Raw genomic sequence first — 43,829 nt, forward strand, 5'->3', positions numbered from 1 at the left:
GCACCCACCTGCCGGACATCACCGTCGTCACCCCGGTGTTTGATCGCGGCGGGCGCGAAATTCGCTTCATCGTCGCCAGTCGAGGCCACCACGCCGATATCGGCGGCGTTGCGCCGGGTTCGATGAGCCCTCAGGCCCGCTCGATCGAGGAAGAGGGCGTCTATATCGACAACGTGAAGCTGGTCGACCGGGGCGTGTTCCGCGAAGCAGAGATGCGCGCCATTCTTGGCAACGCGCGCTATCCGGCCCGCAACCCCGACGAGAACATCGCCGATCTGAAGGCGCAGGTGGCTGCCAACGAACGCGGCGCCCGCGAAGTGCACAAGATGATCGAGCAGTTCGGCGAAGCGGTAGTGACCGCCTATATGGGCCACGTCCAGGACAATGCCGAAGCTGCGGTCCGCCAGGTCATCGATAGTCTGGACGACGGACATTTCGAGCTTCCGATGGATGCCGGATGCAAGATCTCGGTCGACGTTGCGGTCGATCCCGAGCACCGCCGGGTGCGTATCGACTTCGCGGGCACCAGCGAGCAGCAGCCGAGCAACTTCAACGCACCGGAATCGATCACCCGTGCCGCCGTGCTGTTCGTGTTCCGCATGCTCGTCGGCCGGAATATTCCCATGAATGCAGGTTGCCTGCGGCCGATCGACATTGTGGTGCCGGAAGGCAGCATGCTCTCGCCGCGCTATCCGGCCGCGGTGGTGGCAGGCAATGTCGAGGTCAGCCAGGCGGTGACGAACTGTCTGCTCGGCGCGGTCGGCAGGTTGGGATCATCGCAGGCGACGATGAACAACCTGACCTTCGGTAATGCGACGTCGCAGTACTACGAGACCATCTGCTCGGGCGCGCCGGCAGGCCCGGGTTTCGACGGCGTGTCCGGCGTGCATACGAACATGACCAACACGCGCCTGACCGATCCGGAGATTCTTGAAGCGCGCTTTCCCGTGGTCCTCGAAGAGTTCTCGATCCGCAGGGGATCCGGCGGGCGCGGGCAGTGGAATGCCGGCGATGGCGTGCGCCGGGTGATCCGCTTCCGCGAGAACGTCGATTGTTCGATCCTGAGCGGCAACCGCAAGGTGGCGCCGTTCGGTACAGCGGGGGGCGAAGCGGGCTCGCTCGGGCGCAATCTGCGCCGGCGCCTCGACGGCACGATCGAGGAATTGGATTCCTGCGTCCAGATTGCGGTTGTCGCCGGAGAGGCGGTGATCATCGAGACGGCGACGGGCGGCGGGTACGGTCCGCCGTCGAAGCGGGCCGCTGTCAAGCCGGTGCCGGCAACCACATCGCCGGACGGCAGGGACGACGATGTCGGTAAGACATCGTCAAATTATCGACTAAACGTCAATCAACATTGACACAGTGTCTCGGAGATGTGAGCAATTGGTGTGAAGGAGAGACACGGTCCGGAGCTTCGGGCTCAGGACGGGCAACCCTGGACGTGCATGTACTGCGGGCGACAGAGGGCTTGAACGTGTCCACTACGAAGAATTGCCGTTGAAGCAGGAACTGTCCGCTGAAAGCGCGGAGAAGAATGGGGTAGGCAGAATGAGCAGGACCACCTTCATCATGCATCGCCGCGGTTTTCTGGCCGGCACGGCTGCTGCAACTGCCATGTTGAGCCTTGGCGCAAGAGTGGGGCCGGCCATAGCGCAGGGCGCTGGCGGCACGCTGGTCTTCGGCCTTTCCGCAAATGTCGGAAACCTGGTCTATGGCCCATCGCGCGGCGCCGCCCAGTTCATCGTCAACCAGCAGATCCACCGCGGCCTGGTCAAATTCGACGAGAACGGCACCATCGTGCCTGCTCTGGCGGAAAGCTTCGAAGCGGTCGATCCTTCCAACTACAGGTTCACGCTGCGCGACGGCCTCAGCTTCCACGACGGTTCGCCCATCGACTCCGCAACAGTGAAGGCGAGCCTCGAATATCTCGCCGACAAGTCCACCGGCGCGGCGATCTACTCGGCCCTGTCGACGCTGGCCTCGATCGAGACGCCGGACGCGAAGACCGTTGTCGTCAAGCTGTCGAAGCCGAACGCCTCCTTCCTCGACTACATGGCCGATCCGAACGCCGGCATCGCGCCGGCGGCGGCGCTAGCACCGGGCGCGGCGAACTGGATAGGCGCAGGCCCGTTCAAGCTCCAGGCCAACGACAGCGGCGTCGGGCTGACGTTGGTCAAGGCGGACACCTATTACGACAAGGATTCGGTAGCGCTCGAAGGCGTCCGCTTCATCTTCTACCCGGATTCGTCTGCGCGCACGAATGCTCTGCTGGCAGGCGATGTCGACATGATCGATTTCGTCGGCTGGGAAGACTTCGAGCGTGTCGAAGCGGATTCGAACCTGGTTCTGGACGCAGTTCCGGGCCCGTTCGTCTACACGATGTTCAACGTGGAGAAGGCGCCGTTCGACAATCCGAAGGTGCGCCAGGCCATCGCCCACGCCATCAACCGCGACAACGTCGTCGCTGCCGCCTTCTATGGACATGGCGAGCCGCTCTATGGTGTTCCCATGTCGCCGGGGAACGGACGCTTCGATCCGAAGATGGGCGATCTGTGGGAATACAGCCCGGAGAAGGCGCGCGCCTTGCTGAAGGAAGCCGGCGTCGATGGCCTCAAGGTTTCGTTGCTGACCTCGTCGACCTATTCGTTCTTCCGCGACATGGCGCTGTCGATGCAGGCCGATCTCAAGGAGGTTGGGATCGAGGCGGAGCTGGATGCCCCGGATTGGGCGACCTACACGGCGTCGAAGAACGGAGGCAAGTACGACCTGGCGGTCGCTGGAGGTGCGCCTTCTGTCACCGGTCCTGTCTACCTGCAGGCCTATTCGATCGGTGGCCCCGCGTCGTCGTTCGGCAGCTACGGGTACGATGCATCCGAGATCGTTGCCCACATCCAGGCCGGCGAGGCGATTACCGACGATGCCGCCGCGCGGACGGAATATATGAAGGCGGTCGAGGTGATCCGCGACGAGGTGCCGTTCCTGCCGGTCGCGCAGCGTAGCCAAGCCTTCGCCTACAAGAACACGGTCAAGGGCTTCAAGAACGTGTCCGGTTTCCTCAGCATCACCGGCACGGGCTACATGATCGAGAAGGCCAAGGTCGAGTAATACTGGCCACCGACTTTCCTCGTAAGGTCACACACATCCGGCGGGACGCGCTGCGTTCCGTCATCACGAAAGAGATTCAACCTGATGGAACTGACGACCTACAGCGCGAAACGGCTGGCGATCGGCCTCGTGATGGTCGTCTGTGTCCAGGTCATCATCTTCCTGGCGGTTCAGGTGGTGCCCGGCGATCCAGTCGAGGCCATGATGAGCGAGACGGGCAATATCAGCCCGGAGATCGTCGCCGCCCTGCGTGAACAGTTCGGGCTCGATCAGCCGCTTCCGGTTCGGCTGCTGGAACATATGCGCGAGCTGTTCATGCTCGACTTCGGGACATCATTCCAATATTCGCAGCCCGCCGCAGCGATCATCGGCAGTCGTCTCCTCGTCAGCCTGGAACTGGTGGTTCTGTCGGCCTTTTTTGGCATCGCCGCAGGCATCTTCTTCGGCAGCTGGAGCGTCCAGACCCGCATCGGGAACTGGCTGGTGTCCGCATTGGGACCGATCATCCTGTCGGTGCCCGGCTATGTGGCGGGCTCGTTCTTCGTCCTGGCCCTGTCGCTGTGGCTAGGCTGGCTGCCGGCCGGCGGCATGGCTCCGATCTCCGATCCGGTCGAACATCTGCGGCGGCTCGTGCTCCCGGTGCTCACCCTGTCGCTGCCGATCGCGGCCACGATCGCCAAGGTGACGCGGTACTCGATCCTCGAAGTCCGCAACCAGGACTGGGTGCGAACCTCACGTGCCTATGGGTTTTCCGCCAGGCGAACCTTCAGGCGCGATATCCTGCGCAACGCGCTGACGCCCGTCCTGACGGTCTCGGCGCTCGAGCTCGGCGGGCTGATCGGCGCAACGGTGCTCGTCGAGCGCGTGTTCAATCTTCCGGGCCTCGGCTCGCTGCTCGTTTCGGCTGTGAGCGTGCGCGACTACCCGCTGATCCAGGGGGCGGTTTTCGTGATCTCCGCCTTCTACATCGCCATCAATATCGCGGCCGACATCGGCTACGGCTTCCTGGATCCAAGGGCGGCGCGGCGATGAGAAGGTATCTCCTGCCGGTGCTGGCCAGCGCCTTCGTTCTCTTCGCCATCGTCGGGCCTCTGCTCGTGCCGCACGATCCGCTGGCGCAGAACATCGTCAAGCGCTTCGCGCCCCTCGGCAGCCCCGAGCACCTGCTGGGTACCGACAATTTCGGCCGCGACGTGCTGGCGCGTATCGCGGCGGGTGCGCAGGTCGAACTGTTCACGGCGGTGAGCGCTACGCTGCTGGCGATGACGTTCGGCGTGCTGATCGGCATGACGGCGGCCTATTCGCGCGGCCCGACCGAAGGCGTCCTGATGCGCGGCGTCGACGTGATGCTGTCGATCCCGCCGCTGATCCTCGCGCTTCTGGTGGTCGCGGCGCTCGGGCCAAGCGTGCCGACACTGATCGGCGTGCTGGCGCTGCTGTTCATCCCCGGATTTGCCCGCGTCGCCTACGGCCAGACGCTGGAGGTCCGCAACCGCCAGTTCGTCGAGGCTGCCATCATCTTCGGCGCGCCGCGGCGGTCGATCATTCTCGGGCAGATCCTGCCCAACATCATGGCGCCGGTGCTGGCGCAGGCCTCGCTGACCATAGCATCCGCGATCCTCGTCGGGTCCGGCCTTGGCTATCTCGGTCTCGGCATCCGCCCGCCCGCGCCCTCCTGGGGCGGCATGGTGGCCGACGGGCAGCGCTACATGAGCAGCCATCCCATGCTGATGATCGTGCCCGGCATCTTCGTCGTCTCCACCATCCTGATCTTCAGCGCGCTTGGCGACACGTTGCGCGCGCTATGGGATCCGCGCGAGCAGAGGAGCCGGTGATGAGCGACGCCGCCCGCGAGACCGTCCTGTCCGTCCGGGACCTGTCGATCGATTTCCTCGCCGGCAGGACGCGCAAGAGCATCGTACGCACTCTGTCCTTCGACATTGCGCAGCGCGAGACGCTCGCCATCGTCGGAGAGTCCGGTTCCGGCAAATCGGTCACCGCACTCAGCCTGCTCGGGTTGCTCGGCCCGCGCGCGACCGTTTCCGGGGAAATCGACTTTCTCGGCCGGAACCTGCTTCCCTACGATTTCCATCATCTCACGAAGCTGCGCGGCAACGAGGTTTCCATCATCTTCCAGGAGCCGATGTCGGCGCTGAACCCGGTCTACAAGGTCGGACAGCAGCTTACCGACGTTATCCGCAACCACACGCAACTCAGCGTCGACCAGGCGCGCGAACATGCGATGGAACTGCTGCGCAAGGTCCGGCTGCCGACGCCAAAGACCAAGTTCGCCCAGTATCCCTTCGAGCTTTCGGGCGGGCAGCTGCAGCGCGTCATGATCGCCATGGCAATCGCCTGTCGTCCGCGCCTGCTCATCGCCGACGAGCCCACGACTGCGCTCGATGTGACCGTACAGGCGCAGATTCTGGACCTGCTGCGCGAACTGCAGTCCGAGATGGGCATGTCGATCCTGTTCATCACGCATGATTTCGGCGTGGTGGCCGACATCGCCGACCGCGTGCTCGTCATGCGCAACGGCGAGAAGGTCGAGAGCGGAACAGCGGTCGATCTCTTTACCGACCCCAAGGAAGACTACACCCGCGAGCTCCTTTCCGCCGTGCCCTCGCTCGACAGGCGCGTTGGGAATCGGGCCGTTCAGACCGGTACCGATACGGTCCTGCAATTCCGCAGTGTCGGCGTGACGTTCGCCGGACGGCGCGGCGACGGCATTCGCGCGCTGGACGGCATAGACCTGTCCATCCACCGTGGCGAGGTGGTGGCGCTGGTCGGCGAATCCGGCAGCGGGAAAAGCACGGTGGGCAACGTCGCCGCCGGGCTCGTGCGCATCGACGGTGGCCAGGTGGTGCTCGACGGGACGGTGCGTCAGGGCAATGGTGCCGATGCCAGCCGCCACTCGCCGGGAGTGAGCATGGTGTTCCAGGATGCGAACGCCTCGCTCAACCCGCGCATGCGGATCGGCGCGACGCTGCGCGCGGCGCTGAAATGGGCGCGGAGGTCGAAGCCGGAGCTCGAGACCAGCGACGAGTACATAAAGCGGATCATGGCAGAGGTCGGGCTGGGCGCGGACTTGTTCAACCGCTTCCCGCACGAGCTTTCGGGCGGTCAGAAACAGCGTGTTGGCATCGCCCGCGCCCTATCGGTCAAGCCTTCGCTGGTCGTCGCCGACGAGCCGACGTCGGCGCTCGACGTGTCGGTCCAGAAGACCGTGCTCGACCTGTTCGGGAAACTCCAGCGCGAGCATGGCTTCGCCTGCATCTTCATCACCCACGACCTGTCGCTGGCCTCCAACATCTCATCGCGCGTCGTCGTCATGTACAGGGGGCGCATCGTCGAGCAGGGCCCGACCAGGCGGATTCTCACCGCACCCTCGGATCCCTACACACGCGCATTGCTCGATTCCATCCCGCAGCCGGACCCGGTGCTGCAGCGCGCGCGCCGCACCCAGCCGGCGTGAGGCGTCGAACGCCCGCGCCTGTCACTCTCGAAGGAAGAAGTCCATGAAAGCGATCATCATCGGCGGCGGCATCGGCGGCATCATCAGCGCGCTGGTGCTCAAGCATCAGGGGTTCGACGTCGAGCTGTACGAGCGGGCGGAAGGCAATCCCGAGATCGGCTCGGCGGTCCAGTTCACGGCCAATGTGACCAACATCTTCAAGCGCATTGGCCTGCTGGAATTGGTCAAGGCCTGCGGCTCGCCGGTGGAAGTGCGCAACATGCGCGAGTGGAGCACCGGCAATATCATCAGCACAAACCGGCTTGGTGACACCATTGCCGAGCGCGAGCTGGGCTCGCCCTATCTCGTGTTCGGCCGCTCGGAATTGCTTGATCGATTGGGCGAGCAGCTGCCGGACGGCGTCGCGCATTACGGCATGAAGTGCGTCGGAGTGGAGCAGGACGAGGCAAGCGTGCGCGCCATCTTCGAGAATGGCCACGTAGCGGCCGGTGATGTGCTGATCGGCGCGGATGGCATCCGCTCCACCGTGCGACGTCTGGTCTTCGGCGAGGTCGAGCCGGTCTTCTCCGGCAAGGTCGCCTATCGCGGCCTGATACCGGCAAGCGAGCTGCCCGACTTCGACAGCTACAAGTGGATCGCGAATGCCTGGCCCGCGCCGGGTCAGTTCCTGCTGCAGAACTTCGCCGGTCGCGAGACCATCAATCTCAGCCTTTACCGCTCCGGCCAGAAGCTTGAGGATTTCGACACGGGCAACAAGACCGCCGTCGTGACGACCGACGAGGTGCTGGGCTTCGTCGAGGCCTGGGAGCCGTCCGCGAAGGATTGGATCTCGAAGTCGGCCGAGTACCTGCGCTGGCCCCTGTTCGACATCGAGCCACTCAAGCAATGGGCCAAGGGGCGGGTTGCGCTGCTGGGCGACGCGGCACATGCCACGCTGCCGTTTATCGGACAGGGCGCCGGGCAGGGGGCTGAGGACGCGAGCGCGCTCGGCGATGCGCTGGCCCGTCTCTCGACCGATCCGATTGCTGCGCTCAAGCTCTACGAGGAGTTCCGCCTGCCGCGCGCGACGCGCGTGCAGCTCGAATCCCGCGCGCGCTCCAACTACATGATGCTGAAGGATCCCTTTGCCATCAACCAGCGCAACCTGCAGTGGCGTGAAGCCTCGAAGGCGATCACCGGCTATTTCGGCAACTCCGTCGATCACTGGATTCTCAACTACGACGTGGCGCGCGAGTTCGAGGCCCATGTCGCCAAGCGCGCCGGCGCCTCGGCGGCCTGACGGATCGCCGTTCCAGACAGACAAGTACAAGGCAATGACCATGAGCAAGCCCAAGATCGGCATCATCATCGGCTCCACTCGCGACACGCGCTTCGGCGAAAAGCCGGCGAAGTGGATGCTCGATCTCGCCTCGCGCCGCGAGGAGATCGAGACAGAGCTCATCGACCTGCGCGACTACGACCTGCCGTTCTTCAACGAGGCTGCCTCGAACGCCTGGCAGGAATCGCAAGACCCGCGCGTCCTCAAGTGGCAGAGGAAGATCGGCGAGATGGACGGCTTCATCTTTGTAACTGCCGAATACAACCGGTCGATTCCCGGCGCGCTCAAGAACGCGCTCGACCAGGCCTACGTGGAGTGGAACTACAAGCCTGCTGCCATCCTCGGCTACGGCGCCGTCGGCGGCGCGCGCGCGGTGGAGCACCTGCGCAGCATCACGGTCGAACTCTACATGGTTCCGGTGCGTTCGACGGTCCACATTAGCGGCACCGAGTTCTTCACCGTCTGGCACGGCGGTGGCGACCAGCCGATCACGGCCATCGAGGGCACGATCGGACAGGGTGCGCAGGAACTGCTCGACCAGCTCATCTGGTGGGCGGAGCTGACCAAGGCAGGGCGCGCCAAGAAGCTGAAGACGCAGAACTAGCGCCCTCAAGTCTTGAATTGCCCCAGGGTCGAACCCCGATCAGCTCATTGAAGGCCTGTAGCAAACCAGCTTCCCTCATCGTTGTCTTGCGACGGAGACGATGATGAGCAGGCCTCCTGATGGACGAGGCGCGGTCGGCGATCGAGCCTCACCTTCCAAAGAACCAGCCGGGCCCGCGCAGGGTCGATGATCCGCGCGTCATCAGCGGCGTCCTGCATGCGCTGAAGGCTGGCTGTCGCTGGTAGGACTGCCCGAATGAGTGCGGTCCCCCCCGCGAACCATCTGCAACCGCTTCAGCCGCTGGTCCCGCCGACAGCCCTGGAGCCGCATCCTCCACCGCGCTACGCGCCCACGCCACGTCCCCGGACGTCACGAAGAAATGGGGGATTGCGACGTCAGGATTTCCGCGATCGACGGCTATCTTCCCCGAAAAAAGGACTCCGCTGCTGACGGTTTCGGTGGCTGGAGGGCGCCTTGGAGGGCCGGGGTCGCGGGTCGGTTTCGGCCCGGAAAAGCTATGGAAGGGGGAATGGTGCCCAGGGGCGGAATCGAACCACCGACACGCGGATTTTCAGTCCGCTGCTCTACCAACTGAGCTACCTGGGCGGATCGGCGCGGGGGCGGCGCCCCGACCGGAGTGCGGGCCTTATAATGGCTCGTATCCGGCCTGTCCAGCGCCCCGGCCGCCAGCCGGCGGAGGCGGTGCTCACGGCTCGAGATCCGGATCGGGCCTGCCGTCCTCCTCCTCTTCCTCGCGCCCCGGGATGACGTAGCGGCCGGCCAACCAGCGCCCGAGATCGAGGTCCGCGCAGCGCTTCGAGCAGAAGGGATAGGCGTCCTTGGCGGCGCGCTTGCCGCAGATCGGGCAGGAGCGGGGCGGACGGAGCGGGACGAGCTTCGGGTCACTTGCCATCGCGGTTCCTCAGGGCTCCGCGCCGCGCCAGGCGTCGTGCACCGGGTAGCCTTCGCCCGCGAGCAGGCTCGCCGTCTCGTAGAGCGGCAGCCCGACCACGCCCGAATAGGACCCGACAAGGCGCGAGACGAAGGCGCCGGCGCGGCCCTGGACGGCATAGCCGCCGGCCTTCCCCTCCCATTCGCCCGAGGCGATGTAGCTCTCGATCTCGGCGGCCGACAGCCGCTTGAAGCGCACCCGGGTCTCGACGACCTTGATCCGCACCTTGCCGCGCGGCGTGACGAGGCACATCGCGGTGAAGACGCGGTGCCCGCGCCCGGAGAGGAGGTGCATGCAGGCGACCGCATCCTCCGAGCGCTCCGGCTTCGGCAGGATGCGCCGTCCGACCGCGACGACCGTGTCGGCGGCGAGGACATAGGAATGCTCCAGCACCGGATCGCGCCTGACGGCACGCGCGGAGACCTCGGCCTTCGTCTCGGCGAGGCGGCGCGCGAGCGCGCGCGGCAGCTCGCGCTTGCGCGGGGTCTCGTCGATCTCCGCCGGCACGAGCCGGGCCGGGCGGATGCCGATCTGCTCGAGCAGCGCGAGGCGGCGCGGCGACCCGGACGCGAGAACGAGCGGCTTCGGCTCGCCATGGGAACTCAGCATCGGTCCGGGTCTCGCGTCTCTAGGGGCATGCGGCTGCGGCGGCTTAAGTAGTGCATCCGCCCGGCGGTGTGAACCGGCGCGGCCGCCGGGGACCGTCATCCGGCGCGGGGCTCCGGCGCGAAGCGCTCGCGGATCCGCGCCTCGAGGCGGTTCCTGACGTCGCGGTAGGCATCGAGGATCTGCGTGCGCGATCCGACCACGCCGGTCGGGTCGAAGGTCGGCCAGTATTCCACCTCGATGGCGAAGCTCCGCGTGAGCTCCAGCATCCGGTGATGCGCCTCTGGGGAGAGCGTCACCGCCAGGTCGAAATTGAGGTCCTCCAGGTCGGCAAGGGCCTGCGGCCGGCGGTCGCCGAGCGAGAGCCCGATCTCTTCCAGCACGGCGTCGACGAAGGGATCGCGGTCGCCCGGCTGCACGCCCGCCGACGCGACGTAGAGGCTCGCCGGGAACAGGTGGCGCGCGACGACCTCCGCCATCGGCGAGCGGATGGCGTTGCGGCCGCACACGAAGAGGACGGAGGAAGGCCGGCCCGGCAAGGCCGTCAGCCCCGCCGGTGCAGCGCGCAGATCAGCGTGAAGAGCCGCCGCGCGGTATCGAAATCGACATCGATCTTGCCCCGGAGCCGCTCCCGCAGCAGCTCGGAGGCCTCGTCGTGCATGCCGCGCCGGCCCAGGTCGATCGCCTCGATGCGGCTCGGCGCGCCGGTGCGGATCGCCGCGTGATAGCTCTCGCAGACCAGGAAGTAGTCCTTCACGATCTTCCGGAACGGCGTCAGCGAAAGCACATGCGTGACGAGCGGCGCCCCGTTCGCGCTGCGCACGTCGAAGACGAGTCGCTTGTCGACGATCGAGAGGACGAGGCTGTAGGGGCCGGGCGGCTGGCCGATCGGGCGGAAGCTGTTCTCCTCCACGAGATCATAGATCGCCACCGCGCGCTCGTGCTCCGCGTCGGGAGGGCCGCGGCCGATCGATGCCTCGTCGAGGCGGATCGCGACGAGACGAAAGGGATCCGGGCCTTCGTCCATCGCGCCACCGCTTCAGCGGTTCAGCCGGATCGCCACCGACCGGGCGTGCGCGCCGAGTCCTTCCGCCTCCGCAAGCGCGATCGCCGCCGGCGCGAGCTGCCGCAGGCTCTCGGGGCCGAGGCGGAGAACGGACGTGCGCTTCACGAAATCGAGCACGGAAAGGCCGGAGGAGAAACGCGCGGAGCGCGCGGTCGGCAAGACGTGGTTCGGGCCGCCGACATAGTCGCCGATGACCTCCGGCGTGTAGCGGCCGAGAAAGGCGGAGCCGGCATTGCGGATCCGGGAGAAGAGGGAATCCGGATCGTCGGTGGCGATCTCGAGGTGCTCCGGCGCGATCCGGTCGACGATCGGCGGCGCCTCGGAGAGGTCGCCGACCACGACGATCGCGCCGTTGTCGCGCCAGCTCGCCCGCGCGACCTCGCCTCGCGGCAGCGTCGCGAGCTGGCGCGCGACGGCCGCCTCGACGGCGTCGGCAAGCGCCGGATCGTCCGTGACCAGGATGGATTGCGCAGCGGAATCATGCTCCGCCTGGGCAAGCAGATCGGCCGCGATCCAGTCCGGATCGTTCGCGCCGTCGGCAACGACGAGCACCTCGGAGGGGCCGGCGATCATGTCGATGCCGACCGTGCCGAAGACGATCCGCTTGGCGGCCGCGACATAGGCGTTGCCGGGCCCGACGATCTTGGCCACCGGTTGGATCGTCTCCGTGCCGTAGGCGAGCGCCGCGACCGCCTGCGCCCCGCCCACCCTGTAGATCTCGTCCACGTCGGCGAGCCGGGCTGCCGCGAGCACCAGCGGGTTGAGCACGCCGTCGGGCGTCGGAACCGCCACGACGAGCCGCGGCACGCCGGCGACCTTCGCCGGCACCGCGTTCATCAGCACGGAGGACGGATAGCTCGCCTGGCCGCCGGGGACATAGAGCCCGACCGCCTCGACCGCGGTCCACCGGCTTCCGAGCTCGACGCCGAGCGCGTCCTCGTAGCGCTCGTCGCGTGGCCGCTGGCGGGCGTGGAAGGCTTCGATGCGGTCTCGGGCGAAGGCGAGCGCGTCGAGCGTCGGGCGATCGCAGGCAGCGACGGCTTCCTCGATCTCCGCCTCGCCGATTTTCAGCGCGTCCGCGACCGGCCGGTGCCTGTCGAAGCGCTCCGTATAGTCGAGCAGCGCGCTGTCGCCGCGCCGGCGGACGTCGTCGAGGATCGCGCGCACCGCCGCCTCGACATCGGCGGCCGATTCCCGCTTCGCCGCGAGGAGAACCTCGAAGCGCGCCGCGAAATCGGGATCGCGGCTCGAGAGGCGGACGGGCATGGCTCAGAGGGCCTTCTGCGCGGCGGAGGCCGGCTCCGCCTCGCCGGCCTCGTCGAGATCGCAGAGTTGCGCCTCGATGCATTCGACGGAGAGCCGGATCGCGGCCTTGGCCGAGAAGATCAGAAAGACGTCGCCGGAGGGCGGGTCCTTCTCGTCGAACCGGATCGATAGCAGCGTCAGCATCCGGTCCGCCCGCGCCGGGTCGAAGCCCATGCAGGTCGCCTTCTCCACGCGCTCGAAATGGAGCGCGGCGAGCTTGCGCGGCTGCGTCATCCGCTGAAGGAAGCCCTTCTCCCCGGCGCTCTCCCAGGGAAAGCGCTGGAAGGCAAGCGCAAAGCGGCGCTCCCGCGGCAGCCATCTGACGTCGCCGGCGCGCAGCACGGCATCCTGCAGGAACGCGGATACGACGTCGAGATCGTCGGCGTCGAGCGCGATCAAGCGAAGGCGTTCGGCCTCGGACATGCTGGTATGGCTCGCTCTGGCGTTCACCTTGGGTCCTAGTGCGTCGGCCGGGCGAGGGCAAGTCGCGCCCGGCGCCCGCCGGGCGGACGTCCCGCGTCGCAGGCTGCACGGGGCAGATCCGGCGCCGAGCGTTCCTTATATGTTCTTGTCATCGAATTGTCTTCACGATATTGTACGCGGGCTTCTCTTCAGGAGGACCGGATGGTCGCGCGGGTTACGACGGTCGCCTTCCAGGGGATCGAGGCGATTCCCGTGGACGTCCAGGTGCTGATCGCGCCGGGCAAGGCGGGCTTCAACATTGTCGGCCTGCCGGACAAGGCGGTGGCGGAGAGCCGCGAGCGGGTCCATGCCGCCCTGCACGCCTCGGGACTTGCGCTTCCTCCGAAGCGGATCACCGTCAACCTGGCGCCGGCCGATCTCCCCAAGGAGGGCAGCCATTACGATCTGCCGATCGCGCTCGGCGTGATGGCCGCCATGGGCGCCGTTGCCGGCGATGCCGTCGCCGGGCAGGTCGTACTCGGAGAACTCGGGCTCGACGGGCGCATCACGGCGGTCGCCGGCGTGCTGCCGGCGGCGATCGCGGCGAATGCGCTCGGCGGCGGGCTCATCTGCCCCGGCCCGAGCGGTCCGGAGGCGGCCTGGGCAGGCGAGGATCTCGATGTCGTCGCGCCCGACAGCCTGATTGCGCTCGCCAATCATTTTCGCGGAACCCAGGTCCTGTCGCGTCCTGCTCCCGCATTGAAGGCCAATTCCGGTGCCCTGCCCGATCTCAGGGAGATCAGGGGCCAGGAGAGCGCGAAGCGGGCGCTCGAGATCGCGGCGGCCGGCGGACACAACATGCTCATGGTCGGGCCGCCGGGCGCCGGCAAGTCGATGCTGGCGAGCCGGCTTCCCTCGATCCTGCCGCCGCTCTCCCCGCGCGAGCTGCTCGAGGTCTCGATGATCGCCTCGATCGCGGGCGAGCTTGCCGACGGCCGCCTCTCGGACCGCCGGCCGTTCCGGGCGCCGCACCATTCCGCCTCGATGGCGGCGATGGTCGGGGGCGGGACGCGGGCACGGCCGGGCGAGGTCTCGCTCGCGCACCAGGGCGTCCTCTTCCTGGACGAGCTGCCGGAATTCCACCCGGCCGTCCTCGATTCCCTCAGGCAGCCGCTGGAGGCCGGCGAGACGATCATCGCGCGGGCGAATCACAGGGTGACCTACCCGTCCCGCATCCAGCTCATCGCGGCCATGAATCCTTGCAGGTGCGGCATGGCGGGCGAGCCCGGACACAGCTGCCGGCGGGGGCCGCGTTGTGCGTCCGACTATCAGGCCCGCCTCTCGGGGCCCCTTCTCGACCGAATCGACATCAGGATCGAGGTTCCGGCCGTGACGGCCGCCGACCTGATTCGGCCGTCCGACGCGGAGACGAGCGCCGAGGTTGCGGAGCGGGTTGCCGCAGCGCGCCAGGTCCAAGTCGAGCGCTACCGCTCGCTCGGTGCACCGCATCTCCGCTGCAATGCGCAGGCCGGCGCCGATATGATCGAGGCCGTGGCCGCGCCGGATCAGGCTGGCGCCCGCCTCCTGCACGACGCGGCCGAGGCGATGAACCTGTCGGCACGCGGCTTCCACCGGGTGTTGAAGCTCGCCAGGACGCTTGCCGATCTCGATGGTGCCGCTTCGGTCGGACGCATTCACATTGCCGAAGCTCTGAGCTACCGGGCTGTTTCCGGGAGCCTCGCGGCCGCGGCATGAGCCGGATCGAGGGGCAGGAGACGGCGACGGCCTGATCTAGGCGGGCAGGTTCCAATGATCTACTGTGTCGACGGGCACCGGCATGGCCGGGAGGTTGGAGAATGAGGGAGCGTCAACGCTTGTTCGCGGGACCGTTCGCACAGCGCATCCCATTGAGCGGTCTTGGATATTCACCTGCGGGGATCCGACCGTTCGGCCGTCCCTGGCGCGCGCCGTGGCGGGCGGCGAAGAATCTGGCCCCGCTCGGCCGTCTCGGCACGCTGGAGGCGAGGCTCGCGCGCTCGGCCGCCGAGGTCCGGCGTGCCCAGGGACTGCGCTACCACGTGTTCTACGAGGAGATGTCCGCGATCCCGGACATGCGCATGCAGTTCCTGCGGCGCGATCTCGATCCGTTTGACCTGATCTGCGACCATCTGCTGGTCATCGACCACCAGGTGCAGAAGCGGCCGCTGTTCCGGCCGAAGGGCGACATCGTCGGCACCTACCGGCTGCTCCGGCAGAAGGTGGCGGAGGCGAATGGCGGATTCTACTCGGCCGGCGAGTTCGACGTCGCGCCGCTCATCGAGGCAAATCCCGGCCTCGATTTCCTCGAGCTCGGACGGTCATGCGTTCTGAAGCCCTACCGCAACAAGCGCACCGTGGAACTCCTCTGGCACGGCGTGTGGTCCTATGTCCTCATGCACGGGATCGACGTCATGATCGGATGCGCGAGCCTGGAAGGCACGGATCCGGACAGGCTCGCCCTGCCGCTGAGCTTTCTGCATCACAATGCGAAGGCGCCGCCGGAGTGGAACGTGCGCGCGCTCGACCACCGCTATGTCGACATGAACCGCATGCCGGCGAGCGCGATCGATCCCAAGGAGGCGCTGAAGGCGCTTCCGCCGCTCGTCAAGGGCTATCTCCGGCTCGGTGCCTATATCGGGGACGGCGCCGTGGTCGATCATCAGTTCGGCACGACCGACGTGATGATGATCCTGCCGGTCTCGGTCATCAGCCCGCGCTACATCAATCATTATGGCGCCGACGCCGGCCGCTACGCAAGCTGAGCGTCAACGCCGCCGTTTGAGACGGATGTAGAACGCGCCGCCGCCGCCATGGCGGCGGGATGCCTGTTCGACGCCTGCGATGAGCGGCCTGAGGTCGCGGTGCGCAAGCCAGTGCGGCAGGTTCCGGCGCAGGATGCCGCGCTCGGAGAGGCTCTCGTCGCCCTTGCCGGTAATCACGAGGACGAGCCGCTTTCCCTGCGCCTGAGCGGTTTGCAGGAAGCTGCCCAGGCGGGCGAAGGCGGCATCCTGCCCGAGCCCATGGAGATCGAGCCGCGCATCGACGTCGAGCCGTCCGCGGGCGAGCCTCCGCCGCACCCGGTCCTCCAGAGGCGCGAAGCCCGGCGCCGGAGCCTTCGCGGGGATTGCCTTCCGCGGCCGCGCCGGCGGCGCGGCGGCGGTCCCGGTCTCGGCCGCCGGGCTCTCGTCGGGCGCCTCGGAAGCGGCATCGGCCTCGGGGCGTGACGCGACTCTCGCCTTTTCCGTCCGGAGACGCCGGACCGACCGCCCGATCTGAGCCCAGAGCGCCTCCTCCTCGGGAGAGAGCCGCCTGATCATGGCGTATGCGGCGAACGAGGGATGAGGACGTGCATGGCCGCGGGATGGCGGACATGCGCCGCCCAGGCGCCTGCGCCCGGTCCCCAGCCGGCGAACAGGTCGCCCCGCGCCGGCCCCAGGATCGCCGAGCCGGTATCCTGCGCGATCATCAGCCGTCGGAAAGGGCGGCCCGGCGCGTCGGGGTCGCCGAGCCCCTCGGCCGCCACCCAGATCGGCGCGTGAAAGGTACGCAGGTTCCGATCGACGGCGAGGGATCGCCCTGGCGTGAGCGGAACCTCGGCCGCGCCCATCGGACCCTCCGCCGCCCCGAGGCACGGGATCTCGCGGAAGAAGATATGGGACCGGTTCTCCCGCATGAGCAGGCGGCCGGCGGCGCGATTCCGCTTGAGCCAGGCCTCGAGCCCGTCCTTGTGCGCCGCCTCGGCGGAAAGCAGCCCCCGCTCCACGGCCAGCCTGCCGATCGAGGTGTAGGGGTGCCCCGACTTGCCGTCGAAGCCGACCCGGAGCACGCGGCCGTCGGTCATGCGCAGACGCGCCGATCCCTGGACGTGGATGAAGAACGCATCGACCGGATCGGCAAGCCAGGCGATCTCGAGCCCGCGCCCGGCAAGCGCGCCGTCCTCGATCGCCGCACGATCGTCATAGGGCTCGAAGCCGCCGTCGCGGCGCAGACGTGCCCATTCGACCGACGGATCCCATCCCGCCGGCATCGCTTCTGCGCGGATCCGAACGAGATCGTGCGGCCGCCGGTAGAGCGGCACGCCGAATCCCGGCGCCTCGACCGGGCTCGCCTCGGCTTCCGGCTCGTAATAGGAGGTGACGAAGCCGTCGGCTCCGACCCGCGCCGGACGGAAATTCTCTTCGAAGAAGGTTCGCGCGGCCGTCGGCGACGGCTTCTCCATGGCGAGCGCCAGACGCGCAGCCCCGGCAAGCGCCGTCCCCTCGGGTCCGTCCGCCCGTGTCTTCGGCGCGGCCGATGCAATGAGCCGCGCGGATTGCAGAAAGCAGGCGAAGGCAGCCCGGTGGTCGTCGTCCGCCCAGCCCGGAATCTCATCGAAGGACGAGGGGGACATGACGCTTTCCGGACCTTTCCGGCGCGGCGACCGCCTGAAGGACCGGTCAGGCCGGCTCGGTCGCGACCAGCTTCCAGTTCGGATCCCGCGCGTCGACGTCGCGCGAGAACGTCCAGATGTCGCGGATCGTCTGCACCTCGGTCGGATCGCCGTCGACGACAGTGCCGGCCTTGTCGCGCGTCACCGAGATAAGGCTTGCGACGAAGCGCACCGAGACCCGGGCGAAGCGGCCCTCGACGAGGTCGGCCGCCGTGATCTTGGCTTCCTCGATGCCGACGAAGGTGGTCTCGGTCCGCTCCTGCCGGGCCTCCCGCTCGGAGATCGCACCGGTGAAGCTCTCGAGCACCTCCGGCGCGAGCAGGTTCCTCAGCGTGGCGCGGTCGCCCTCGGCATAGGCCAACACGATCATCTCGTACGCCGCCTTCGCACCCGCCAGGAAGTGGTCGGGGTCGAAGCCGGCGGAGGCGCGCGCGATCTCGACGAGCTTCTGGTGGAGGACCGTCCCTTCCGGGGCGTGGCGGCCGAGCCTCTCGACCTCGGCGCTGGTGACCGCTTCCGGCGCGCTCGGACGCTCGCGGCTGGGCAGGGTCACCACATTGTCGTTGCGCGAAGGCGACGGCGCCGGCCGGATCGGACCGTCATAGGATGTCGGCTCGTTTCCGGTGCGACGTCCGAGCACGCTGCCGAGCCGCATGAAGATCACGACCGCAATGACGAGGAAGATGATCGAATAGATGTCGAAAAATCCGCTCATCGGGCGAGCCGGTCCGTCCTTCCAAGGCCGCGCGCAGGGCGGCGCCATCGAGCCGAATGTAAGCACGAAAAGCCACAAGTCCAGCGATAGGTCCCGGCCCGCGCCCGCTGCGGCCCACCCAGGTTTAAGTTCGCGCCTCGCTCACCATATGAAGGCGATGCCGTTCCTCCTCATGCTCCTCGCGATCCCGTTTGCCGAGATCGCCATGTTCATCCTGGTCGGTCAGGAAATCGGCCTGGCCGCCACCCTGGTCCTCACGCTGGCGACGGCGGTGGCCGGAACGGCGCTCCTCCGGCAGCAGGGCCTCTCGGCCATCACCCGGATCCGGGCCGAACTCGACGCCGGCGCGCTTCCCGCACGCGCCCTGGCCGATGGCGCGATGATCACGGCGGCCGGGCTTTTCCTGCTCACCCCGGGCTTCATCACCGATGCGGTGGGGCTCCTCCTGTTCATACCGCCGTTTCGGGAACTCGTCTGGAAGGCCATCGCCAAGCGGCTCAAGGTGACCGTCGTGCAGACCCGCGCACCGGGCCGACGGGCGGGCCCGCGCGTCGTCGATCTCGACGAGACGGAGTTCACGAGCCGCGCCGATCCGGCAAGCCCGTGGCGACACAGGTCGGGCGACCTTCCGGGCGAATGACCGCGCCCGCACAGTTGTCGCCGCGGCCGCCCGCGTGCTAGTCGGGCGCCGAGCAGAAGGAACGGGACCGATGGCGGACGCGACGGGAAACGGCGGCGAAACTGCGCAGGCGCAGCCGGGGATTCATGTCCTCGGACAATATGTGAAGGATCTTTCCTTCGAGAATCCGAACGCTCCGACCTCGCTTCGCGCGAGCGAGAAGGCGCCTGCCCTCGACGTCAACGTGAACGTCAATGCGCGCCCGATGTCGGAGACCGATTTCGAGATCGAGCTCAAGCTCGACGCCACCGCCAAGCGCGGCGAGGACGTGCTCTTCATCGCCGAAGTCACCTATGCGGGCCTGTTCCAGGTGCGGAACGTGCCCCAGGAGCATCTGCATCCCGTCGTCCTGATCGAATGCCCGCGGCTGCTCTTCCCCTTCGCGCGGCAGATCCTCGCCGATGCGACGCGCCAGGGCGGGTTCCCGCCGCTCCTCATCGATCCGGTCGATTTCGCCGCGCTCTACCGCCAGCGCATGACCGAGGCGAACCAGCAGCAGCCCGCCCGCGCGAGCTGACCGCTCAGGCGACTTTGGACGCGGCGGCGGAGCGGTATTTCAGCCAGAGGCTTTTCGGGCCGAGCGCTTCCACATAGGCGGCATGTGCCGCGAGATCCGCCGCCGTGATCCGCGGCGGCAGCGGGCGCGCGCGCGGCGCGATCGGGGCGGCGGCCGCCACCGCCGCGGCACTTTCCTCGATCGTTCCGAGCGCAAAGGCCGCCTGACGGCCGCCAAGCAGCTCGATATAGACCTCGGCCAGAATCTCCGCGTCGAGGAGAGCGCCGTGCTTGGTCCGGCTGCTATTGTCGATCCCGAACCGGGCGCAGAGCGCATCGAGACTGTTGGAGGCGTTCGGATGCCGTCGGCGGGCGAGCTGGAGCGTGTCGACGAAGCGGTGAACCGGGACGGCGCTCCTGCCGCACAGCCCGAGCTCCATGTTGATGAAGCCGCGGTCGAAGTCGGCATTGTGCGCGACAAGAGGCGAATCGCCGACGAAGTCCAGGAATGCGTCGACGATCTTGTCGAAGCACGGCTTGTCGGCGAGGAACGCGTCGTCGAGGCCGTGCACCCGCACGGCGTCCGGATCGACCGGGCGCTGCGGGTTGATATAGGCGTGAAAGGTGCGGCCGGTCGGGATCTGGTTGAGGATCTCGACGCAGCCGATTTCGATCAGGCGGTCGCCGCCGAGCGCATTGAGGCCCGTCGTCTCCGTATCGAACACGATCTCGCGCATGATCCGGTTGGACCGCAATCCGGCACGATCCGCAAGTGCTCCCTGGCGCGCTTCAGTGACAGTTCACACCAGATGCCGGAGCGCGCGGAGCACGGCGTCGACCTGGCGCCCGGCGTCGTCGAGACCCCGTCCCGTATCAATGCGGAAATGCGACCACCGGCGCTTCTCGCGATCCGGCATCTGCCGCGCGAGCAATCCCTCGAAGCGCTCGGCCGCCATGCCCGGACGGCGAAGCACGCGCTCGCGCTGGACATCCGCGTCGGCGCTGACGAGCACCACGCAATCGACCCTTGCGGCGGCGCCGGTCTCGAAGAGGAGCGGTATGTCGAGAACCACGATCCGACGGCCGTCGCCACGCGCCCGCTCCAGGAATTCGCACTCCGCCGCGCGGACGAGCGGGTGCACGATCGCCTCGAGCCGGGCGAGAGCGGAAGGATTGCCGACAACGCGCGCCGATAGCCGGACGCGGTCGATCCTTCCGTCCACCGTGACGCCGGGGAAGGCCGTCTCAACCGGCTGCACCGCTGCCCCGCCATAGAGCCGATGGACGGTACCGTCGGCGTCATGGACGGGAATGCCGCGGGCGCGGAACATGCCTGCGGTCGTCGTCTTCCCCATCCCGATCGAACCGGTAAGGCCGACGATCAGCATCGCTCAGCCCTCGATATCCGCGAGAACGAGGCGGCGAAGCGTGTCGTCGACCTGCGGCCGCACGCCGAACCAGCGTTCGAAACCGGGCCTTGCCTGGTGGAGGAGCATGCCGAGGCCGTCGACGCTCCGCAGGCCTGCGGCCGCCGCATCGCGGAGGAAGGAGGTCTCGAGCGGCGTATAGACGATGTCGGTCGCGAGCGCGTCCGGCTTCGCCCGGGACCAGTCGATCGCCAGCGGCTCGCCTCCCGCAAGTTCTGCGGCCGTCGTGTTCACGATGATGTTTGCGATGCCGATGAGATCCGCGAGCGCGGCGAGCGCTCCGCCGCGGACGGGACCGCCGAGCTGCCGCGCCAGATCGAGCGCGCGGCCTTCGGTCCGGTTGAGGACATGGACCGGAGCGAAGCCGGCCATCGCGAGACCATGGGCCACCGCGCGCGAGGAGCCGCCCGCTCCGAGCACGATGGCGGGGCCCCCCTTCCGCCAGCCCGGAGCCCGCTCGTCCAGATTGGCAAGGAATCCGAAGAGGTCGGTATTGTCGCCCGCGAGACGGCCGTTCTCGATCCAGAGGGTGTTCACTGCTCCAAGCCGCTCGGCGACCTCCGTGCGAAGGGTGCAGGCGGACCAGGCCGTCTCCTTGTGCGGGAGGGTTATGTTGCCGCCGACATAGCCGCTTTCCGAAAGGCTCGCGAAGAACCGCCGGGCATCCTGCGGCGGCACGGCGACCGCGGCATAATCGCCGTCGATTCCATAGCGCCGGAGCCAGTACCGATGAATGAGCGGCGAGCGGGAATGCGCGATCGGCCAGCCGGCGACAAAGGCCCTCTGCATGCTCATGAATCGAGGAGACCTTCGCTTCTCAGGAAGTCGAGAAGCGGCAGCAGGGGGAGCCCCAGGATCGCGAAGAAGTCGCCCTCGATCCGGGAGAACAGCTGAATGCCCATTCCTTCGATCTGGTAGGCGCCGACGCTCTCCAGCGCGGGCCGGCCGACGGCCGCAAGGTAGCGGCCGACAAAGGCCGGACCGAAATTCCGCATGGTGAGGATCGCGGTCTCCGAATGGCTCCACACGATTTCGCCGTTGCGGGCGCAAGCGACCGCCGCGTGCAGCCTGTGCGTCCGGCCCGCAAGCCTCAGGAGCTGGCGGCGCGCGGCATCCATGTCCTCCGGCTTCGTCAGGAGCTCGCCTTCGAGATCGAGGGTCTGATCCGCCCCGATGACGAGATCGCCCGGGAAACGCTCGCTCACCATCTGCGCCTTCGCAAGAGCGAGCGCCATTGCGAGATCCTCCGGCGGTGCGCCGGCATCCCTCAGCGGCCTCTCCGCCGCGCGCTCGTCGATCCCGGCGGGCCGGACGTCGAACAGAATGCCCGCATTGGCGAGGAGCTTCGCCCGGGTGGCGCTCGATGAAGCCAGAATGGGGATCATGGTCCCGCCTAGCGCCGCGCACCGAGCAGCGCAAGGACCGCAGCGGCGGTCTCCTCGATCGAACGCCTGGTCACGTCGATCACCGGCCATCCCTGGCGTGCGCAGAGCTTCCGGCTCCAGGCGATCTCCTCGGTCACCGCGGCGCGATCGACGTAATTGTCGGTCTGCTCGTCCGATTTGAGGGTGAGAACGCGATGCTGACGGACCTGCACGATCCGGTCCGGGCTCGCGATGAGCCCGACGACGAGTGGATGCTTCGCCTGGAGCAGCCCGGGCGGTATCGGAGATCCGAGCACCAGCGGCACGTTCGCGGTCTTCACGCCGCGATTGGCGAGGTAGATCGACGTCGGCGTCTTCGAGCTTCGGCTCACGCCGACGAGCACGACGTCGGCCTCCTCGATCTCGTCCACCAGCTGGCCGTCATCGTGGCCCATGGAATAGTTGAGCGCGTCGATACGCCGAAAGTAGTCCGCGTTGAGGACGTGCTGGGCGCCGACGCGCCCCGCCGAACGCGTGCCGAGATAGGATTGGAAGAGGGTGAGCACGGGCTCGAGCACCGAGACGTAGGGGACGCCGAGTGCCCGGCATCCGGTCTGAAGCTGCTCAGCAAGCTCCGGGTCCACAAGCGTGTAGAGCACGATTCCCGGCGCCTGCTCGAGTTCCCGCACGATTTTCTCGACCTGGGCGGCGGTCCGCACGAGCGAGTGGATGTGCTCGATCGCGTGCGTGTGCTTGTACTGCGCTGCCGCCGCCCGCGCGACGTTGATGAGCGTCTCGCCGGTCGAGTCCGACACCAGGTGGAGATGGAAGTATCGGGGCGTCACCACCGGTTAGTATCCTGTTAACGAGTGCGGACAAGCATACCCGCCATACGAGGCGGAGACCGTCCATACCGCTTGGCCGGATTCGATCAACAGGCAGTTCCGTTGTGGGTATGGCGATAGGCGCCCTTTGGGATGCGGAGGTGGAGCGCACTTGTCCAGAACCCGCAAAGGACCTGCAGATTCCGCTTGCCCGCGATTCGGCGGATGCTCCGGACCGGTGTCCGACCCCGCCAGGCCCGTTTTCCACGGAGTTCTCCTCGCGCCGGCGCCCGCCCGCAGCCGGGTGGATGGATTGTGAGGAACCGAGAATCCCTCTAATCCACCGCCAAGCAGAAGCAGAATCCATTCCTTAAGGAATGATTAAGAAAGGCGCTGAGCGCGTGGGTGCGACGGGAAAGATCCTCACGGTCCTGTCCGGAGAGCCGGTCGACCCGCCTCCGGTTTGGATCATGAGACAGGCGGGACGCTATCTTCCCGAGTATCGCGAAACGCGAAAGGTGGCCGGGTCGTTCCTGGATCTCTGCTACAATCCCGAACTGGCAGCCGAGGTCACCCTCCAGCCGATCCGGCGCTTCGATCTCGACGCGGCCATCCTCTTCTCGGACATTCTGGTGATCCCCGACGCCCTCGGCCAGCGCGTGACCTTCGAGGAGGGCGTCGGCCCGGTGCTCGATCCGGTGGGCGAAGGAGACGTGGCGGGCATGGATCCCGACGCGGTCGTCACGCGGCTTGCGCCGGTGCTCGAGGCGGTTCGGCAGGTCAGGGCCGCGCTCGCTCCGGAGAAGGCGCTCATCGGGTTCTGCGGTGCGCCATGGACGGTCGCGACCTACATGGTCGCGGGCCGCGGCACGCCCGATCAGGCGCCGGCGCGGCGAATGGCGCTCCTCGAGCCCGAACGCTTCGCCCGCCTGATCGACGTGCTGGTGGAAGCGTCGGCGCGCTATCTCTCGGCGCAGATCGCGGCCGGTGCGGACGTCGTCATGATCTTCGACACCTGGGCCGGAATTCTCGACGAAGAAGGCTTCGAGACCTGGGCGATCGAGCCGGTGCGCCGGATGATCGAGAAGGTTCGAAGCAGCCATTCCGGAGCGAAGGTGATCGCCTTCCCGAAAGGGGCCGGCGCCCGGCTCGGAGCCTATGCTGCGAAAACGGGCGCGGATGCCTTCGGCCTCGACTGGACCACGCCGATCAGGACGGCGCACGGCATGGTGCCGGCGGGGCGTGCCCTTCAGGGCAATCTCGATCCGCTTCGGCTGATCGCGGGCGGCGAGGCGCTCGACAGGGGGGTCGACGCGATCCTCGCGGCCGCCGCGGGCCGGCCCCACATCTTCAATCTCGGCCACGGGATCACCCCGGACACGCCGATCCCCCATGTCGAGCGGCTGGTCGCGAGGGTGCGGCGGGAACGGTGATGCTCTGGGTCAAATCCGCCCACATAATATCCATCATCTCCTGGATGGCGGCGCTTCTCTATCTTCCCCGTCTGCTCGTCTATCATTGCGAGGCGCCGCCGGGATCGGCCGCTTCCGAGACGTTCAAGATCATGGAGCGCCGGCTTCTCAAGGCGATCGCCAATCCGGCGATGGCGGCGAGCTGGATATTCGGGCTCTGGATGGCTCTCCTCATCCAGCCATGGACGGAAATCTGGTTCTGGCTCAAGGTCGCCTGCGTCGTCGGCCTCAGCACCTTCCATTCGCTTCTGGCCGGCTGGGTGCGTACCTTCGCGGACGATCGCAACAAGCGGCCCGCCCGTTTCTTCAGAATGGCGAACGAGGTGCCGACGCTCATCATGATCGCGATCGTCGTGCTCGTCGTCGTAAAGCCGTTTTGAGCGCGAGAACCCTTGTCTAGCCGAGATTTCGCGTTTATTTAGGACGCGTGGCCGTCGGCGGGTGCTGCTTTGGCGTGCCGACCCGCGGGATCGATGGTTCCGCAGCCCGCGTTCTACCCTACCCACCCATCCTCATCCGTGCCGCCCCCAAGTGGGATTAATCCATGCGTGAAATGAAGCTGCAGGACTTGAAGGCGAAGTCCCCGACCGAACTGCTCACATTTGCGGAGGAGGTCGAGGTCGAGAATGCCAGCACGATGCGCAAGCAGGAGCTGATGTTCGCTATCCTGAAGCGACTTGCCGAACGCGATGTGGAGATCATCGGAGAAGGTGTGGTCGAGGTTCTGCAGGACGGCTTCGGATTCCTGCGATCGCCCGACGCGAATTACCTGCCTGGGCCGGATGACATCTATGTCTCGCCGTCGCAGATCCGGCGCTTCTCGCTGCGGACCGGCGACACGGTCGAGGGCCAGATCCGGAGCCCCAAGGAGGGCGAGCGCTATTTCGCGCTTCTGAAGGTCAATACGATCAATTTCGAGGATCCGGACAAGGCGCGGCACAAGGTCCATTTCGACAACCTGACGCCCCTCTATCCGGACGAGCGGTTCCAGATGGAACTGCATGATCCGACCGTGAAGGATCTCTCGCCGCGGGTGATCGACCTCGTGGCGCCTCTCGGAAAAGGCCAGCGCGCGCTGATCGTCGCGCCGCCGCGGACCGGCAAGACGGTCCTCCTCCAGAACATCGCGCGCTCGATCACGACCAACCACCCCGAGTGCTACCTGATCGTCCTCCTCATCGACGAACGCCCCGAAGAGGTGACCGACATGTCGCGGACGGTGCGCGGCGAGGTCGTCTCCTCGACCTTCGACGAGCCGGCCGCCCGCCACGTCCAGGTGGCGGAAATGGTCATCGAGAAGGCGAAGCGCCTCGTCGAGCATGGCCGCGACGTCGTGATCCTGCTCGATTCGATCACCCGCCTCGGCCGCGCCTACAACACGGTCGTGCCGTCCTCCGGCAAGGTTCTGACCGGCGGCGTCGATGCCAACGCGCTTCAGCGCCCGAAGCGCTTTTTCGGCGCGGCACGGAACATCGAGGAAGGCGGTTCGCTCACCATCATTGCGACCGCCCTCATCGACACCGGCAGCCGCATGGACGAGGTGATCTTCGAGGAGTTCAAGGGCACCGGCAATTCCGAGATCGTGCTCGACCGCAAGGTCGCCGACAAGCGCGTCTTCCCGTCCATGGACATCCTGAAGTCCGGCACCCGGAAGGAGGAGCTCCTCGTCCAGCGCTCCGAGCTGCAGAAGGTCTTCGTCCTCCGCCGCATTCTCTCCTCCATGGGCGTCGTCGACGCCATCGAGTTCCTGCTCGACAAGCTGAAGCAGACGAAGTCGAACAGCGATTTCTTCGATTCCATGAACGTCTAGCCCGCAGGCCTCCGACGGGTCTCCGCGAGGAGAGCGACCGCTTCGGAAGCCTCATGTGCGGGCGCCGAACAGGCGTTCGCGGTGCAGACGAAGAGCGCCGGGCGGCTGGTGGCCGGCTTGCCGGCGAGACCTGGCGGGAGCAGGTCGGCATTTCCGTCGAGCCGGAGGACCAGGGCGGCCGGATCGGCTTCCGCGCGGGCAAGCCTCGCCAGATTCTCGGCTTCGGGGCCTGACCCCGTGACCGCAATCAGGCGGCCGCGCAGCATCGTATCGTAGCCCGACTGGAGGCTGGCGGTCGAAACGACGTCGGACGCGATCCGGCCTGCGGCGTCCGCCAGGATCGATTCCGCCCGCCGGGCATAGCGTTCCTCGCCGGTGAGCAGATGGAGGAATACGCAATTGCGTGCCATCACCCCGTTCGCGCTGGGGAGCGCCTCGTCGCCATCCGAACGGGGACGCGCCACGAGCGCCTCGGCAATGTCCGCCGTCAGGAAATAGCTGCCGGTCTCCGGATCGAGGTAGTGCGTCTCGAGCGCCGCGAACCATTGCTCCGCATCGGCCACGAGACCCGGCTTGCAGCGTGCCGAGAGGAGCGCGAGCGCGGCTGCTATCATCTGCGCATGGTCGGTCGCCATGCCGGGATGGACGAGCCGTCCGTCGCGCCAGGAATGGCCGAGAAGGCCGGCCCGGCTCATCGTGTCGCGGACGAACCGATAGGCGTCGCGCGCGAGCGCGACCGCGTCGGCGCGCTCGATGACGCAGCCGGCAAGGGCAAGGCCCTGGACCGCGACCGCGTTCCAGTCGCCGAGGATCTTGTCGTCGCGGCCGGGCTGCGGACGCCGCGCGCGGGCCGCCAGAAGCTGCTCCCTTGTCGCGGCGAGCCGCGCTTCCGCCTCCGGCCCGAGCCAGGTGAAGCTCTCGGGCGCGAGGCGGTTCAGGATGTTGCGGCCTTCGAAATTGCCCTCCGGCGTGACGCCGTAGATCTGCCTGACGAACTCGGCGTCGGCGGGGCCGAGGGCATGGTCGAGATCCTCATCGCTCCAGACATAGGTCAGGCCTTCGACATGCTCCGTGTCGGCGTCGAGGCTCGAGGCGAAGGCGCCTTCCTGGAGCCGCATGTCGCGCGCCAGCCATCCGATCGTCTCGGCCATCCGCTCGCGGAGGATCGGGTCCGGCTGCGCGGCGTACGCAAGGGCCAGTCCCGAGAGGAACTGGCCGTTGTCGTAGAGCATCTTTTCGAAGTGCGGGACGAGCCATTCCTCGTCCACCGAATAGCGCGCCAGTCCCCCGCCGACATGGTCGTAGATGCCGCCCTGCGAGAGATGCGCGAGCGTTCGGACGACGGCGTCTCGCGGGTCGGCCGAGCCGGTCCGCAGCGCGGCGCGCCAGAGCAGGTCGAGCACCGGCGCATTCGGAAATTTGGGGGCTTGGCGAAAGGAACCGCGCACCGGGTCCCAGATCGGAAGGATGGTGGCGACCGCCTTGTCGAGTAGGTCCGGCGAAAGGCTCGTTGGGGCTTGCGGGCGGCGCTGCCGCAGATGCCGGGTAAGGGCCTCGCGGTTCGAGGCGACCGCCGCGTCCCGGGAGGTCCAGGCCGCCGCGATCGCGGCGATGACCTGGCGGAAGCTCGGGCGGCCCCAGCGCGGCTCCGGCGGGAAGTAGGTGCCGCCGTAGAAGGGCTCGCCCTCGGGCGAGGCGAACATGGTGAGCGGCCATCCGCCCTGCTCGCCCATCGCCTGCAGCGCGCGCATGTAGATCTGGTCGATGTCGGGCCGCTCCTCGCGATCGACCTTGATATTGACGAAGGTGCGGTTCAGAAGCGCTGCGGTCTCCGGATCGCTGAAGCTCTCCGATGCCATGACGTGGCACCAGTGGCAGGCGGCATATCCGATCGAGAGATGGATGGGGACGTTTCGCGCCCGCGCCTCGGCGAGCGCCTCGGGCGACCATTGCCACCAGTCGACCGGGTTGTCGGCGTGCTGGCGGAGATAGGGGCTCGTCGCGTCGGCAAGGCGGTTCATGGCGGCTTTCGAGGTTCGGATTGGCTTCCCGTAACATGGACACGATCTATGCCTTGTCGAGCGGAGGAACGCCGGCGGGCGTAGCGGTGATCCGCATCTCCGGCCCCGGCGCAGCTGCGTTCGCCTCCGACGCGCTCGGCTCGGTGCCGCCGGCGCGGGAGGCTGTGCTGCGGTCCGTCCGGAGGGAATCGGGCGAGATTCTCGACCGCGCGCTCGTCCTGTTCTTTCCAGGACCGGCGAGCTTCACGGGCGAGGATGTGCTCGAGATCCAGTGCCATGGCGGGCGGGCGGTGGTCGCGAGCGTCCTCGACCTGCTGGGCGCGCGCCCCGGACTCCGGATTGCGCGGCCTGGGGAATTCACGCGTCGCGCCTTCGACCACGGACGGCTCGATCTGGTCGCGGTCGAGGCGCTCGCGGATCTCGTCGCCGCCGAGACGGAGGCGCAGCGCAGGCAGGCGCTCGCGGGCGATCTCCTGTCCCGAAAGATCGAGGTCTGGCGCGGCCGTCTCGTCACGGTGCGGGCGGAGATCGAGGCGAGGCTCGACTTTTCCGACGAGGATGCGATCGGCGAGGCGGTGCCGGAGGCGGTCCTTGCGGAGGCGGCCGCGATCCGGGAGGAGGTTGCGGAAATCCTGAGCCGGAGCGCGCCGGCGGAGCGCGTTCGCTCGGGCTTCCGGGTGGCGATCGCCGGCCGGCCGAATGCGGGGAAGTCCTCGCTCCTGAATGCGATCGCGGCCCGGGACGTGGCGATCGTCACGGCCGAGCCGGGGACGACCCGGGACGTGCTCGAGGTGCCGCTCGACCTCGGCGGCTATCCCGTTCTCCTCTACGATACGGCGGGCCTGCGGGAGGCGGCGAGCCTCGCCGAGCGGGAAGGCGTGGCGCGCGCCCGCCGCGCCAGCGAGCATGCCGATCTGGTGCTCTGGCTCGCCGAGCCGGCGCGAGCGTTCGAGGAGCCGGAATCGGCCGGCCGTCCGGTCTGGCGCGTGCTGACGAAATCGGACCTCCTCCCGGAGGGCTCGCCGGTCGCCGCGGACTTCGTCGTTTCGGCGCGGACCGGGTCCGGCGTCCCCGATCTCGTCGCCGCGCTCGGCCGCGCTGCCGCGGCGGCGCTCGGCGGTGATCCCGGGATCGTCGCGGCCCGGGCAAGGCAGCGGGAGGCGCTTGCCGCCCTCTCCGAGGCGCTGTCGCTATCGGCCGGCGATCCGGACGAGATCGTTGCCGACCGCTTGCGGCAGGCGACGGACGTGATCGGCCGGCTCACGGGAAGGGTGGACATCGAGGAGGTCCTCGATCATCTCTTCGCCGAATTCTGCATCGGCAAATAGGTTTCACGTGGAACATCGCCGGCCGATGTTCCACGTGAAACATGGAGGAGGGGATCCGTGAAGGCGGACGTGGTGGTCATCGGAGGCGGGCACGCAGGCTGCGAAGCCGCGGCCGCGGCCGCGCGCTTCGGCGCCGGCACGGTGCTCGTGACCCATGCCTTCGGCACGGTCGGCGCCATGTCGTGCAATCCCGCGATCGGCGGTCTCGGCAAGGGCCATCTCGTCCGCGAAATCGACGCGCTGGACGGCCTCATGGGGCGCGTCGCCGATCGGGCCGGAATCCAGTTTCGCGTGCTCAACCGGCGCAAGGGCCCCGCCGTCCGCGGTCCCCGTGCCCAGGCCGACCGGAAGCTCTACCGCGCCGCCATGCAGGCGGCGATCGCGGAATGCGCGAACCTCACCGTGGTCGAGGGCGAGGCGGCGGATCTGACCATGGCCGGCGGACGCGTCACCGGCATCGTCCTTGCCGACGGGCGACGGATCGCGACCGGGGCGGTCGTGCTCACGACGGGCACGTTCCTTCGGGGGATCATCCATCTCGGCGATCGGAGCTGGCCGGCGGGCCGCTATGGGGAGGCGCCATCGACCGGCCTCGCGTCGACCCTGCAGCGGCTGGGCGTTCGGCTTGGCCGCCTGAAGACCGGGACCCCGCCGCGCCTCGACGGCCGCACGATCGACTGGGCGTCCCTCGAGCGCCAGCCCGGCGACGAGCCGCCGGAGCCGTTTTCGACGCTTACGAAAGCGATCACGACGCCGCAGGTCGATTGCCATATCACGCGGACGACCCCCGCGGTGCACGAGCTGATCCGCGCCAATCTCTCGCGCTCGGCCATGTATTCGGGCCGGATCGAGAGCCGCGGCCCGCGCTACTGCCCCTCGATCGAGGACAAGATCGTCCGGTTCGGCGAACGCGACACGCACCAGGTCTTCCTCGAGCCGGAGGGGCTCGACGACGATACGATCTATCCGAACGGCATCTCCACCTCGCTGCCGGAGGACGTGCAGCGGGCCATCGTGCGGAACATGCCGGGCCTCGAGCGCGCCGAGATCCTCAGGCCGGGCTACGCGATCGAGTACGACCACGTCGACCCGCGCGAGCTGGATGCCGGTCTCGCCTGCCAGAGGGTCCCGGGCCTCTATCTCGCAGGCCAGATCAACGGCACGACCGGCTATGAGGAGGCGGCGGCCCAGGGGCTCGTCGCCGGCCTCAACGCCGCGCGCCTCGTCGGCGGCGCCGAGCCAGTCGTCGTCTCCCGCGCCGACGGCTATCTCGGCGTCATGATCGACGATCTCGTCACCCGCGGCATCACCGAGCCCTATCGCATGTTCACGTCGAGGGCCGAATACCGGCTCTCGCTGCGGGCCGACAATGCCGATCAGCGGCTCACCCCGCTCGGAATCGCGGCCGGTTGCGTGGGTACCGAGCGCGGCCACCACTTCACCGAGAAGAAGGCGTCGCTCGAAAGGGCCGAGGCCCTATTGCGTGGCCGTACGTTGACCCCGCAGGCGGCACAGCGGCATGGCATCGCCGTCAACCAGGACGGACGCAGGCGGGACGGCTTCGAGCTCCTCTCGCTGCCCGAAATGACGGTCGAAAGGCTGGCGCGGATCTGGCCGGAGCTCGCCGAGGTGGCGGAGCCGGTGGCGGGTCAGATCGAGGTCGACGCCAAATACGCCGTCTATCTCGATCGGCAGCGGGCCGATATCGAGGCGCTCCGCCGCGACGAAGCGCTCGCACTGCCAGCGGACCTCGATTATGCCGCGCTCGGCGGACTTTCTGCGGAAATCCGTCAGAAGCTCTCGCTTGCCCGGCCGACCACGATCGGGCAGGCCGCGCGTGTCGACGGGGTGACGCCGGCGGCGCTCACCCGGCTTCTTTCCGTGGCGAAGAAGAAGTCTCCCGCCGCGGAACAGAGAACGGCATGAGGAGCGCCGGCGAGGCGGACGGACCGGCCTCACTCGACCGCTTCCCGTTCGTGACGTCGGAGGCCCGGGCACGGCTCATCCGCTTTGCCGGCCTGCTTGCCCGCTGGCAGGCGACCCACAACCTGGTCTCGCGTTCCGGGCTGGGCGATCTCTGGACCCGGCACATCGCCGACAGCGTCCAGCTGCTCCCGCTCGCCCCTTCCTTCAGGTCGTGGTTCGACCTTGGCAGCGGGGCGGGGTTCCCCGGGCTGATCATCGCCATCCTTCTTGCCCATGATGGTAACCGAAGGTTTACACTCGTGGAGGCGAATCAGAAGAAGGCCGCCTTTTTGCGTGCGGCCGTTCGCGAGACGGGAGCCCATGCGGAAGTCGCTTCGGAGCGGATCGAACAGCATTCGATCCTCCACAAAAGAGAGGCAGACGTGGTCTCGGCCCGTGCGCTTGCCCCCTTTTCGGAGCTGGCCGCCCTCGCATTCCCCTATCTGCACGACCGCAGCGTATTCCTGATGCCGAAGGGCCAGGATTTCGAACGCGAGGACAGGGAGGCCGCCCTGCACTGGCAATACGACCTCTCGGCGGTGCCGAGCCTGACCGATCCGCAGGGCCGGCTCGTCACCGTCCGGCATCTCAGACCGAGGACAGGCGCATGAACCTCCAGATCAGCCGCATCTCGGACAAGCCGCGTGTTCTCTCGATCGCCAACCAGAAAGGCGGCGTCGGAAAGACGACGACGGCCATCAATCTCGGCACGGCCCTCGCGGCGATCGGCGAGACCGTGCTGATCGTCGACATAGACCCGCAGGGAAACGCGTCGACGGGCCTCGGCGTGGACAGGCACGGCCGCGATGCGTCCACCTACGACGTGCTGATGGGCGCGTTGACCCTTGCGGAGGCGGCGCAGGAAACGGCGGTACCCCGCCTCTTTCTCGCGCCTTCGACGCTCGATCTTCTTGGGGTCGAGCTCGAGATCGCCGGCAGCGGCGACAAGGCCTATCGCCTCCGCAATGCCGTTTCGGCGCTGCCGCGCGCCGAGCACGGGCCGGCCTTCAGCTATATTCTGGTCGACTGCCCGCCCTCGCTCAACCTTCTGACCATCAACGCGATGGCTGCGAGCCACGCCGTGCTCGTCCCGATGCAGTGCGAATTCTTCGCGCTCGAAGGCCTCAGCCAGATCCTCAGCACGGTCGAGCGCGTCCGGACCGGGCTCAATCCCGATCTCTCGATCCAGGGCATCGTCCTCACGATGTTCGACGGGCGGAACAAGCTTTCCGGCCAGGTCGTCGACGACGTGCGCGCCCATATGGGCGACAAGGTCTACAAGACGGTCATCCCCCGCAACGTGCGCATCTCGGAGGCGCCGTCGCACGGGAAGCCGGCGATCCTCTACGATCTCAAATGCGCGGGCAGCCAGGCCTATCTGCGGCTGGCGAGCGAGATCATCCAGCGGGAGCGCACGCTCCGTGCCGCCTGACACGAGCGAAGCGAAGGGAGCGACGATGGCGACGGAACAGAAGCGGCGGCTCGGGCGCGGTCTCGATGCGCTTCTCGGCGACTATGTCGGGCTTCAGGAGCGCGGTCCGGCGGAACCGTCGCACAGCGCCGTCCAGACGGTGCCGCTCGCGCTGATCCACCGGAACCCGAGAAACCCGCGCCGCGACTTCCCGGCCGCGGAGCTCGAAGATCTTGCCGCTTCGATCCGGGCGCACGGAATCGTGCAGCCGATCGTGGTGCGGCAGCGCCGCCACGAGGCGGAGACCTACGAGATCATCGCGGGAGAGCGGCGGTGGCGCGCCGCGCAGATGGCCGGCCTTCATGACGTGCCGGTCGTCATCCTCGACGTCTCCGACAGGCAGGCTCTCGAGCTCGCGATCGTGGAGAACGTCCAGCGCTCCGACCTCAATCCCGTGGAGGAGGCGCGGGGCTACGAGGCGCTGATCGACGAGTTCGGGTACACCCAGGCCGACCTCGGTACTGCGATCGGCAAGAGCCGCGTCCACATCACGAATACGCTGAGGCTCCTGCGCCTGCCGCCATCGGTGCTCCGCCGGCTCGAGACGGGTGAGCTGACGGCGGGCCACGGCCGCGCCCTCATCACCGCGTCGGATCCGGAACGGCTCGCCAAGCTCGCGTCCGACAAGGGCCTCTCGGTCCGCGAGGTCGAGCGGCTGGCGCAGAAGGGATCGGAACCGGCGAGTGTCGGGCGAAGGCCGGACAAGGACGCCGACACGCGGGCGCTGGAACGGGAACTCGCCGAACGGCTTGGCGTGACGGTCGACCTTCGCCACCGCTCCGACGGGAGCGGCGAGATCCGGATTGCCTACCGCACGCTCGAGCAGCTCGACCTGCTCTGCAGAAAGCTGCAGGCGCCGTGATCGGCAGCCGCCGGCGCCTCGGGAAGCCGGCGGGCCGTACCGGAGGCGGCTTCGCCGATCCATTGAACTCGGCGACTTATCACAACCGCCTTGAGGTATGGGCGGAACGCTCGGGTCGCCGGAGCCAGACCATAAACCATTAAGAATAAAGAGATTTTCTGGGCCGGCTAGGGATCAACCCCGGCGCGCGGAGAGCCGGCGCGCATTTCCTGCGATCCGCTGCAGCGCATCCGAAACGACCGCGAATTCGAGCGCGGGCTGCCGACGCGTGGCGAGCACGGCGTCGGAAAGAATCCGGCGGGCCCGGGCGATTTCGGACGAGGGCCAGCGCCTGAGCGCCGCCTCGACCTGGTCGAGCCGCTTGAAGAAGATCGGCGGACGCGCGCGCTCGAGCACGGTGCGCGCCGCACGGCCTGCCTCCACGTCGGCACGGTATTCCTGCATGGCGAGGAGGTGCCGCAGCATCTGGGCGGCGACGGTGGCGGCCGACTGGCCCTCGGCACGCAGCCTGTTGAGATCCACCTCGACGATCTCGGCTGCTCCGAGGAGCGCGGCATCGATGATCCGCTCCGCGCGGAGCATCGCATTGTCGCCGGTAAGCGCCTCGACCTCCTCCAGCCCGATCCTGCCGCCCGGCCCGGCAAAGAGCACGAGCTTCTCGACCTCTCCCCGCGCCGCCATCCGGTCCGAGCCGAGATGGCCGACGAGATAGTCGAGGGCCGCCGCGTCGACCGTTACCTCCGATTCCGCGGCGACCTCGCGGACGAGAGCCGCGATATCGGCGCTCTCCGCCTCGCGGCAGGCGATGGCCGCGGCATGCGGCGCCTGTTCGAAGGCCTTCCGGAGCGCATTGTCGGCGCGGAGGTCGCCGGCCTCGACGATCACGACGGCCTCGTCCGGCACCCGGGCGAGCACCGGCTCCAGTGCCGCCATGACGTTGTGGCGGCCGTCGAGCACCCGAAGCGTCACGAGCGGCGTACCGCCGAAGAGGCTCGCGGCGAAGGCTTCGTCGGCGATGCGCCCGGGATCGGAGCCGATCTCGTCGGAGCCGAGCCGGAGCGGGGCGTCGGCACCCCGCAGCCGGGCCAGCGCCTCGACCTTGCGGGCGCGTTCGGTCACCGTGCCGGCATCGCTGCCATAGAACAGGAAGAGGCGGATCGCGGCCGGCGGATCGGCCAGGAATGCCTCCACGCCCTTCGCCGGGACCGCCACCATCCGATCAGCGCTCGGCGAAAAAGGCGGCCAGCCTCACCTCGACGAGTTCGGCGAGGGTCTCCGATACCCGGTCCTCGGCATCGCGCCGCGCCCGGATGTTCGCGAAGTCCTGCGTCGAGCGGTTGAAGGAGGCCATGGAGGTCACCCGATCCTGGACGAGGGCAGCGCCGGTCCTGGCATCCTTCAGGATGAAGGAGAGATTGCCGATGATCTGGTACGAGGCCGGCGTGCCGGTCACCGGCTCGACGCCCAGCGCAGCTTCGCCGAGTATCAGCCGATAGCCCAGGCTGTAAGCGTTTGCGGCACCTTCGCCGCCGCCGCGCAGCCCGAACAGCAACCTGTTGCGGAACACCTGTTCCGGCCGGTTGAGAGGCGGGTCGACGGCGATCGCCGGCAGTGCCTGCGCCGCGCCGACGCCGTCGGGCGGCGTGGCGTAGAGCGGCCGGACCTGACAGCCGGCGAGCGCGAGCGTCACGGCGAGCGCGGCGAGCGGCCTAAGCCACGACATTGACGATCCTGTTCGGCACGACGATCACCTTCTTCGGCGGACGGCCTTCGAGGATACGCTGCACCGGCTCGAGCGCCAGCGCCGCGTCCTCGATCTCGCTCTGCGAGGCGGCGGCCGCGACGCTCACCTCGCCGCGCTTCTTTCCGTTCACCTGAACCGGAAGAAGGATCGTGCTCTCGACGAGGAGGGATTCGTCGAGCACCGGCCAGGGGGTTTCCGCGACGAGCGTATCATGGCCGAGTTCGCGCCAGAGCGCCTCGGCGAGATGCGGCATCATCGGCGCCACCATCAGCGCGAGCATGTCGTAGCCCTCCCGGAGCGCCCAGAGCTGATCCGCGCCGCCCGGCTGCGCGGCGGCGAGCGCATTGGCGAGTTCGTAGAGCTGCGCGACGGCGCGGTTGAAGCGCAGCCGCTCGATGTCGCCGGTGACTTCCCGAAGCGCGCGATGCGCCGCACGCCGGGTCGCGAGCGCCTCGTCGGAGAAGCGGTTCGGCGCCGGCAGGCCGGGCGGGGGAAGCACCTCGGCGATGCGCGCCACCATCCGCCAGATCCGCTGGACGAAGCGGTGCGCGCCCTCCACGCCCGCCTCCGTCCAGATGACGTCGCGGTCCGGCGGCGAGTCGGAGAGCATGAACCAGCGCGCCGTGTCGGCGCCGTAGGTGGCGATGATGTCGGACGGGTCGACGGTGTTCCGCTTCGACTTCGACATCTTCTCGATGGAGCCGATCGTCACGACCTCCCCCGTCGCCGCGAGGACGGCGCGGCGCTCGGAGCCCTCGCCTTCGACGCGCACCTCGCTCGGCGCGAGCCAGCGGCCGTCGGCGCCGCGATAGGTCTCGTGGACCACCATGCCCTGCGTGAAGAGGCCGGCGAACGGCTCCTTGATCCCGATATGGCCCGTCTCCCGCATCGCGCGGGTGAAGAAGCGCGAATAGAGCAGGTGCAGAATGGCATGCTCGATGCCGCCGATATACTGGTCGACAGGCAGCCAGTAGTCGACGGCGCTCGCGACGGTCGGCGTGTCGGCGTCGGGCGCGGTGAAGCGCGCGAAATACCAGGACGAATCGACGAACGTATCCATCGTGTCCGTCTCGCGCCTCGCCTCGCCGCCGCATTGCGGACACGCGACGTGCTTCCAGGTCGAGTGGCGGTCGAGCGGGTTCCCCGGCCGGTCGAACTCGACATCGTCCGGCAGCACGACCGGAAGGTCGGCGACGGGGACCGGCACGGCGCCGCAGGCCTCGCAATGGATGATCGGGATCGGGCAGCCCCAGTAGCGCTGGCGCGAGATGCCCCAGTCGCGCAGGCGGTAATTGACCTCGCGGACCGCCTGCGGAACGCCGCCCAACTGGCGCTGCTCCAGCCGCGTGGCGACGGCCTGCTTGGCTGCCTCCACGATCATCCCGTCGAGGAAGTCCGAGTGGAAGATGCGTCCCTCGCCGGTGAAGGCTTCCGTTCCGATCGCGAACGTCGCGGGATCGGCGCCCTCCGGCAGCACGACCGGGCGCACCGGCAGGCCGTAGGCATTGGCGAAATCGAGGTCGCGCTGGTCGTGGGCCGGGCAGCCGAAGATCGCGCCGGTGCCGTATTCCATGAGCACGAAATTGGCGACGTAGACCGGCAGAAGACGATCCTCGACGAACGGGTGGCGGACCCTGATCCCGGTGTCGTAGCCCCGCTTCTCAGCGGTCTCGATCGCCTCCGCGGCGGTCCCCATCCGGTGGCACTCGTCGATGAAGCCCGCGAGCTCGGGATCGCGCGCCGCGCAAGCCTTTGCGAGCGGGTGGTCGGGCGAGAGCGCCATGAAGGAGGCACCGAAGATGGTGTCCGGCCGGGTCGTGAAGATCTCGAGCGAGCTTCCGGTGCCCTCGCCTTCGGCGATCTCGAAGCGGATCCGCAAACCCTCCGACCGGCCGATCCAGTTCCGCTGCATCAGGCGGACCTTGTCGGGCCAGCGCTCGAGCCCCTCCAGGGCCTCGAGCAGATCCTCGGAGAACGCGGTGATGTTGAAGAACCACTGCGTGAGCTCGCGCTGCTCGACGATCGCGCCCGAGCGCCAGCCCTTGCCGTCGATCACCTGCTCGTTGGCGAGCACCGTCTGGTCGACGGGGTCCCAGTTCACCTTCGAGGTCTTGCGGCTCACCAGCCCGGCGGCGAGGAAATCCAGGAACAGGCGCTGCTGCTGCGCGTAATAATCGACGTCGCAGGTCGCGAACTCGCGCGACCAGTCGATCGAGAGGCCCATCGACTTCAGCTGCTCGCGCATGGCCGCGATGTTGTCGTAGGTCCAGCCCTTGGGGTGGACCTTGTTCTGCATGGCGGCGTTTTCCGCCGGCATGCCGAAGGCATCCCACCCCATCGGATGCAGGACGTTGTAGCCGCGCGCCCGCTTGTACCGCGCGATCACATCGCCCATCGCATAGTTGCGGACGTGGCCCATGTGGATCCGTCCGGACGGGTACGGGAACATCTCGAGCACGTAATATTTCGGGCGCGGATCGTCGTTCGGGCACGCGAAGAGCGCCTTCTCGGCCCAGACGGCCTGCCAATGCGCCTCCACGGCGCGCGGATTGTAGCGTTCGGAGGACATTGCTATCGGTTTCGTCGGACGGGGGCAGAGCTTCAGCAAAATTGGTTGAGCCGGTCAACCAGGCAGAGCCGGGCAGGCCCCGTGCAGGAAGGATTTCGGATGACGGCTGCCGAGCGACTTTCGGATGTCCGCGCACGCATCGAGGCGGCCGCCGGCCGCGCGGGTCGCGATCCCGCGATGGTCACGCTCGTGGCAGTCTCCAAGACCTTTCCGGCCGAAGCCGTCACTCCGCTGATCGATGCCGGTCAGATGGTGTTCGGCGAGAACAGAGTCCAGGAGGCCGCCCGCAAATGGCCGCTTCTGCTCGCCCGGCACACCGATCTCCGGCTTCACCTGATCGGGCCGCTGCAGACGAACAAGACGAAGGACGCGCTTGCGCTCTTCCACGCCATCCATTCGCTCGACCGCGATCGTCTCGCCGTCGCGATCGCCAGGGAGATTGCGGCGGGCGCGAGGACGCCCGAGCTCTTCGTCCAGGTGAACACCGGCGAGGAGCCGCAGAAGGCCGGCGTGTCGCCGCGCGAGGCGGCGGGCTTCGTCCGCCGCTGCCGGGAGGTTCACGGCCTGGCGATCGACGGGCTCATGTGCATCCCGCCCGTCGACGATCTGCCCGGACCCCATTTCGCGCTCCTTGGGAAGATCGGCAGGGAGGCCGGCACCAGCGGCCTCTCGATGGGGATGAGCGCGGATTTCGAGACGGCGATCGCCTTCGGAGCGACCCATGTCCGGGTCGGCAGCGCCCTCTTCGGCGGGCGTGCGTCACCGGCGCCGCGGGCGCGGAGCGGCGGCGACCAGGAACGCGGGCCGGGGTCCGAGGGCGGCGAGGAGGCGGAATAGGTCCTCCCGGCGCAGGGCTATGCAGCCCTCGGTCGGGGCGAGGCCGGCCCGGGCAAGGTGCAGGAATATGGCGCTGCCGCGCCGCGACGTCCGCGGACGGATGTTCCAGTCGAGGATGCCCACGACGTCGTAGAGCCGGTCGTCGCGCCAGAGCAGTTCGTGCGAGGCGCGGCACGGCAGGTGGACGGGGCGGTTGTAGACGCCGCTGGAAGGATCGTCGCACCAGCCGTCGCCGGGACGGATCGGCCTGAGCCGCACTGGCGCGCGGGGACCGGGCAACCGATCCCGGCGCACCATGAGCGCGAGGAGGCGAAGAGGACCCGCCGGCGTCGCGCCGTCGCCTTCCCGCTTGAAGCGGGTCACGCCCGATCGGCCGAGCGCGCAGGGGATGTGCCGGTCACCGATGATCAACATCCCTTGAGACTTGCATCCCGGACGCGGAATCACGCGAATCAGAGATGGCCTCCGGGGTTGCGAGCGAGTATTGCGCCGCCTCATGATCCGATCCGTGCAGCGGTTTGCCGGGCACTGGCCTCAGCGGGTCCCTTTGGCATATTCTCCGCCGGAAACGAACGTTGGCTGAATGACGTCACGCAAGATCCTGATCGTCGACGACGACAAAGAGCTGAGCGATGCGCTCGTGGAGCAGCTTGCGCTCTACGACGAGTTCGAGCTCTCCCGGGCGGAAACCGCGGCTGCCGGCGTCAAGGCCGCCCGGGACGGCCATGTCGACCTCATCATCATGGATGTGGGCCTGCCCGACATGGATGGACGGGAGGCGGTGAAGCTGCTGCGGAAGGCCGGCATCCGGACGCCCGTCATCATGCTAACGGGCCACGATACGGAGTCCGACACGATCCTCGGGCTGGAGGCCGGCGCCAACGATTACGTCGCGAAGCCGTTCCGCTTCGCCGTCCTCCTCGCCCGGATCCGCGCCCATCTGCGCCAGCACGAGCAGAGCGAGGACGCCACCTTCGTGATCGGGCCGTACACCTTCCGGCCGGCCGCGAAGCTTCTCCTCGATCAGAAGGGCGGGAAGATCCGCCTGACGGAGAAGGAGACCGCGATCCTGAAATACCTCTACCGGGCCGGCGAAAGGACGATCACCCGCGACGTTCTGCTCTCGGAAGTCTGGGGCTACAATTCGGGCGTGACCACCCACACGCTGGAGACGCACATCTACCGGCTCCGCCAGAAGATCGAGCGCGATCCGTCGAGCGCCGAGATCCTGGTCACGGAAGCGGGCGGCTACAAGCTGGTACAGTGATGACGATCTCGCTGCGCGTCAGCATCGACCTTCTCAGGCGAGCGCCGTTCTTCGAAGGCTTCGCGGAGGACCAGCTGCGCCTCCTCGCCTTTTCCGCGGAGACCCGAAGCATGGCGGCGGAGGAGATCCTCTGCACGGAAGGCGACGAACTCGACGCCGCCTATGTCGTCGCGACGGCCGGTCTCGAAGCGCGGCCCGCGAAAGGCGGCAACCGCAGGCTCAAGGCAGGTGCGCTGATCGGGGAGATGGCGCTCCTCGTCCGGGCCCAGGCGCACGAGACGATCGTCACGGTCGAAGCCGGCGACGTTGTCCAGATCCGGCGCGCCACGATGCTTCGGCTCCTCGAGGAATATCCGGAATTCGCCCAGATCCTTCGATCGAGGCTGGCGAGGAGGCTCGTCGGCACGGCGCGCCAGCTCCGAGGGATCGCAGACCGTCTCGATCAGATCGAGGTCTGATCTACTCGAAGGTCGCAAGCACGGGGACGTGGTCGGAGGGGCGCTCCCAGCTGCGAGCCTCCTTCAGCACCTCCATCCCGACGGCGTCGAGCGCCAGGTCGGCGGTCGCCCAGACATGGTCGAGGCGCCTGCCGCGGTCGTTCTTCGTCCAGTCGGGAGAGCGGTAGCTCCACCAGGTGAAGAGCTTCTCGTCGGGAGGCACGAACTGGCGCATCACGTCGACCCACTTGCCGTCCTGCTGCACCCGGATAAGCCCCTCCGTCTCGACCGGCGTGTGGCTCACCACCCTCAGGAGCTGCTTGTGCGACCAGACGTCGGCTTCGAGCGGCGCAATGTTGAGGTCGCCGACGATGATGGCGCGCTCCCGCGCGAGCTCCGGGTTGAGCGCCAGCATTTCGTCCACGAAGGAAAGCTTGTGGGCGAACTTCCAGTTGATCTCCGGATCGGGCTCGTCGCCGCCGGCGGGGACGTAGAAATTGTGGATCGTGATCGCCCGTCCGGAATAGTCGACGACCGCCGAGACGTGCCGGGCGTCGTCGCGCCCGCAGAACAGGCGCCGGTCGGTCTCGACGAGCGGCAGCCGCGACAGGATGGCGACGCCGTGATAGCCCTTCTGGCCGTGGATCGCCGCATGGCGGTAGCCCGCCTCATTGAAGGCGGCGAGCGGAAAACTGCCGTCGACGCATTTCGTTTCCTGCAGACAGATCACGTCCGGCCGTCGCTCCTGGAGGAACCGGCGGACGAGATCGATGCGGAGGCGGACCGAGTTGATGTTCCAGGTGGCGATGGTGAGAGGCATGTCCGCTTTTCGGGCCGAACGGGGCCGGTGTCGAGAGGGCCGGCCGGCTTCGCGGCGGCCGGTCTGCACTTATCCAGAGCTTGGGCCGTGCGACCGCCGGGGCCGGCGGAGTGCCAGGGACCCGATCAGCGGTTCCTCTCGCGCGCGGCGTTGGTCGCCGCGGCATAGTCGATCTTGAAGAGGCTGCTCGCGAGCTTCTTGTCGGTGTCGACATTGTAGATCGAGACCGAGGTCTGCAGGCCCTGGTCGTCGATCACCGACCATTGCCGAAGCTCCTTGGTCACCCGGTCGAAGATGAGCGTCAGCGTGCCGCCGCCGAACCGCGAATCGTCCACGATCGTGACGTTGACCAGATCCGGCTCGATGTTGACGGCGCTCACCTTCTCGAAACTGGAGAGGTCGAGGTTCGACTGGAGCAGATATTTGAGCGGCGTCTTCGACAGCGGCCAGATGTCGTAGGTCTGCAGCTTCTTGTCGAAGACCAGCACGGAATCCCCGTCGGAGATCACGCTTACCGCGGAGGGCGGGTCGTAGGTGAAGTTGATCCTGCCGGGCCGCGCCAGATAGAACTCGCCGCCGCTCTTCTCGCCGGAGGGGCCGAACTGGACGAAGTCGCCGCTCATGGTCTGAACGGACTGGAACTTCTCCGAAATCTCCTTGAGCGCCTGCGTCTCCCGTTCGCCGAAGGCCTGCGCGGAGGGCAGCGCCGAAAGGAAGAGCGCGGCCGCGAGCGCGAGCCGGCGTGCGATCCCTGCTGTCTTCATGGCATCGTCCGTGTGCTGTCTCCGTGCGAGGTAGGAACCGAATACGCACAAACAAGGGCGTCGCTCAGGCCGCCCCGTCCTGCCCCATGAGGATCTCGCGCTTCCCGGCATGGTTGGCGGGACCGACGAGGCCCTCCTTCTCCATCCGCTCGATCAGCGAGGCGGCGCGGTTGTAGCCGATCGAGAGCCGCCTCTGGATGTAGCTCGTCGACGCTTTCCGGTCGCGCAGGACGACCGCCACCGCCTTGTCGTAGAGGTCGTTCGAATCCTCCAGCCCGCCGGCGAAGACGTCGCCGGCCCCCTCGCCGTCCTCGTCCTCGTCGGTGATCGAATCGAGATAGTCCGGCGCGCCCTGGCTCTTCAGGAACGCGACGATGTCCTCGACCTCCTCGTCGGAGACGAACGGACCGTGGACGCGCTGGATGCGGCCGCCGCCGGCCATGTAGAGCATGTCGCCCTGCCCGAGCAGCTGCTCCGCGCCCTGCTCGCCGAGGATCGTCCGGCTGTCGATCTTCGATGTGACCTGGAAGGAGATGCGGGTCGGGAAATTCGCCTTGATGGTGCCGGTGATGACGTCGACGGACGGGCGCTGCGTCGCCATGACGACGTGGATGCCGGCGGCGCGGGCCATCTGGGCGAGGCGCTGGACGGCGCCCTCGATCTCCTTCCCGGCGACCATCATGAGGTCGGCCATCTCGTCGATGATGACCACGATGTAGGGCATCGGCTCGAGGTCCAGCTCCTCGGTCTCGAAGATCGGTTCGCCGGTCTGCTGGTCGAAGCCGGTCTGGACCGTGCGGGTGATGACCTCGCCCTTCTTGGCGGCGAGCTGGACCCGCTGGTTGAAGCCGTCGATGTTCCTGACGCCAAGCTTGGCCATCTTCTTGTAGCGGTCCTCCATCTCGCGGACCGTCCACTTCAGCGCGACCACCGCCTTCTTGGGATCGGTGACGACGGGTGTCAGGAGATGCGGGATGCCGTCATAGACGGAGAGCTCGAGCATCTTCGGGTCGATCATGATGAGCCGGCACTGCTCCGGCGTCAGCCGGTAGACGATCGACAGGATCATCGTGTTGATCGAGACCGACTTGCCGGAACCGGTGGTGCCGGCGACGAGCAGGTGCGGCATCCGGGCGAGATCTGCGATCACCGCCTCGCCGCCGATATTCTTGCCGAGCGCGAGCGCGAGCTTCGCCTTCGAGCCCGAAAAGTCCTTCGAATCGAGGAGCTCGCGGAGATACACGGTCTCGCGCACGGCATTCGGCAGCTCGATGCCGATCGCGTTCTTGCCGGGAATGACGGCGACGCGGGCGGCGATCGCGCTCATCGAGCGGGCGATGTCGTCGGCGAGGCCGATGACGCGCGAGGACTTGATGCCCGGAGCCGGTTCGAGCTCGTAGAGGGTCACGACCGGGCCCGGGCGCACATTGATGATCTCGCCGCGGACGCCGAAATCCTCCAGCACGCCTTCGAGGAGATGCGCGTCCTGCTCCAGCCCCGCATGGTCGATCTGGGCCCGGCGCGTGAGATCCGGCCGGGCGAGCAGGTCGATCGGCGGCAGCGCGGTCTCCGCGGCGGCCGCCGGCTGCGGCACGATCCGGCCCTGGCGCGGCGCCGGCAGCGGGGCTGCAGCCGGCGCCTGGATCCGCGGGCTCTG

Annotated in this window: 43 protein-coding genes, 1 tRNA gene and 1 pseudogene (1 of these 45 cut by a window edge); 22 read left to right on the plus strand and 23 right to left on the minus strand. The window is 67.8% G+C overall.

From position 1 onward, the window contains the following. The 7 genes and pseudogenes from E4O86_RS03565 to E4O86_RS03595 all read left to right on the plus strand — a co-directional run. Positions 1-1,247, plus strand: a pseudogene (locus E4O86_RS03565) (hydantoinase B/oxoprolinase family protein); its annotated part reaches 2,347 nt to the left of the window's first position; the annotation flags it as partial. A 250-nt stretch (positions 1,248-1,497) separates the two neighbouring features. Then, on the plus strand, positions 1,498-3,105 hold the full coding sequence (locus tag E4O86_RS03570) for an ABC transporter substrate-binding protein (RefSeq protein ID WP_161139146.1): 1,608 nt from the start codon (positions 1,498-1,500) through the stop codon (positions 3,103-3,105). An 84-nt stretch (positions 3,106-3,189) separates the two neighbouring features. Continuing rightward, on the plus strand, positions 3,190-4,137 hold the full coding sequence (locus E4O86_RS03575) for an ABC transporter permease (protein WP_161139147.1): 948 nt from the start codon (positions 3,190-3,192) through the stop codon (positions 4,135-4,137). Further along, a complete protein-coding gene (locus E4O86_RS03580) occupies positions 4,134-4,940 on the plus strand; it encodes an ABC transporter permease (protein ID WP_161139148.1) in 807 nt (268 codons plus the stop codon). The genes E4O86_RS03575 and E4O86_RS03580 overlap by 4 nt, the downstream gene beginning before the upstream one ends. Next, complete coding sequence (locus E4O86_RS03585; protein WP_161139149.1) at positions 4,940-6,580, plus strand: dipeptide ABC transporter ATP-binding protein; 1,641 nt, start codon at positions 4,940-4,942, stop codon at positions 6,578-6,580. The genes E4O86_RS03580 and E4O86_RS03585 overlap by 1 nt, the downstream gene beginning before the upstream one ends. Before the next feature lie 43 nt (positions 6,581-6,623). Continuing rightward, positions 6,624-7,859, plus strand: coding sequence for an FAD-dependent monooxygenase (locus E4O86_RS03590; protein ID WP_161139150.1), 1,236 nt, complete (start codon positions 6,624-6,626; stop codon positions 7,857-7,859). Between the two features lie 40 nt (positions 7,860-7,899). Beyond that, positions 7,900-8,502 (plus strand): NADPH-dependent FMN reductase, encoded by a 603-nt coding sequence (locus tag E4O86_RS03595; RefSeq protein WP_205520674.1) that lies wholly within the window; start codon positions 7,900-7,902, stop codon positions 8,500-8,502. 530 nt (positions 8,503-9,032) lie between these two features. Here the strand turns inward: E4O86_RS03595 and E4O86_RS03600 are convergent. From E4O86_RS03600 to E4O86_RS03630, 7 genes are all read right to left on the minus strand, one after another. Then, a tRNA-Phe gene (locus tag E4O86_RS03600) sits at positions 9,033-9,108 on the minus strand. 100 nt (positions 9,109-9,208) lie between these two features. Continuing rightward, positions 9,209-9,415, minus strand: a complete 207-nt coding sequence (gene yacG / locus E4O86_RS03605) for a DNA gyrase inhibitor YacG (RefSeq protein ID WP_161139152.1) — start codon at positions 9,413-9,415, stop codon at positions 9,209-9,211. A 9-nt stretch (positions 9,416-9,424) separates the two neighbouring features. Beyond that, entirely contained in the window at positions 9,425-10,063 is a 639-nt protein-coding gene (locus tag E4O86_RS03610; protein WP_161139153.1) for a Maf-like protein, read from the minus strand. A 95-nt stretch (positions 10,064-10,158) separates the two neighbouring features. After that, entirely contained in the window at positions 10,159-10,599 is a 441-nt protein-coding gene (locus E4O86_RS03615; protein WP_425500108.1) for an arsenate-mycothiol transferase ArsC, read from the minus strand. 5 nt (positions 10,600-10,604) lie between these two features. Beyond that, positions 10,605-11,087, minus strand: a complete 483-nt coding sequence (locus tag E4O86_RS03620; RefSeq protein WP_161139154.1) for a UPF0262 family protein — start codon at positions 11,085-11,087, stop codon at positions 10,605-10,607. A 12-nt stretch (positions 11,088-11,099) separates the two neighbouring features. Then, on the minus strand, positions 11,100-12,392 hold the full coding sequence (gene hisD, locus E4O86_RS03625) for a histidinol dehydrogenase (protein WP_161139155.1): 1,293 nt from the start codon (positions 12,390-12,392) through the stop codon (positions 11,100-11,102). 3 nt (positions 12,393-12,395) lie between these two features. Then, complete coding sequence (locus tag E4O86_RS03630; protein WP_161139188.1) at positions 12,396-12,854, minus strand: DUF2948 family protein; 459 nt, start codon at positions 12,852-12,854, stop codon at positions 12,396-12,398. Positions 12,855-13,055: 201 nt separating this feature from the next. Between E4O86_RS03630 and E4O86_RS03635 the strand changes: the two genes are divergently transcribed. Beyond that, positions 13,056-14,588, plus strand: a complete 1,533-nt coding sequence (locus E4O86_RS03635) for a YifB family Mg chelatase-like AAA ATPase (RefSeq protein WP_161139156.1) — start codon at positions 13,056-13,058, stop codon at positions 14,586-14,588. A 101-nt stretch (positions 14,589-14,689) separates the two neighbouring features. Then, positions 14,690-15,634 carry a l-ornithine N(alpha)-acyltransferase gene (gene olsB / locus E4O86_RS03640; protein WP_161139157.1) on the plus strand — a complete coding sequence of 315 codons (945 nt, stop codon included), beginning with the start codon at positions 14,690-14,692 and terminating at the stop codon, positions 15,632-15,634. Between the two features lie 3 nt (positions 15,635-15,637). On the opposite strand, the gene E4O86_RS23900 is transcribed toward olsB, so the two are convergent. From E4O86_RS23900 to E4O86_RS03655, 3 genes are all read right to left on the minus strand, one after another. Next, entirely contained in the window at positions 15,638-15,949 is a 312-nt protein-coding gene (locus E4O86_RS23900) for a Smr/MutS family protein (protein WP_343039085.1), read from the minus strand. A gap of 236 nt (positions 15,950-16,185) precedes the next feature. Then, complete coding sequence (gene mltA, locus E4O86_RS03650) at positions 16,186-17,262, minus strand: murein transglycosylase A (RefSeq protein WP_161139159.1); 1,077 nt, start codon at positions 17,260-17,262, stop codon at positions 16,186-16,188. A gap of 46 nt (positions 17,263-17,308) precedes the next feature. Further along, positions 17,309-18,016 (minus strand): Tim44/TimA family putative adaptor protein, encoded by a 708-nt coding sequence (locus E4O86_RS03655; RefSeq protein ID WP_161139160.1) that lies wholly within the window; start codon positions 18,014-18,016, stop codon positions 17,309-17,311. A gap of 157 nt (positions 18,017-18,173) precedes the next feature. On the opposite strand from E4O86_RS03655, the gene E4O86_RS03660 reads away from it, so the two are divergent. Both E4O86_RS03660 and secB read left to right on the plus strand, forming a co-directional pair. Beyond that, positions 18,174-18,656, plus strand: a complete 483-nt coding sequence (locus E4O86_RS03660) for an FxsA family protein (protein ID WP_161139161.1) — start codon at positions 18,174-18,176, stop codon at positions 18,654-18,656. 70 nt (positions 18,657-18,726) lie between these two features. Next, positions 18,727-19,212, plus strand: coding sequence for a protein-export chaperone SecB (secB, locus tag E4O86_RS03665; RefSeq protein ID WP_161139162.1), 486 nt, complete (start codon positions 18,727-18,729; stop codon positions 19,210-19,212). 4 nt (positions 19,213-19,216) lie between these two features. On the opposite strand, the gene dnaQ is transcribed toward secB, so the two are convergent. The 5 genes from dnaQ to E4O86_RS03690 all read right to left on the minus strand — a co-directional run bounded on the left by dnaQ (position 19,217) and on the right by E4O86_RS03690 (position 22,826). Then, on the minus strand, positions 19,217-19,927 hold the full coding sequence (dnaQ, locus tag E4O86_RS03670) for a DNA polymerase III subunit epsilon (RefSeq protein WP_161139189.1): 711 nt from the start codon (positions 19,925-19,927) through the stop codon (positions 19,217-19,219). 63 nt (positions 19,928-19,990) lie between these two features. Then, positions 19,991-20,578 (minus strand): dephospho-CoA kinase, encoded by a 588-nt coding sequence (gene coaE, locus E4O86_RS03675; protein ID WP_161139163.1) that lies wholly within the window; start codon positions 20,576-20,578, stop codon positions 19,991-19,993. A gap of 3 nt (positions 20,579-20,581) precedes the next feature. Continuing rightward, positions 20,582-21,412, minus strand: a complete 831-nt coding sequence (locus E4O86_RS03680; protein ID WP_161139164.1) for a shikimate dehydrogenase — start codon at positions 21,410-21,412, stop codon at positions 20,582-20,584. After that, complete coding sequence (locus E4O86_RS03685; RefSeq protein ID WP_161139165.1) at positions 21,409-22,002, minus strand: Maf family protein; 594 nt, start codon at positions 22,000-22,002, stop codon at positions 21,409-21,411. Before E4O86_RS03685 ends, E4O86_RS03680 begins: the two co-directional genes overlap by 4 nt. Positions 22,003-22,010: 8 nt before the next feature. After that, a complete protein-coding gene (locus E4O86_RS03690; RefSeq protein WP_161139190.1) occupies positions 22,011-22,826 on the minus strand; it encodes a pyruvate, water dikinase regulatory protein in 816 nt (271 codons plus the stop codon). Positions 22,827-23,182: 356 nt separating this feature from the next. Here E4O86_RS03690 and hemE point away from each other — a divergent pair, with 356 nt between their 5' ends. The 3 genes from hemE to rho all read left to right on the plus strand — a co-directional run bounded on the left by hemE (position 23,183) and on the right by rho (position 26,087). Next, positions 23,183-24,238, plus strand: coding sequence for a uroporphyrinogen decarboxylase (gene hemE / locus E4O86_RS03695; RefSeq protein ID WP_161139166.1), 1,056 nt, complete (start codon positions 23,183-23,185; stop codon positions 24,236-24,238). After that, positions 24,238-24,657 carry a protoporphyrinogen oxidase HemJ gene (gene hemJ / locus E4O86_RS03700; protein ID WP_161139167.1) on the plus strand — a complete coding sequence of 140 codons (420 nt, stop codon included), beginning with the start codon at positions 24,238-24,240 and terminating at the stop codon, positions 24,655-24,657. Before hemE ends, hemJ begins: the two co-directional genes overlap by 1 nt. A gap of 164 nt (positions 24,658-24,821) precedes the next feature. Then, positions 24,822-26,087, plus strand: a complete 1,266-nt coding sequence (rho, locus tag E4O86_RS03705) for a transcription termination factor Rho (RefSeq protein ID WP_161139168.1) — start codon at positions 24,822-24,824, stop codon at positions 26,085-26,087. Here rho and E4O86_RS03710 read toward each other — a convergent pair. Further along, positions 26,084-28,108: a thioredoxin domain-containing protein gene (locus E4O86_RS03710; protein WP_161139169.1), complete on the minus strand. Its 2,025-nt coding sequence runs from the start codon at positions 28,106-28,108 to the stop codon at positions 26,084-26,086. The genes rho and E4O86_RS03710 overlap by 4 nt on opposite strands. A 35-nt stretch (positions 28,109-28,143) precedes the next feature. Here E4O86_RS03710 and mnmE point away from each other — a divergent pair, with 35 nt between their 5' ends. Genes mnmE through E4O86_RS03735 form a run of 5 tightly spaced genes read left to right on the plus strand, consistent with a single transcriptional unit; the run spans position 28,144 to position 33,734 of the window. After that, on the plus strand, positions 28,144-29,436 hold the full coding sequence (gene mnmE, locus E4O86_RS03715) for a tRNA uridine-5-carboxymethylaminomethyl(34) synthesis GTPase MnmE (protein WP_161139170.1): 1,293 nt from the start codon (positions 28,144-28,146) through the stop codon (positions 29,434-29,436). Positions 29,437-29,493: 57 nt separating this feature from the next. After that, complete coding sequence (gene mnmG / locus E4O86_RS03720; protein WP_161139171.1) at positions 29,494-31,362, plus strand: tRNA uridine-5-carboxymethylaminomethyl(34) synthesis enzyme MnmG; 1,869 nt, start codon at positions 29,494-29,496, stop codon at positions 31,360-31,362. Further along, a complete protein-coding gene (rsmG, locus tag E4O86_RS03725) occupies positions 31,359-32,012 on the plus strand; it encodes a 16S rRNA (guanine(527)-N(7))-methyltransferase RsmG (RefSeq protein ID WP_161139172.1) in 654 nt (217 codons plus the stop codon). The genes mnmG and rsmG overlap by 4 nt, the downstream gene beginning before the upstream one ends. Next, positions 32,009-32,833, plus strand: coding sequence for a ParA family protein (locus E4O86_RS03730; protein WP_205520675.1), 825 nt, complete (start codon positions 32,009-32,011; stop codon positions 32,831-32,833). The genes rsmG and E4O86_RS03730 overlap by 4 nt, the downstream gene beginning before the upstream one ends. A gap of 25 nt (positions 32,834-32,858) precedes the next feature. Then, positions 32,859-33,734 carry a ParB/RepB/Spo0J family partition protein gene (locus tag E4O86_RS03735; RefSeq protein ID WP_161139173.1) on the plus strand — a complete coding sequence of 292 codons (876 nt, stop codon included), beginning with the start codon at positions 32,859-32,861 and terminating at the stop codon, positions 33,732-33,734. 174 nt (positions 33,735-33,908) lie between these two features. Here E4O86_RS03735 and holA read toward each other — a convergent pair whose 3' ends face one another. The 3 genes from holA to leuS are packed head-to-tail and all read right to left on the minus strand — an operon-like array spanning position 33,909 to position 38,047. Beyond that, complete coding sequence (holA, locus tag E4O86_RS03740) at positions 33,909-34,949, minus strand: DNA polymerase III subunit delta (protein ID WP_161139174.1); 1,041 nt, start codon at positions 34,947-34,949, stop codon at positions 33,909-33,911. Between the two features lie 4 nt (positions 34,950-34,953). After that, complete coding sequence (gene lptE, locus E4O86_RS03745; protein ID WP_161139175.1) at positions 34,954-35,424, minus strand: LPS assembly lipoprotein LptE; 471 nt, start codon at positions 35,422-35,424, stop codon at positions 34,954-34,956. 19 nt (positions 35,425-35,443) lie between these two features. After that, entirely contained in the window at positions 35,444-38,047 is a 2,604-nt protein-coding gene (gene leuS, locus E4O86_RS03750; RefSeq protein WP_161139176.1) for a leucine--tRNA ligase, read from the minus strand. Positions 38,048-38,146: 99 nt separating this feature from the next. Here leuS and E4O86_RS03755 point away from each other — a divergent pair, with 99 nt between their 5' ends. Continuing rightward, positions 38,147-38,884: a YggS family pyridoxal phosphate-dependent enzyme gene (locus tag E4O86_RS03755; protein WP_161139177.1), complete on the plus strand. Its 738-nt coding sequence runs from the start codon at positions 38,147-38,149 to the stop codon at positions 38,882-38,884. Here the strand turns inward: E4O86_RS03755 and E4O86_RS03760 are convergent. Then, positions 38,807-39,382 (minus strand): L,D-transpeptidase family protein, encoded by a 576-nt coding sequence (locus tag E4O86_RS03760; protein WP_161139178.1) that lies wholly within the window; start codon positions 39,380-39,382, stop codon positions 38,807-38,809. The two genes, E4O86_RS03755 and E4O86_RS03760, sit on opposite strands and share 78 nt — an antisense overlap. Positions 39,383-39,467: 85 nt before the next feature. On the opposite strand from E4O86_RS03760, the gene E4O86_RS03765 reads away from it, so the two are divergent. Then, positions 39,468-40,151: a response regulator transcription factor gene (locus E4O86_RS03765; protein WP_161139179.1), complete on the plus strand. Its 684-nt coding sequence runs from the start codon at positions 39,468-39,470 to the stop codon at positions 40,149-40,151. Continuing rightward, positions 40,151-40,609, plus strand: a complete 459-nt coding sequence (locus tag E4O86_RS03770; RefSeq protein WP_161139180.1) for a Crp/Fnr family transcriptional regulator — start codon at positions 40,151-40,153, stop codon at positions 40,607-40,609. The genes E4O86_RS03765 and E4O86_RS03770 overlap by 1 nt, the downstream gene beginning before the upstream one ends. 1 nt (position 40,610) lies before the next feature. Here the strand turns inward: E4O86_RS03770 and E4O86_RS03775 are convergent, their stop codons facing one another. From E4O86_RS03775 to E4O86_RS03785, 3 genes are all read right to left on the minus strand, one after another. Beyond that, positions 40,611-41,408 carry an exodeoxyribonuclease III gene (locus E4O86_RS03775; RefSeq protein ID WP_161139181.1) on the minus strand — a complete coding sequence of 266 codons (798 nt, stop codon included), beginning with the start codon at positions 41,406-41,408 and terminating at the stop codon, positions 40,611-40,613. 125 nt (positions 41,409-41,533) lie between these two features. Then, the gene (locus E4O86_RS03780) at positions 41,534-42,172 is read right to left on the minus strand and encodes an outer-membrane lipoprotein carrier protein LolA (protein WP_161139182.1); all 639 of its coding nucleotides are present in this window, start codon (positions 42,170-42,172) and stop codon (positions 41,534-41,536) included. Between the two features lie 64 nt (positions 42,173-42,236). After that, the coding region (locus E4O86_RS03785; protein ID WP_281351538.1) for a DNA translocase FtsK at positions 42,237-43,829 on the minus strand (1,593 nt) is incomplete at its 5' end.

The organism is Propylenella binzhouense, from assembly GCF_009866965.1.
Lineage (GTDB): Bacteria > Pseudomonadota > Alphaproteobacteria > Rhizobiales > Afifellaceae > Propylenella > Propylenella binzhouense.

Excerpts from the sequence above, each read along its gene's own strand:
- E4O86_RS03590 (WP_161139150.1), top strand. The coding sequence starts at position 6,624 with ATGAAAGCGATCATCATCGGCGGCGGCATCGGCGGCATCATCAGCGCG.
- E4O86_RS03685 (WP_161139165.1), bottom strand. The coding sequence starts at position 22,002 with ATGATCCCCATTCTGGCTTCATCGAGCGCCACCCGGGCGAAGCTCCTC.
- E4O86_RS03730 (WP_205520675.1), top strand. The coding sequence starts at position 32,009 with ATGAACCTCCAGATCAGCCGCATCTCGGACAAGCCGCGTGTTCTCTCG.
- rho (WP_161139168.1), top strand. The coding sequence starts at position 24,822 with ATGCGTGAAATGAAGCTGCAGGACTTGAAGGCGAAGTCCCCGACCGAA.
- E4O86_RS03765 (WP_161139179.1), top strand. The coding sequence starts at position 39,468 with ATGACGTCACGCAAGATCCTGATCGTCGACGACGACAAAGAGCTGAGC.
- coaE (WP_161139163.1), bottom strand. The coding sequence starts at position 20,578 with ATGCTGATCGTCGGCCTTACCGGTTCGATCGGGATGGGGAAGACGACG.
- rsmG (WP_161139172.1), top strand. The coding sequence starts at position 31,359 with ATGAGGAGCGCCGGCGAGGCGGACGGACCGGCCTCACTCGACCGCTTC.
- mnmE (WP_161139170.1), top strand. The coding sequence starts at position 28,144 with ATGGACACGATCTATGCCTTGTCGAGCGGAGGAACGCCGGCGGGCGTA.
- hemE (WP_161139166.1), top strand. The coding sequence starts at position 23,183 with ATGATTAAGAAAGGCGCTGAGCGCGTGGGTGCGACGGGAAAGATCCTC.
- E4O86_RS03610 (WP_161139153.1), bottom strand. The coding sequence starts at position 10,063 with ATGCTGAGTTCCCATGGCGAGCCGAAGCCGCTCGTTCTCGCGTCCGGG.
- E4O86_RS03635 (WP_161139156.1), top strand. The coding sequence starts at position 13,056 with ATGGTCGCGCGGGTTACGACGGTCGCCTTCCAGGGGATCGAGGCGATT.
- olsB (WP_161139157.1), top strand. The coding sequence starts at position 14,690 with ATGAGGGAGCGTCAACGCTTGTTCGCGGGACCGTTCGCACAGCGCATC.
- E4O86_RS03680 (WP_161139164.1), bottom strand. The coding sequence starts at position 21,412 with ATGAGCATGCAGAGGGCCTTTGTCGCCGGCTGGCCGATCGCGCATTCC.
- yacG (WP_161139152.1), bottom strand. The coding sequence starts at position 9,415 with ATGGCAAGTGACCCGAAGCTCGTCCCGCTCCGTCCGCCCCGCTCCTGC.
- E4O86_RS03655 (WP_161139160.1), bottom strand. The coding sequence starts at position 18,016 with ATGAGCGGATTTTTCGACATCTATTCGATCATCTTCCTCGTCATTGCG.
- hemJ (WP_161139167.1), top strand. The coding sequence starts at position 24,238 with ATGCTCTGGGTCAAATCCGCCCACATAATATCCATCATCTCCTGGATG.
- leuS (WP_161139176.1), bottom strand. The coding sequence starts at position 38,047 with ATGTCCTCCGAACGCTACAATCCGCGCGCCGTGGAGGCGCATTGGCAG.
- mltA (WP_161139159.1), bottom strand. The coding sequence starts at position 17,262 with ATGTCCCCCTCGTCCTTCGATGAGATTCCGGGCTGGGCGGACGACGAC.
- E4O86_RS03780 (WP_161139182.1), bottom strand. The coding sequence starts at position 42,172 with ATGAAGACAGCAGGGATCGCACGCCGGCTCGCGCTCGCGGCCGCGCTC.
- dnaQ (WP_161139189.1), bottom strand. The coding sequence starts at position 19,927 with ATGCGCGAGATCGTGTTCGATACGGAGACGACGGGCCTCAATGCGCTC.
- E4O86_RS03735 (WP_161139173.1), top strand. The coding sequence starts at position 32,859 with ATGGCGACGGAACAGAAGCGGCGGCTCGGGCGCGGTCTCGATGCGCTT.
- E4O86_RS03630 (WP_161139188.1), bottom strand. The coding sequence starts at position 12,854 with ATGTCCGAGGCCGAACGCCTTCGCTTGATCGCGCTCGACGCCGACGAT.
- E4O86_RS03575 (WP_161139147.1), top strand. The coding sequence starts at position 3,190 with ATGGAACTGACGACCTACAGCGCGAAACGGCTGGCGATCGGCCTCGTG.
- E4O86_RS03620 (WP_161139154.1), bottom strand. The coding sequence starts at position 11,087 with ATGGACGAAGGCCCGGATCCCTTTCGTCTCGTCGCGATCCGCCTCGAC.
- holA (WP_161139174.1), bottom strand. The coding sequence starts at position 34,949 with ATGGTGGCGGTCCCGGCGAAGGGCGTGGAGGCATTCCTGGCCGATCCG.
- E4O86_RS03580 (WP_161139148.1), top strand. The coding sequence starts at position 4,134 with ATGAGAAGGTATCTCCTGCCGGTGCTGGCCAGCGCCTTCGTTCTCTTC.
- E4O86_RS03775 (WP_161139181.1), bottom strand. The coding sequence starts at position 41,408 with ATGCCTCTCACCATCGCCACCTGGAACATCAACTCGGTCCGCCTCCGC.
- E4O86_RS03770 (WP_161139180.1), top strand. The coding sequence starts at position 40,151 with ATGACGATCTCGCTGCGCGTCAGCATCGACCTTCTCAGGCGAGCGCCG.
- E4O86_RS03755 (WP_161139177.1), top strand. The coding sequence starts at position 38,147 with ATGACGGCTGCCGAGCGACTTTCGGATGTCCGCGCACGCATCGAGGCG.
- hisD (WP_161139155.1), bottom strand. The coding sequence starts at position 12,392 with ATGCCCGTCCGCCTCTCGAGCCGCGATCCCGATTTCGCGGCGCGCTTC.
- E4O86_RS03595 (WP_205520674.1), top strand. The coding sequence starts at position 7,900 with ATGAGCAAGCCCAAGATCGGCATCATCATCGGCTCCACTCGCGACACG.
- secB (WP_161139162.1), top strand. The coding sequence starts at position 18,727 with ATGGCGGACGCGACGGGAAACGGCGGCGAAACTGCGCAGGCGCAGCCG.
- E4O86_RS03585 (WP_161139149.1), top strand. The coding sequence starts at position 4,940 with ATGAGCGACGCCGCCCGCGAGACCGTCCTGTCCGTCCGGGACCTGTCG.
- E4O86_RS03710 (WP_161139169.1), bottom strand. The coding sequence starts at position 28,108 with ATGAACCGCCTTGCCGACGCGACGAGCCCCTATCTCCGCCAGCACGCC.
- E4O86_RS03760 (WP_161139178.1), bottom strand. The coding sequence starts at position 39,382 with ATGAGGCGGCGCAATACTCGCTCGCAACCCCGGAGGCCATCTCTGATT.
- E4O86_RS03660 (WP_161139161.1), top strand. The coding sequence starts at position 18,174 with ATGCCGTTCCTCCTCATGCTCCTCGCGATCCCGTTTGCCGAGATCGCC.